Origin of the sequence: Caballeronia glebae (genome assembly GCF_001545035.1) — a bacterium.
Lineage (GTDB): Bacteria > Pseudomonadota > Gammaproteobacteria > Burkholderiales > Burkholderiaceae > Caballeronia > Caballeronia glebae.
Map to the genome: position 1 here is coordinate 1 of NZ_FCOJ02000059.1, position 45,302 is coordinate 45,302.

The window sequence follows — 45,302 nt, forward strand, 5'->3', positions numbered from 1 at the left end:
TTCACGATCAGCGCGAACGCGAGCCGGCGGCCGCTCTTCGCGTCGATATAACCCGCGAGCGCCTGTCCCTTCAGCGTGCTCGTCTCGGTGCCGTCGGGGTTCTCCGTGCCGGTCACATAAGTCCCCGTCTTCGCGTAGACCTTGCCTTTCGCGCCCGCGAGCGTCGCATCGCTTTCGAAATCGGTCGTGCTCGCGAGCGAGCCGTCGACGCCGAGGAACGGCAGCGAATCCAGATACGCCGGGAACGCCGGACGGCCGTTCATCGCGCGCAACATCGCGATGACCGCGACCGGCGTCGCCGTCGTTTCGCCGCCGCCGCTGCCGTCGATGAAATGCGTCTGGTTCATCGGCACGTTGAACGGCGCGCTTGAGAGCTTCGCGTTCTCCGCCGCGAGCGCCGCCTGGAGCGTGGTCGAACCGTTGTTCGCGACGCCGAAGAGCATGAGGCTCGTGTCCGCGCCGATGTTGTAGCTGACCTTCAGAATCCACTTCGAATACTCGCTGTACGGCTGCGACGTGAGTTGCGCGACGCGGGTATCGGCGGAATAGGAATTCTTCGCGGGCAGCAATTGCACCGGATTGTTCTCGACCGCGGATGCCGTGACCGTCACGCCGGCGCGCGCGAGCGCCTCGATGAGCACCGTGCGCGCATAGTTCTGCGGCGCGGTGATGCGGAACGTGCGGATGACCGGGAAGCTGGGCACGATCGGCGGCACGTAATCGGCCGGAATCGAGCCGCCGAGCGTGCCCGTGCAGGCGAGCGCGCCGAAGCACGTCGGGTCCGTGGGCGTGACCGTGATCTTCGCCGCTGTGCCCGCCGCCGCCGTCATCAAGGTCGATTGCACGGTGAATGCCGATGACTTCGGCCGGTAATCCACCGGCGTCGCCGAGCCCGCGCTGCCCTGGGAGATGATCGTGTCGACCACATCGTCATTCACGAAGATCGACCGCAATTGGAACTCGCCGCGAAAATCGAAGGGATCGAAAAGACGGTCGTCGATCACGACTTCGCCGCTAATCTTCCTGATGCCCGACGCCGCCACCTGCGCCGCGAGCGAGGCGTAGCCCGCGAGCGGATCGGGCGCGGTGATCTGCGCATTGCCGAGATTGTTCGCCTCGTTGTGATCGAAGTTGGTCCAGGCGAGCGTGCCGTCGGAATTCGTGCGGCCGCCCATCGAGAGGTCGCCGCTCGCGACGAGCACGAGATTGCCGTTCAGCGTGCCGGCCGCATCGACGGCGCCCATGCGATACACCGGCGTCTGGAACTGATGCTGCGCGCCATATTGATCGAGCGCCGCGCCGAGCGAAAATACCTTGCGCACCGACGCCACATACACTTGCGCGTTCGAATTCATGTCGTAGATGAGATCGCCCGAATTCAGATCGACGACGCGCAACGCCCACGTCGAGCCCTGATACATGGGCTTTTTCATGATCTGGGTGATCGCGTCGGGGACGGAAGTATCGTTGGAATCCGAGCCGCCGCATCCGGCGAGGGACACGACGAGCGCGGCGAGCGCGGCAAACGCGCAAGGGATGGCAAGCGCGGCAACGCGTGCCGGACTTCCTGAAAGCGGGTTCATGACGCGGCTCCGATAAAGGCACATCGCGCTCCACATGGAGCGAACATCCAATACGTCGGGACTGCTTCACAGCGCAGACAGGAAACGTCGGCGGCCACCCATCATTTTCGCAAAGGGGCGGGTGAGTGAATTAAATACCTTGCGTGCGCCTTGTCAAGCGAGGGCTATCGCGGATTTAGTGCTTTAGGCAAGCGCTTTTTGTACGATTTCACGCATGCTTTTCGTCTGCATGTTGTGGTGCGACAACGGAAAAGCGTTTGGCGCGGGCTAACATCTTCAGCACCTCATCGCGCAGAAGAGGACATTTGTGAGCATGGCCCACGACGATCTCGACGCATGGAAACGCCAGCGCACACTCGAACTGGCGTACGAGCTGGCCGATACCGGCCGCTACGAAGATTTCACCGATATCGCCTATGCGCTGCAGTTCGAGCGCGGCATGGCGACCGCGCAAGCGCTGATCGACGACCCCGCCATGCGCCGCGTGCTCAACCAACGTTGCGGCGACGCGCGCGAAAAACTCGCGCCGGTTTCCGCGCCCGAAGTGATCGAAGCGATTGAAGCGCCACCTTCGCCGATCAGCGAAGCGGCGGCGCAGACATCGAACGATCATGCGCAAATGCCGCGCGCCGCCGACTTCGAACGCGCGCCGTCTTTTCTGCGTCGCGCGCTCGCCATCGTCTGGCGATCCGGCAACGCGGGCGATCTCAATTCCGCCGCTTCCTGAATTTTTCCTCTCACGGGCCGTGCGACAACGCACGAGATAACCCCATTTGCGCGCAAATGGCGGATTTGCACGACTTGAGCGCCCGTCAAAACCTTTACACTTGCAAAAGCTGAACCATAAGCCCGGACTGTGCACGCACAAGTCCGGTGTTTGAACTTCGAGGAGGAAATGTTCGTGGCTAATGAAAAGATGCTCGCGCAAATGGCTGAGAAAGATGGCTTCATCGCGGCTCTGGATCAGAGCGGCGGCTCGACGCCCGGCGCGCTGCGGCAATACGGAATTGCGGACGACGCCTACAACGGCGACGCCGAAATGTTCAAGCTGATGCATGAAATGCGCGTGCGCATCATCACCGCGCCTTCGTTCACGGGCGAGAAGGTGATCGGCGCGATTCTGTTCGAGCGCACGATGGACGGCGAAGCGGAAGGCAAGCCCGTGCCCACGTTCCTGTGGGAAGACCGTGGTGTCGTGCCGTTTCTGAAGGTCGACAAGGGTCTCGAAGCCGAAGCCGACGGCGTGCAGATCATGAAGCCGAACCCCGGCCTCGACGATCTGCTCGCGCGCGCCGTGAAGCTCGGCATCTTCGGCACGAAGATGCGCTCGGTGATCCATCGCGCGGACGAGAAGGGCATCGCGGCCGTGGCGAAGCAACAGTTCGAAGTGGGCGCGCAAATCATCGGGCATGGTCTCGTGCCGATTCTCGAACCCGAAGTCTCGATCAAGAGTCCGGACAAGAAAGGCGCGGAAAAGATTCTGCGCGACGAATTGCTGAAGGGCCTCGACGCGCTGCCGGAATCGAGCAAGGTGATGATCAAGCTGACGATCCCCGACGAGGCGGATTTCTATCGTCCGCTGATCGAGCATCCGCGTGTCGTGCGTGTCGTCGCGCTGTCGGGCGGCTATACGCGCAGTGACGCGTGCGCAAAGCTCGCGCATAACCACGGCATGATCGCAAGCTTCTCGCGCGCGCTCATCAACGAGTTGAAGAAGGACATGAGCGACAGCGAGTTCGACAAGACGCTCGAACAGTCGATCGACGAGATCTACGAAGCTTCGGTGAAGAAGGCCTGATTCTTCAGCGCTTCTCCGCGCGTTCGGTAGGCGGCGGCGTTTGCACGACGGGCGCCGCCGCCCGGAAGATATCCGCGCGCACGCCGCTTTTCGGCGGATAGATGCGCTCGCCATTGATCGTGCGCTTCGTCGCCTTCGCCGTCTCGCCCTCGGAGACGAGCTTCCTGTCCCATCCTTCCGTGTACACCGCGCCCCACGGCCCGAGATCGCAGATGGTCGTGTACCAGTCGATCGATAGCGGCAGCATCTCCAGTCCGAAGAGATCGCAGACGGCGTTATTGCCCGCGTAACGTCCCATCGGCCGGCCATGCTGGCACGACATCACCGATGGCCGCGTGCCGTCGATCAGAATGCGCGCGCAATCGCCCGCCGCGAACACGCCCGGCACGCCTTCCGCGCAGAGGAACGTATCGACGGGCACGCGTCCGAGCGGATCGAGCGTGACCGGCAATTGCGCCGCGAGCGCGTTCGCGTGCATGCCGCCGCACCAGACGACCGTCGCCGCCTCGATGCGTTCGCTCGTGGCGCCGTCGTGAAGCATGAGGCCCTGGCCATCGAGCGCTTCGAGCGACACGCCCGGCCGCATCTCGACTTCGAGCGTTTTCAATGCGCCTTCGATGACAGGCTGCGCGCCGCCCATCGATTGCGCGATCCTCGCCGAACGGTCCGCGAGCACGACACGCACCTTGCCGCGATCGTTTTCCGCGACGATCTCGCGCAGGCGCGCGGGCAATTCCGCCGCGAGCTCGATGCCCGTCAGCCCCGCGCCGACCACGACCGCCGTATAGCGGCCGGGCGTGTCGGGCAGCGCGGGCAAGGTCAGCAGATGCGCCTGCAATTTGCACGCGCCCGCGTAGGTATCGACATCGAACGAAAAGCGATCGAGGCCCGGAATCGGCGGGCGCACGAGCACGCTGCCCGCCGCGAGAATCATCCGGTCGTAGTCGAGCGTTTCGGATGCGCCGTCGTGCTCGATCGTCACGCGGCGATTCGTGCTGTCGATACTCGTGGCCTTTGCCTGAATGAGGCGCACGCCTGCCGGCCCGAGCACGGTGTCGAGTTGCACGAGCGTCGGGTCGAGCGGCTGTTCGTAGTTGCGCACCCGCACGCTATGAAAGGGCGCCGGATTGACGATGGCGACTTCGGCTTCATCGACGCGATCGAGTTCTTCCAGCTTGCGCGCGGCCGACAACGCGCTCCACAAACCGGCGAAGCCCGCGCCAATCACCAGGATTCGTCTCAAGGTTATTCCCCTGATTAAACGATCGTTCGTGCTATGCGTCCTGCGCAGCGACGCTCCGTTCTTGGTTATAGGCGATTCAAGGCGATGGGTTTCATCGCATGTGCCCGAATTAGTCGCGTTTTCGCCAAAAGTGATTTCGTCGTTTAAGTATTTACCCTAGGACGTGCGATACCTAAACTCTGTTCAACGGTCGCGAACGGGCAAACACAGCAGCGTCAGCGATAACTCAAAAACTTCTGTATGGAGGAAGCATCATGAACAAGTTCTTCGGTATCGCAGCGGTCGCTCTTGCTCTTGCCGCGCCGGTCGCATCGTTCGCGCAATCGAATCAGCCTTTGACGCGCGCCGAAGTACGCGAGCAAATCGTGCAACTGGAAAGGGCAGGTTACAACCCCGGCGTGATCAGCGACTCGAAGTATCCCGCTGACGTTCAGGCCGCCGAAGCGCGAGTCGCCGCGCAAAACGGCGCGGCGCAAAGCGCGTTCGGTGGCGCGGCGGAAGGTTCGGCGCAATCGGGTTCGCGCGTCAATGCCATTCAAGCCGACGTGTTCCCTACGTTCGCGCATCACTAAGCAGCGAGAGTTCGAACGAAGCGCGCCCGCATGGAAGCGGGCGCGCTTTTTATTCATGTCGATCTAAAGCGGAAAGCCGCCTGCGAACGCCTCGCGCAAATATCCGATGAAAAGTGCGACCGCGCGCGGCACATGCGGCGCATAAGGCCGCACCGCGAAAAGCTGATCCGCGAACGCGCCAACCGGACGCCACTCCGGCAACAGCACGACGAGCTTGCCCGCCTGCACCGCCGCTTGCGCGGTGAAATCCGGCAACAGCGCGATACCGAGATCGTCGAGCGCCGCATCGCGTAACACTTCGCTGTTGTTCGCCGCGAAAGGTCCGCTCACTGCGAGCGTATGAGGCCCGGTCGAACTCTTGCGCCCGCCTTTTCTTTCGAACGACCAGATGCTGGATGCCTGCGGGCGCGGGTAGACGAGGCAATCGTGCGTGACGAGATCGTTGGGCGTCGCGGGCGTGCCGCGCCGCTTCAGGTAAGCGCGCGTCGCGACGATAACCGAATGCGTTTCGCACAGCCTCCACGCGACGTGCGTATCCGGCACTTGCGCGCTGTGCCGCACCGCGAGATCGAAGCCTTCGGTCGCGATCGAGCTCAATTTGTCCGATGCTTCCAGTTGCACGCGCACGTCAGGATGCGCATGCAGAAAGCCCGCCATGCGCGGCACGAGTTGCTGCCGCGAAAAAGCCATCGGCGCGGTCACGCGGATCAACCCGCGCGCGACGCCCGCCATCTCCTTCACGCTCATGAAACTCGATGCGATTCGCTCGTACTGTTCGCGCGTATCGTCGACGAGCCTGCGACCCGCTTCGGTGAAACGCACGCTGCGCGTCGTGCGCGTGACGAGCGGCACACCCGCCGCGCGCTCCAGTTCCGCGATGCGCTGGCTCATCGCCGCTTTCGACACGTTCAGGCGCGCGGCGGCGGCCGTGTAGCTGCCTTGTTCCGCGAGCACGGTCAGCCAGTGTAAATGGGTCCAGAGACCTTCGATCTTTTGCTCGTCCATCAGCTGATTGTTTGCCGATATAAACAATGATTTCAATCATAGCGTCTTTGCACGGGGCGCTTCGCTTCCTACACTGTGTGCATCGTCAAATCAATCAGTGAGAGGAGTCGAGATGCAGGCGTTCAACGATACGGCCGATGTGGTCCATTACATTCACGGCGAGCGCACGCACGGCTCGGCCACGCGCACGCAGCCGGTGTTCAATCCCGCGACGGGCGAGCGTCCGCGCAAGCTCGTGCTGGGCGAAGCCGCCGATGTCGACGCAGCCGTCGCGAGCGCGAAGGCCGCGTTCCCGGCGTGGCGCGACACGCCGCCGATCCGCCGCGCGCGCGTCATGCTGAAGTTTCTCGAACTGATGAACAAGCATCGCGACGAACTCGCCGCGATCATCACCGCCGAGCACGGCAAAGTGTTCTCGGATGCGCAGGGCGAAGTATCGCGCGGCATCGACGTGATCGAATTCGCGTGCGGCATTCCGCAACTGCTCAAGGGCGACTACACGGAACAGGTCTCGACCGGCATGGACAACTGGACGATGCGCCAGCCGCTCGGCGTCGTCGCGGGCATCACGCCGTTCAACTTCCCGTGCATGGTGCCGTGCTGGATGTTCCCGGTCGCGATCGCCGCGGGCAACGCGTTCATCCTGAAGCCGAGCGAGCGCGATCCTTCGGCGTCGCTGTTCATGGCCGAACTGCTCAAGCAGGCCGGCCTGCCCGATGGCATCTTCAACGTCGTGCAGGGCGACAAGGTCGTCGTGGACGCGCTGCTCACGCATCCGCAAGTAAAGGCGATCAGCTTCGTCGGCTCGACGCCCATCGCGAACTACATCTACGAAACGGGCGCGAAGCACGGCAAGCGCGTGCAGGCGCTGGGCGGCGCGAAGAATCACATGGTCGTGATGCCCGATGCGGATATCGACCAAGCTGTCGATGCATTGATCGGCGCGGGCTACGGTTCGGCGGGCGAGCGCTGCATGGCGATCTCGGTCGCGGTGCTCGTGGGCGACGTGGCGGACAAGATCGTGCCGCGTCTCGCGCAACGCGCGCAGGAACTCAAGATCAAGAACGGCATGGAAGACGATGCGGAAATGGGCCCGATCGTCACGCGTCAGGCTTTAGAGCGTATCGAAGGTTATATCGCGCTGGGCGTCGATGAAGGCGCGAAGCTCGTCGTCGATGGCCGCGGCCTCAAGGTGCCGGGTCATGAAGACGGCTTCTTCACGGGCGGCACGCTGTTCGATCACGTCACGCCGGACATGCGCATCTACAAGGAAGAGATCTTCGGCCCGGTGCTCGCGTGCGTGCGCGTGAAGGACTTCAGCGAAGCGGTCGAGCTCGTCAACGAACACGAGTTCGGCAACGGCGTCGCGTGCTATACGAGCGATGGTCATATCGCGCGTGAATTCGGCCGGCGCATCGAAGTGGGCATGGTCGGCATCAACGTGCCGATTCCGGTGCCGATGGCATGGCACGGCTTCGGCGGCTGGAAGCGCAGTCTCTTCGGCGACATGCATGCGTATGGCGAAGAAGGCGTGCGCTTTTACACGAAGCAGAAGTCGATCATGCAGCGCTGGCCCGAAAGCACGGAGAAGGGCGCCGAGTTCGCGATGCCGACCGCGAAGTAAGGCATCGCTCGGCGCTTGTGCGCCGAGCGTGTGAATCTCGCCCGCTTTTTCCTGAACGGAAGAGGCGGGCTTTTGCTTTGGGGCCTTGCGAGTCCGTTCTGTTCCCGCGCGTTACAAGTCAAGTGAAACGCTGTCGGTTGACCCTGCGACCGCAAGCAGCGAAGATGCACCGACAACGACGCGAAGCCAATCGCCATGCAGCGGCAATTCGACGACCTTCTTCTCGGCAGCATCGAACTTTTCTGCCTCGCGGCAGAACTCGGCAGCTTCACGCTCGCGGCCACCGCTGCGAGCGTCACGCCGGCGGCCGTGAGCCGCTCCGTCGCGCGACTGGAAAAGCGCCTGGACGTGCGGCTTTTCGTGCGCACCACGCGCCAGATTCGACTGACCGATGCAGGCCGCCGCTACTTCGAGCAATGCCGCGATGCGCTCAATCTTCTTGCGGAAGCGGAACGCGAAGCCACCGGCCAGCAGACGACGCCGAAGGGCGTGCTGCGCATCAGCATGCCGACGCCTTACGGCCACTATCGTATGCTGCCGCTCTTCGCCGAGTTCAGAAAGCGTTATCCCGATGTCACCGTCGAAGCGCATCTGAGCAACCGCAACATCGACTTCGCAGATGAAGGCTTCGATCTCGCGATACGCGGCCGCGCACCGCGCGATTCCGGGTTGATCGCGCGCAAGCTCGAAGATGCGGAACTCGTCGTGGTGGCTTCGCCGGGTTATCTGAAACGCGCGGGCACGCCGAAAACGATAGAGAATCTGCTCGCGCACGAATGCATCCAGTTCGAGATGCCGAGCACCGGGCGGCCCGTGCCGTGGCTCTTCATGCAGAACGGCGAACCCGTGGAGATCGTGACGCAAGGCGGCTATGGCACTTCCGGCGATGCGCTTGCCGGCATTCCGCTCGCGTGTCACGGTGCGGGCCTTTTCCAGACCTATCGCTTCACCGTCGAGGATGAATTGCGCGCGGGCACGCTCACCGAACTGCTGCGCGAGTTCGGTGGATGCAGCAGGCCTTTCATCCTGCTGTATCCGCATGGCAGGCATCTGTCGTCGCGTGTGCGGGCTTTCGTGGACTTCGTCGTCGAGAAGCTCGGCACGCGCTGAATCATGCAACGTTCAAAGGAAGCACATTCATGAGCAAGAACGCATTGACATCGCTACTCGGCATCGACACGCCGATCATTCAGGCGCCGATGGCGGGCGTGAGCACGCCCGCGCTCGCGGCGGCCGTATCGAATGCGGGCGGCCTCGGCTCGCTCGGCGTCGGCGCGATGAACGCGGAGGGCGCGCGCAAGGTGATTCGAGAGACGCGCGAACTCACTGGCCGGCCGTTCAACATCAACGTGTTCTGTCATGCGCCGGCCAGCGCCGATGCCGCCGTCGAGCAGGCATGGACCGACTGGCTCGCGCCCGTGTTCGCGCAATACGGCGCGACGCCGCCTCGGAAGCTGAGCGAGATCTACACGAGCTTCATCGTCGACGAGGCGATGCTGCGTGTGTTCGTCGAAGAGAAGCCGGCGATCGTGAGTTTTCACTTCGGCTTGCCGTCGAAGGAATATATCGATGCGTTGCGCAACGCCGGCATCAAACTGATTGCATCTGCAACTAATGTGCGCGAGGCGGAACAGGTCGTGGCCGCGGGCATGGATGCGATCGTCGCGCAAGGTTTGGAAGCGGGCGGACATCGCGGCATCTTCGACCCGCAAGCCGATGACGACAAGCTCGGCACTTTCGCGCTCACGCGTCTGCTCGCCAGCAGGTTCGACGTGCCCGTGATCGCGGCGGGCGGCATCATGGACGGCGCGGGCATCGCGGCGGCGCTCGCGCTCGGCGCGCAGGCGGCGCAACTCGGCACGGCGTTCGTGCCTTGCACGGAGACGTCGATCGATGAAGGGTTTCGTCGCGCGATCCTGAGCGATGCAGCCGGGCGCACGACGTTCACATCGGCGATCTCTGGCCGCAAGGCGCGCAGCCTCGTGAACAAGTTCACCGAACTGGGGCGCGACGCGCAAGCGCCCGCGATTCCCGCTTATCCCATCACCTACGATGCAGGCAAGGCATTGCACGCGGCGGCGAAAGCAAAGAACGAATTCGGCTACGGCGCGCAATGGGCGGGACAAGCCGCCGCGCTCGCGCGTGAGTTGCCGGCCGCCGAATTGATGGCGCGGCTGCAAGCGGAGCTGCAGGAAAGTATCGCGGGATTGCAGCAATATGCATCGCGCCGATCGGTGTAAAGCTTAGTCGAAACGCTTCGTTGGTTGAGTGTCCTGCCGATGCTTCAATGTTTCCGTCGCATTCAATGCGGCCTGCATCCGACAAACACATACCAACGGAGATTTTCGATGTCCGAACTCCCCACGCTCGCCGCCGAATCCACGCTTGCGCCCGTCACGTCGAATGAGCCGTTCCAAGTGCGCCCGATCGGCGGGCGCATCGGCGCGGAAGTGCGCGGCGTGACGCTTTCCGCCGATCTCGACGATCACGCCATCGCCGAGATCAACAAGGCATTGCTCGAACACAAGGTGCTGTTCTTTCGCGGCCAGTCCCATCTCGACGACGCCACGCAGGAGGCCTTCGCCGCGCGGTTCGGGGAGACCGTCGCGCATCCGACCGTGCCATCGCTTGCGAGCGGCAGCCGTCTGCTCGAACTCGATTCGAAGCACGGCACGCGCGCGAACTCCTGGCATACGGACGTGACCTTCGTAGATGCTTACCCGAAGATATCGATTCTGCGCGGCGTGGTGATTCCGCCCGCCGGCGGCGACACGGTATGGGCCAACACGGCCGCCGCGTATGCGAATCTGCCCGAACCCCTGCGCGATCTCGCCGACAAGCTCTGGGCGCTGCATTCGAACGCTTACGACTATGCCGCCACGCGCCAAGTGGCCGACACCGAATCCGAGCGCGAGTATCGCAAGCAGTTCACGTCGACGCTCTACGAGACGGAGCATCCGGTCGTGCGCGTGCATCCTGAAACGGGTGAACGCACGCTCGTGCTGGGCCACTTCGTGCAGCGCTTCCTTGGTTTGTCGCAACGCGATTCGGATCGCCTCAAGGAACTCTTCCACGATCACGTCACGCGCCTCGAAAACACCGTGCGCTGGCGCTGGACGCAAGGCGATGTCGCGATCTGGGACAACCGCGCGACCCAGCATTACGCGGTCGCCGATTACGCCGACGCGCATCGCGTGGTGCGCCGCGCGACCGTGCATGGCGATGTGCCCGCAGGCATCGACGGGCGTCGCAGCCGCATCGTCAAACAGGAAACGCGCACCGCCTGACGCGCTTGCTCCCGCCGCATGCACTGGCGATGCGCGTCATCGCCAGCGATCCACTCTTTCTCATTGCACGATGACACTACGATTCAAGCTCTTCGTCGGTACGGCGACGCTGTTCGCCGCGCTCATCGGTCCCGCGCATGCCGCCGATCCCGCCGTGGTGCGCATCGGCGTGGCGCAGCAGGGCAGCGGCGATCCGCCCGTGTTCGGTGGCTCGCCCGCCGCGACCGCGCTCTTGCAGCATCGTGTCGAAGATGCGTTGCAGGCCGAGCACGTCAAGGTCGAATGGATCTTCTTCAAGGGCGCGGGGCCCGCCGTGAACGAGGCGCTCGCGAACAAGCAACTCGACTTCGCGTATCAGGGCGATCTGCCTTCCGTGCTCGGCCGCGCGAACGGATTGAAGACGCATTTGCTGCTGGCGTCGAACGTGCGCACGGGCGTGTATCTCGCGGTGCCGCCGGATTCCGACATCAAGAGCGTCAAGGATCTGAAGGGCCGGCGCGTGGGCATCTTTCGCGGGACAAATCTGCAACTCGTCGCGGATAACGTGCTGAAGCAAAACGGCCTCACCGAACGCGATCTGCGCGTGATCAATCTCGATAGCGCCGCCGCGCAGGCCGCGCTCGCATCGAAGGGCGTCGATGCGGTGTTCCTCGATTACTCGCTCTTCAAGCTGCAACGTCAGGGGCTGGCGAAGATCGTCTACGCATCGCGCGACGACGGCGTGCAACTCACGCGCCAGGCGCATTTGCTCGTGCTCGAAGACTTCGAGAAAGCGCATCCCGACACGGTGCAGAAGGTCGTGACCGCGGTGGTTCAGGCGGCGCAATGGTCTTCCGACGAAGCCAATCGCAATGCGCTTTTCGCGTTGTGGGCGAAGAGCGGCGTGCCTGTCGAATCGTGGGCGTCCGAGTATGACAAACAGCCGATGAAGGACCGCATGTCGCCGCTCATCGACCCGTTCCTCGTCGCGCGCTATCAGTCCGTCGCCGACGATGCCTTGCGGCTGAATCTGATTCGCCAGCCCGTCAGCGTGAACGGATGGTTCGAGCCGAAGTATCTCGATCAGGCGTTGAAGTCGCTGAAGCTCGAAGCGTACTGGCCGCGCTTCGATGCATCGGGCAAACCGGCCGGCGAGCATCTTGCGGAGAATCGATAAATGGCCAATGCACTGACGCGTGTGCTTCTGCCTGCGGATCGTGCGCGCGGAACTTCGGCGACGGATACGTTGCGCGCGATCGGCTGGACCGCATTGCCGTGGATCGTGCCCATCATCTGCGCGTTGCTATGGGTACTTGGTTCGCACTACGGATGGATTTCCGCGCAAGTGTTGCCGCCACCCGCGCTCGTGTTCGAAACGCTCGGCGGGCTCGCGAAGAGCGGCGAGTTGTGGATGCATCTGTGGGCGAGCATGACGCGTGCCGCTGTCGGGTTCGGCGGCGGCGTGGTGCTCGGTATCCTGCTGGGCGGATTGCTCGGCCTGTCGCGCACGCTGGAAGCCTACGTGCTGCCGAGCTTCAACGCGATCGTGCAGGTGCCCGTGCTCGGCTGGTTGCCGTTTCTGATGATCGTCGTCGGCATCGGTGAGCCGTTGAAGTATCTGTTGATCGGACATGCGGCGCTCGTGCCGGTCACGCTCAGCACGTTGCAAGGCTTTCGCGGCACGCCGCGCGCGTTGCGGGAAGTCGCGTCGGTGTATCGCTATACGCGCTGGCAGGTCATTACGCGCGTGACCTTGCCCGCCGCGATTCCCGTCATCGGGACAGGCGTGCGGCTCGCGTTCACGAAGGCGTGGTTGACGCTCGTCGTCGTTGAACTGGTCGCGTCGTCGGAAGGGCTGGGTTATCTGATCGTGTATGGACGGCAGCTCTTTCAGCTCGATCTCGTGCTGGCTGCCGTGCTGATCGTCGGTGCGATCGGATATGCAGCGGATCGCTTGCTCGATGCCCTCGAACGCAAACTGCAACGCGGCCGGCCCAATTGAGGATCAACCTATGTCGACGCTGGATTCGGAAGCGGGAACAGTCAAAGGATCATGGCGCGGCGTCGTGTTGCCGATAGGCGCGCTCGCGATATGGTGGTTCGCGTCGCGCGGCGCGCAAGTGGGACACGGCGTGATGGTTTCGCCCGCGCAGGTCTGGGATACAGCCGTCGAGCAGGTTCGCAGCGGCGCGCTCGTGCGTGCGTTGTCGGCATCGCTTGCGCGCGAATTGACGGGCTTTGCGATCGGCACGAGTCTCGGCCTTGCGCTCGGCGCATTGCTCGGCATATCGAAGCTGGCCAATCGCGCGATTGCACCGAGCTTCAACACGTTCAAGCAAGTGTCGTTGTTCGCGTGGATTCCGCTGATATCCGTGTGGTTCGGTCTCGGCGATGTCGCGAAGGTCGTGTTCCTGTCGCTCGCCGCGCTCGTGCCCGTGGTCATGCATACGAGCGACGGCATTCGCGCCGTGCCCGCGAACTGGCTCGACGTGGCGCGCGCGTATCGCTATGGCAGGTTGCAAACGCTGGCGTATGTCGTGCTGCCCGCCGCACTGCCCTCGATCTTCACGGGCGTGTATCTCGCGCTCATCTATTCGTGGCTCGCGACGCTGGGGGCGGAATATTTGCTCGTCGCGGGCAGCGGGATCGGCAATACGCTCGTCGATGGCAGCGAGCAGTTTCGAATGGATCTCGTCGTGTTCGGCGTGATCGTGGTCGGTTTGACGGGGTGGGCGTTGAACGCCTTCGCGCGCGGTGTGCAGCGGCGCTGGTTCGGTGCGCCGCGCGCGGCTTGAGGAGAAACCAGAAAATGACAACGCAAGTAGAGCAGGACCGCGGACTGACGTTGCGGCACGTGAACAAGCGATTCAACGGCGATGCCGCGCCGCCTGTGCTCGATCGCATCGATCTGTCGATTGCGAGCGGCGAGTTCGTGAGCATCGTCGGGGCGAGCGGTTGCGGCAAGTCGACGTTACTGCGGCTCATCGCCGGGCTCGACGGCGACTACGACGGAGAGATCGACTTCGGCGGCGAGCGCGTCGTGACGACCGATCTGTCGCGCGGTATCGTGTTCCAGGATCATCGGCTGTTTCCGTGGCTCGATGTCGAGCAGAACGTCGCCGTGGCGTTGCGCAATGCGCGGCTATCGAAGGCGGAGAAGGCGCGCGCGGTGGCGGAGCATGTCGAACTCGTGGGATTGAAGGGCTGCGAGCGGCATTATCCGCATCAGTTGTCGGGCGGCATGGCGCAGCGGGTGGCGATCGCGCGGGGGCTCGTGAACCGGCCGCGTCTGCTGCTGCTCGATGAGCCCTTCGGTGCGCTCGACGCGCTCACGCGCGGCCGCCTGCAGCTCGAATTGCAGCGGATATGGGAGCACGAGCGGATCACGATGGTGCTCGTCACGCATGATGTCGAGGAGGCCGTACTGCTGTCGGACCGGATCGTGGTGATGCAGGCGCGGCCGGGGCGCATCGGGGAAGTGGTGGAGGTCGCGCTGCCCAGGCCACGGAAGGTGGGGGATCGCAAGGTCGCGCGGCTGCGGGACGACATCGTGGAGGGGTTTTTTACGGAGGCCGCCTAAAGCTGCGCTTCGATGGCCGCTTTATCGATCACCGACCAGACGCGTTCGATCTTCGCATCGCGGAACTCATAGAAAACGTTCTCGCGGAACACGACGCGTTTTCCATTGACATGCAGGCCGAGGAAGTCCGCCTTCGGCGTACATTCGAACCGCAACCGGCAAGCGACGCGCGGCGGCTCCGCAATCAGCAACTCGATTTCGAAGCGGAGATCGGGAATCTCGCGAACGTCTTTTCTCAGCAGATCGCGATAATCGTCGAGCGACAGCGCGCGACCGTTGTACTGCAGCGCGTCATGAACGAACGTGCCGAGATTCGCCCAATCCCGCGCGTTCAGACAAGCGATGTACGTCCGATAGATATCTGAAAGCATCGGCTAAGCTCCGAATCGAATGGCGATTCGCGCATCCTCTCACAACGCTGTTTGCGCCCATCCTCAACCTCCTCGCTCGATCGTTGACGTTAGTCACAAAGATCGTGACTCAAAGTTGGTGCGGCATTAAAGATTCATCCAGAATACATCAAATAGATGAATCACTTGCCGACAAACCGCTTCGGTTCAACCCGTGACCGCGCGCGTCATCGATCAAAAGGAGAAGGATCCGTGTTTTGCTACCAATGCGAACAAACCGACCGCACCAATGGACAACCCGGCTGTGCCTCGGCGAAAGGCAACTGCGGCAAGGACGCGACTACTGCGGATTTGCAAGACTTGCTGGTGCATGCTCTAAAAGGTATTGGACAGTACGCTGCGCTTGCTCGCGGACTGGGCGAGTCAGATCGAGAGGCGGATCGCTTTATTCTCTTTGGGCTTTTCACCACGCTGACCAACGTGAACTTCGACGCTGCCCGTTTCACGGCGTTTCTGCGAGAAGCCGCAACTACGCGCAACCGTGTCAAGGCCCGGTGCGACGAACTCGCGCAAGCGCGCGGCACGACGATCCAGCCGTTGTCCGACGCCGCAGCCTGGCAGCCGGGCGCGTCGTTGCCCGAGTTGCTTGCTCAAGCAAGCACGGTCGGCATCCAGGAAGGCCTCAAAAAACTCGGAGAGGATGTCATCGGGTTGCGAGCACTCGTGCTTTATGGGCTCAAAGGCGTAGCTGCTTACGCACACCACGCGCGAGTGCTCGGCTATGAAAGCGAGGAGGTCTACGCCGGTGTGGAAACCACTCTCGATTTTCTTGCTCGTCATCCGACCGATGTGAATGCGTTGCTTTCGCATGCTCTTGAGCTGGGACAATTGAATCTCAAGGTTATGGAGTTGCTCGACGCTGCAAACACGGGTCGTTTCGGCATTCCGCAGCCGACCTCTGTACGCATGACGCCGGTGGCTGGCAAGGCCATTCTCGTATCCGGTCACGACCTCGGCGATCTGCATGCGCTTCTGGAAGCGACCAAGGGAACCGGCGTGCAGGTCTATACGCACGGCGAGATGCTGCCTGCGCATGGCTATCCGACGCTCAAAGCTTACGAGCATCTGGCCGGCAACTACGGCGGGGCCTGGCAAGAGCAGCACAGTGATTTCGCGAAGTTCCCGGGGCCGATCTTGATGACGTCGAATTGCATCATCGAGCCCTTGCCGTTGTATCGCCAGCGCATCTTCACCACGGGTCCGGTGGGCTGGCCCGGCGTGCGCCATCTTGCAGATCATGACTTCACGACGCTGATTCAGGCGGCAAAGGCGCTGCCGGGATTCCGGGAGACGGCATCCGACGAAAGCATCACGGTAGGCTTCGGGCATGACGCTGTCCTCGGGGTAGCAGGGAAGGTCGTTGACGCGGTCAAGGCTGGAAAGATTCGTCACTTCTTTTTGATCGGCGGGTGCGATGGCGCCGCACCTGGGCGCAACTACTACACCGAGTTCGCTCAGCAGGCCCCGGACGACACGGTGGTGATGACCCTCGGCTGCAACAAGTATCGCTTCAATCGCCATCAGTTCGGCGACATCGAGGGCATTCCCCGTCTGCTCGATCTTGGCCAGTGCAACGACAGCTATTCGGCGATTCGAATCGCGACTGCCTTGGCTACTGCGTTCGGCTGCGGCGTGAATGATCTTCCGTTATCCTTGGTAATTTCATGGTTCGAGCAAAAGGCAGCCGCCGTATTGCTTACACTTCTTGCCCTGGGAATTCGCAATATCAGACTTGGGCCGACGCTCCCTGCGTTTCTCACCCCGAACGCGCTCGACATCCTCGTGAAGCAGTTCGGCATCCAGCCACTCGGCGACGCACGAACCGATCTCGCCATGGCACTCGCTCCGCGAGCAGCCTGAGAGGAGAGGCGCGTACACATGACCTGTCAAATCGCGATCACGACCCGTGACGGAGTGCAGTTCCGCTTTGGCTGTGAGGCAGAAACAGATCTGTTGGCGGCGGCTGAGAAGGCGGACTATACATTGCCGTCTCAATGCCGAAATGGCAGTTGCGGTTCGTGTCATGCAACGGTGTCCGAAGGCGACTATGTTCTTCGCGAGCACAGTCCGAATGCGTTACCGCGTGATGAGCCGAATGCAATCTTGCTTTGCTGCACCGTACCTCGCAGCGATCTGCGCATCGTCGTGCCCTACGACAACAGTAAGGTACTTCGTGAACCGGTGCCAGTCCGTTCCGCGCGGATCGTATCTCTCAAGCCGATAGCCGCAGACACGTTGCATCTTGAGTTGCTCGTTGTGGCCGACGACAACTACGGCAGCGCAGTGCAATTCGAGGCCGGTCAGTTTGCCGAACTGGAAGTTCCTGGTAGCGACGTGCGTCGCCCGTACTCGCTTGCGAATACAAGCAATTGGGAAGGGCGGCTGGAATTCATAATCAGGCTACGTCCACAGGGCAAGTTTTCAACGTGGCTGCGCGAAGGCGCGAAGATTGGCGATGTGCTAACCGTCCGTGGTCCGCAAGGTGGGTTCGGGCTGATTACGGGCAGTCTTCGGTCACGATGGTTTGTGGCGGGAGGCACCGGACTTGCGCCAATGCTTTCGATCTTGCGGTGCATGGTTGAGTTTCAGGAGCTGCAAGAGGCCAGACTGTTCTTCGGCGTGACGTGCGAGAGCGAGCTCTTCATGCTTGATGAGCTGACGCAGTTGCAAGCTTCGATTCCGCAGCTACAGGTCACACTTTGCGTGTGGCGGCCCGAAGAAAATTGGCGCGGTTTCTCCGGTACGTCAGCCGATGCGTTGAAGCTTGCGCTGGAAAAAGCCGATACGTATCCGGACATCTATGTTTGCGGGCCACCGGCGCTTGAGAGCGCCGCGCGGGATGCAGCCGTCGCTGCCCGCGTGCCCGCCGGCCAGTTCGTGAGCGAACGTTTCGTATCGTGATGTAGAGGCCTCGAAGGAGTTCGCTTCTCCGGGTAGATTGGCGCACAACCAAAGGTAAGGCGTTTCAGGAAACGCATCCCGCCCCTGACCAGCCAAACTTGCGTCCTGCTTCACGAGCCATCAGTTTTGTTTATCGGTATATCGGCGAAGCGACTCCTGCGCGCTTCGCCGAACGCCGTGTCCCAGCGGCCTCCCACGCCTCCTAAGCCCCGCCTGCAAAGGCAAAGTACTGGTTAACACGCAGTACCCTCCGCGCGCCCTTCCTCGCTACGCTGCGGCTTCAGTTTCCCTAAAGCAAGCCCGCTCGGCCACGCATTCTGAAGGAGTAGCGCACATGGCACGGATCATCGGAGGCATCGCCGCCTCGCACACACCGACCATCGGTTTCGCGTTCGACAAGAACAAACGCGACGATCCCGTCTGGGCGCCGATCTTCGAGAACTTCGCGCCGCTCGCGAACTGGCTCGCGGAAAAGCAGCCCGACGTCATCGTGACGATCTACAACGACCACGTCACGTCGTTCTTTTTCGACCACTATTCGGCCTTCGCGCTGGGCGTCGGCCCCGAATGGCGCGTCGCGGACGAAGGCGGCGGAGCACGCGATCTGCCGCCGATCAAAGGTCATCCGGCGCTCGCCGCGCATATCGGCACGTCGCTGATGACCGATGAATTCGACATGTCGTTCTTCCAGAACAAGGCGCTCGATCACGGCTGCTTCTCGCCGCTTTCGATGCTGTGCCCGCACAAACCCGAATGGCCGGTCAAGCTCGTGCCGCTGCAAATGGGCGTGCTGCAACTGCCCGTGCCGAGCGCGCGCCGCTTCTACAAGCTCGGACAGGCGCTGCGCCGCGCGATCGAAAGTTATCCGGAAGACATCAAGGTCGCGATTCTGGCAACGGGCGGGCTTTCGCATCAGGTGCACGGTGAGCGCGCGGGCTTCAACAACACGGAATGGGATGCGCGCTTCCTCGATCTCTTCGAGCGCGATCCCGGGCAACTCGCGGATATGACCATCGCCGAATATGCGGCGCTCGGCGGCTATGAAGGCGCCGAAGTGATCATGTGGCTGACCATGCGCGGCGCGTTGTCGTCGAATGTCGTGTGCAAGCATCGCAGCTATTACCTGCCGTCGATGGCCGGTATCGCGACCGCGATCTACGAAGGCGAGGACAGCGAGACCAAGCCCGCGATCATCGAGCGTCATCGTCAGAAGATGGCCGTTCAACTCACCGACGTCGACAAGCTCGAAGGCACGTATCCGTTCTCGATCGAAACGGCGGTGCGCGCCTATCGCATCAACGATTATCTGCATCGCATGGTCGAGCCCGCGCATCGCGAGGCATTCAAGCAGGACGAGGAAGCGAGCTTTGAAGCGGCGGGGCTTTCCGAGCAAGAGCGCGATCTCGTTCGCCGGCGCGACTGGCGCGGCCTGCTTCATTACGGCGTGATTTTCTTCATGCTCGAAAAGCTCGGCGCGATAACGGGCGTGTCGAATCTGCATATCTATGCGGCCATGCGCGGCGAAACGCTCGAAGCGTTTCAAAAGACGCGCAATGCGCCCGGTGCGCTGTATTCGGTCGCGGGCAAGGGCGCGGGCAAGCTCGATTGGGACAAGGCGGAAAAGGCCAAAAACTAAGCACGCCAAGAGACAGGAGACAGGAGACAAATATGAATAGCGGTAAAACCATCGACATCAAGGGCTTCATCGACGAACGCCCGATTTCCGCCTACCAGTGGTTGCTGGTGGCGCTGTGCTTTCTGATCGTGGCCGCCGACGGCATGGACGTCGCGATCATGGGCTTCGTCGCGCCTTCGATCATCGCGGACTGGCATATCTCGCGGCCCGCGTTCGGCCTCGTGATGAGCGCGGCGCCCATCGGTCTCGTGATCGGCGCATTGGCGGCGGGACCGGCATCGGATCGCATCGGGCGCAAGTGGGTTCTGATTACGTCGGTGTTTCTCTTCGGCGTGTTCACGATCGCGACCGCGTTCACGAATTCGCCTTCCAGCATGGCGTTTTTGCGCGTGTTGACCGGGATCGGCCTGGGCGCCGCGATGCCGAACACGACGACGCTGCTCTCCGAGTACGCGCCGCAACGCAAGCGCGCGCTGCTCATCACGATCATGTTCACGGGCTTCAATCTCGGCTCCGCGCTGATCGGTTTTATCGCGGGATGGCTGATTCCGGTGCACGGCTGGCGCTCGGTGCTGATCTTCGGCGGCGGCTTGCCGCTCGTGCTGATCCCGCTGCAAATCTGGCTGCTGCCCGAGTCCGCGCGTCTGCTCGCGGTGCGTGGCGCCACGGCGCAACGCATCGGCAAGGTGCTCGGCCGCGTGTGCGGCGCGCGTTTCGACGGTACTGAAACCTTCATATCGAACGAGCCGCCGCTGCCCACGAAGAAGCCCATCGGCGTATTGTTCTCGCATAACTACGGTCTGATGACAGCCGCGCTGTGGGTCACGTATTTCATGGGCTTGCTCGTGATCTATCTGCTGACCGGCTGGCTGCCTACGCTCATGAAGGACGAGGGCCTCACGGTCTCCGCAGCGGCGAATGTCACGGCGATGTTCCAGATCGGCGGCACGATCGGCGCGATCGTCGTCGGATGGATCATGGACCGGGTGCGTCCGGCGCCCGTCATCAGCGCGGCGTATCTCGGCGGCGCGTTGTGCGTGCTCGGGCTGGCGTGGATCGGCGCGTTGTCGTCGTCGCTTGCGGTGCTCGTGTTTGCCGCGGGCTTCTGCATGAGCGGCGCGCAAACGGGTCTCAACGCGTTCGCGCCGGGACGTTATCCGACCGTTGCGCGCGCAACCGGCGTGAGCTGGATGCTCGGCATGGGCCGCTTCGGCAGCATCTTCGGTTCTGCATTCGGCGGCGCGCTGCTCGGCCTCGGCTGGGAGTTCGGCGCGATCCTTGCAATGCTCGCCGTGCCCGCGACGTTCGCGGCGATTTCGATTCTCCTCGCTCAACGCACGCGCGCCGACGAAGCACACGCACAAACGACTGCAGCACACTAGTACCTGGAGTAATGCATGATCATCGACATTCACGGCCACTACACGACCGCGCCGAAAGCGCTCGAAGCGTGGCGCAACCGGCAGATCGCCGGCATCGACAATCCTTCGGAGATGCCGGCTGTATCGGAGTTGCATATCAGCGACGATGAACTGCGCGAATCGATCGAAAGCAATCAATTGCGTCTGATGCGCGAGCGTGGCCTCGATCTCACCGTGTTCAGCCCGCGCGCGAGTTTCATGGCGCATCATATCGGCGACTTCGAAGTGTCGAGCACATGGGCCGCGATCTGCAACGAGCTGTGTTATCGCGTGAGCGAGCTCTTTCCGGATAGCTTCATTCCGGCGGCGATGCTGCCGCAAAGCCCGGGCGTCGATGTATCGACGTGCATTCCCGAGCTCGTGAAGTGCGTCGAGCAATACGGCAACGTTGCGATCAACCTGAATCCGGACCCGTCGGGCGGACACTGGACGAGCCCGCCGCTTTCGGATCGCTCGTGGTATCCGATCTACGAGAAGATGGTCGAGTACGACATCCCCGCGATGATCCACGTAAGCACGAGTTGCAATGCGTGCTTTCATACGACCGGCGCGCATTACCTGAACGCCGACACGACCGCGTTCATGCAGTGCCTCACGTCCGATCTGTTCCGCGATTTTCCGACGCTCAAGTTCGTGATTCCACACGGCGGCGGCGCGGTGCCATACCACTGGGGACGTTTCCGCGGGCTTGCGCAGGAGCTTAAAAAGCCTTTGCTGAAGGATCATTTGCTCAATAACGTGTTCTTCGATACATGCGTTTATCATCAGCCGGGAATCGATCTTTTGACGCGCGTGATCCCTGTCGATAACATTTTGTTTGCAAGCGAAATGATCGGCGCGGTGCGTGGCATAGATCCTGAATCGGGACACTATTTCGACGATACGAAGCGTTATGTCGAGGCTGCGCAGATCGAACCGGAAGCGCGCTACAAGATTTACGAAGGCAACGCGCGCCGCGTGTATCCGCGCCTCGATGCAGCGCTCAAAGCGAAGGGACGTTGATATGTACGAACTGGGTGTGGTGTATCGCAACATCGATCGCGCGAACGCGGACGCGGCCGGCAAGCTCGGCGCGCTCGGCTCGGCTACGGTGCACGAAGCGATGGGCCGTGTCGGCCTGATGAAGACCTACATGCGGCCGATCTACGCCGGCGCACAGGTGAGCGGCACGGCCGTGACCGTGTTGCTGCAACCGGGCGACAACTGGATGATGCACGTCGCGGCCGAACAGATCAGGCCGGGCGACATCGTCGTGGCCGCATGCACGACGGACAATACCGACGGCTTCTTCGGCGACCTTCTCGCGACGAGCTTCAAGGCGCGCGGCGCGCGTGCGCTCGTCATCGACGGCGGCGTGCGCGATGTGCGCGTGCTGACGGAGATGAACTTTCCCGTCTGGAGCCGCGCGATCTCGTCGAAAGGCACGGTGAAGGCGACGCTCGGCTCGGTGAACATTCCTGTCGTATGCGCGGGTGCATGGGTGAGCCCGGGCGATGTGATCGTCGCGGATGACGACGGCGTCGTGGTCGTGCCGTGCGCATCGGCGCAACAGGTGCTGGACAAGGCCGTCGCGCGCGAGGCGCTCGAAGAAGAAAAGCGCGCCAAGCTCGCGAGCGGCGTGCTCGGTCTCGACATGTACAAGATGCGCGAACCGCTGGAAAAAGCGGGCCTGCGCTATATCGACTGACGCTCATGAGCATGACCGGTATCTCTTCGATGGCGACGCGCAACGTGCTCAACGCGCTCGCTTCGACATTCGAAGCGCGGTCCGGACAACGCATGGCGATCGAATCGATGGGCGGCGTCGCGGCGCTCAGGCGTATCGAGGATGGCGAGGCGTTCGATATCGTCGTGCTCGCGTCGGACGCGATCGATCGGCTCGCGGAGTCCGGACGTATCGACGCGACGAGCCGCGTGCGCATCGCGCGCTCGGGCGTTGCGATCGCGGTGGCGTCGGGCGCGCGGCATCCTTCCATCGACGATGAAGCCGCCGTGCGCGAGACCGTGCTCGCGGCGCGCACGATCGGTTATTCGACGGGGCCGAGCGGCGTTTATCTGACGCGTCTGTTCGAACGCTGGGGTATTGCAGAACGCATCGCATCGCGCATCGTGCAGGCGCCGCCGGGCGTCGCGGTGGGCACGCTCATCGCGCGTGGCGAAGTCGAACTGGGCTTTCAGCAGTTGAGCGAGATGATCGGCCTCGAAGGTATCGACGTGCTCGGGATGTTGCCGCCTGAGATTCAAACGCTGACGGTCTTCGAAGGCGCGATCGTTGCGAACGCAAACGCACCGCAAGTTGCTCGCGCGTTCCTTGAGTTTCTCGATTCGCCCGATGCCGACGCCACGAAGATCGAACACGGCATGGAGCCGGTCCGGCAAACATAGTTGCAAACGCAAATAAAAAGCGCGCAACGGCTCGTGCAGCCGTTGCGCGCTTTTTCGTTTCACGAGGTCATTCAGCGACGGCGTAACGTTCGAGCCAATGCGCGTAGGGCGCGGGCAATGCCCACGACGGCTTCTCGACCTTCAACTGCTTCGCCGCCTGATACGGCCAATGCGGATTCGAAAGATGCGCGCGGCCGATCATCACGAGATCGAGTTGACCCGACTCGACAGCCTGTTCCGCGTTCGGCGGCGAATCGAAGCCCCACGCCGATGCAACCGGAATCTCCGCTTCACGACGCACACGTTCGGCGATCGGGCCGAGGAACGCGGGACCCCAGGGAATGCGCGCATCGGGCGTCGAGAAGCCGACGCTCACGCTCATCAGATCGAGTCCCTTGCGACGCAGCGTCTTCGTCAGTTCGATGGATTCCTTAAGCGTGGCGTCATCGCGGCCATCGTATTCGATCACGCCGAAACGGGCCGTCAGCGGCAGGTTTTGGGGCCACACTTCACGCACGGCGTCGAACGTTTCGACAATGAAGCGGCTGCGTCCCGCGAGATCGCCGCCATATTCATCATCGCGCTGGTTCGCATCGACGGAGAAGAAGCTCTGCGCGAGATAGCCGTGCGCGAAGTGCAGCTCCAGCCATTCGAAGCCCGCCTCGCGCGCACGGCGTGCGGCCGCCGCGAAGTCCGCCTTCACGCGCGCGATGTCTTCGAGCGTCATGGCGCTGGGCACCTTCGGCAGCCCGCCGCCGAACGCGATAGCCGATGGCGCGAGCGTGTCCCAGCCGCGCGCATCGTCGGACGCAATGTGATCGTCGCCTTCCCACGGACGATTCGCGCTTGCCTTGCGGCCCGCATGCGCGATCTGGATGCCGGGCACCGCGCCCGCCGCCTTGATCGCCGACGCGATGTTCTTCATGCCTTCGATATGCGCGTCGTCCCAGAGACCCGTGCAGCCCGGCGTGATGCGGCCTTCGGGCGATACGCCCGTCGCCTCGACGATCACGAGGCCCGCGCCGCCGCGTGCGAGGCTTGCGTAATGGCTGAGGTGCCAGTCGTTGACGAAGCCGTCGACGGCGCTGTACTGGCACATCGGTGGAATGGCGATGCGGTTGCGCAGCGTGACGTCCTTCAGTTTGAACGGAGTAAAGAGTGCTGACATCTGAGGTTCTCTGGGTCGGATGACCGAAGTCGAATTGAGTTGAGGGCTCGAATTTAACCGTTTAGTGTCATAATGAAAACTATCTGCACATTATCGATTCGATAAAATTTTGTAATGCTGAATCCACAATGGCTGCGCACCTTTCTCGCGCTCGTCGATCTGGGCAACTTCACGCGCGCCGCCGAGCGGCTCGATCTGACGCAGGCGGCCGTGAGCCAGCATCTTCGTCATCTCGAAGACGAACTGGGTCTGCTCGTGGTTCGTCGTCCGCGCGGCATCGAGCTCACGCCGGCGGGCAGGGCGCTGATCGACTATTGCGAAGAGATGGAACTGGCGAGCAAACGTCTCGCGTCACGCTTGTCCGATAGCGAGGACGAAGCCGGCGAGATCGGCCTCATCACGCCGGGCAGCATCGGGCTCGTGCTGTTTCCGCTGCTGCTAGATTTGCAGGCGCAGCGTCCGGAATGGAAGATGCGTCATCGCTTCGCGCCGGATTCGGAAGTGCTCGAAGCCGTGCTGGAGAGCCGTTACGATCTCGGCATCGTCGCGCTGAAGCCGGACGATCCGCGCCTCGCCGCGAGCAAGTTCATCGAAGAGCCGCTCGAACTGGTCGTGCCCGCGAACGAGCACGTGCATGAATGGCGCGATCTGGAACGGCTCGGTTTCATCGACTATCCGGAAGCGCATATGACCGCGAGCCGCCTGTTGAGCCGCCGCTTTCCGGGCAATCCGGGCGTCGGCAGCTTGCGCCGGCAAGGCTTCAGCAATCAGATCAGCCTCATTCCGGAATTCGTCGCGCGCGGACTCGGCTTCACGGTGATACCGCGTTATGCGCGCATCGCGTTCGGCAAGCCCGAAGCGGTCGGCGTCGTGGAATGCGGCGCGCCCGTGGTCGATACGCTGTGGCTCATCCGGCGCGCGGAATGGCCGCTGCCCGCGCGGTGCGCGCGGGCCGTGGAGTATTTGCGGGAACGGGTTGGCGTTCCCGCGATCAAGGCCGAGCCGAAGAAAAAGCGCCGCCGCTAATCAGTGCCCCCAGCGCAGCACGAGAGGATCGAGCCTGCGCGCGACCTTCAACAGACCTTCGCGCACGGCGGGATGCATCGGCGCGAGCGGATGACGCACCGCATCGGAGCGAATCACGCCGCCTTCCTTCATCAAGGACTTGCAGGCTGCGAGACCGCATTGGCGGTTCTCGTAGTTGATGAGCGGAAGCCATTGCTGATACAGCTCGGCGGCTTTGTCGGTGTCGCCCGCGAAGTAGGCATCGACGATCTTGCGGATGCCGTCCGGATAGCCGCCGCCCGTCATCGCGCCGGTCGCGCCCGCATCGAAGTCGGGCATCAGCGTGATGGCCTCCTCGCCGTCCCACGGACCGACGATCGCGTCGCCGCCGAGTTCGATCAGTTCGCGCAGCTTCGAAGCAGCCTGCGCCGTTTCGATCTTGAAGTACGACACATGCTCGACATCGCGCGCGAGCTTCGCGAGAAACGATGCGGAAAGCGGCGTGCCGGCCACGGGCGCGTCCTGAATCATGATCGGAATGTCGATCGCATTCGAGACTTCGCGAAAGAACTCGTGGATGCCGCGCTCGTTCACGCGAATCGTCGCGCCGTGATACGGCGGCATGATCATGACCATCGCGGCGCCCGCGTCCTGCGCGGCGCGGCTGCGCTCGGCACAAATGCGCGAACTGAAATGCGTGGTCGTGACGATCACCGGGACGCGGCCCGCCACGTGTTCGAGCACGGTGCGCTGAACGGTGTCGCGCTCGGCGTCGGACAGCGCGAACTGCTCGGAGAAGTTCGCGAGTATGCATACGCCGTGCGAACCGGCGTCGATCATGAAATCGATCGCGCGCTTCTGGCCTTCGAGATCGAGGCGCCCCTCGTCGTCGAAGATGGTCGGTGCGACGGGGAATACGCCGCGATAAACAGGTGCAGCCATTGAAGTGTGTCTCCTTTGATGTATGCGTCTAGATCCGGTACAGCGCGCTCGCATTGTCGAAAAAGAGCGCGAGGCGTTCCTGCCGCGTGCGCTTTGCGACGATGGTCTTGAAGCCCGTGAAAAGATCGTCGAGCGTGACGACGAGACTGTCGACCGGAAAGTTACTCGCGAACAGACATCGCGCGACGCCGAAGCTTTCGATCGCCTCGCGCACGATGCGCCCGTTGCGCTCGACGCTCCAGCTTACGCCAGTCTCGCCGATACCCGAGATCTTGAGCCATACGTTCGGCCATTGCGCGAGCGCATCGAGTGCGGCGCGCCATGCGGCGAGCGCTTCGTCGCTGCGATCCGCGGGCAGACCCGTATGGTTCACGATGATTTTCATCTGCGGAAAATCGCGCGCGAGTTCGGCTGCCTCGGTGAAGTGCCACCACGGTGCCTGCAATTCGAACATCAGGCCGCTTTGCGCGAGCAGCGCATAACCGCGCCGCCAGCGCTCGCAACGCATCGAGCCGGGCGCGGCGAACTCCGCGCGATGTTCCGCGCGCGGCACGGTCTTCGGCTTGTGGCGCACGCTGCGCACGAGCGGCATCTCGCGATAGGCGTCGATGACGTCGGCGACATCGTCGCGATCGAGCCAGATTTGCGCGGCCATCGCATTCGGCAAACCGGTGCGTTCGTGCAGCGCCCTGGCCCAGCGCGCTTCGCCGAGCACGTCGCGCGGGTCCCATTCGCCTTCCATCATGACAGTCTTCACGATGCGATGATTGCCCGCCTGCGCGAAGTAATCGTCGGGCAGGAAGTTCGTGCAGATCGACGCGTAGTCTCCGTAACGAAACGCGATGCGCGGCAGATCGCGCAGCCACGGATGATAGTTGCGCGACACGTCCCAGAAGTGATGATGCGCGTCGACGATGGGCAGATCGGCGTCGTCGCCGCTTTCCAGAAAGCGTTCGCGCAGGGCTTCGATGCGTTCTTGCATCATGGCGTCAGTCCACGCGGTCTTGCGCCATGCGCACAGCGATGTCGAAGGCCTTTTGCGTCGCGCCGGCATCGGCGCGGCCCTGGCCGTGGATATCGAACGCCGTGCCATGCGCGGGCGTCGCGATCGGCACGGGCAGGCCGCCGTGCACCGTGACGCCGCGCCAAAAGCCCATGAGCTTCATCGCAATCTGACCCTGGTCGTGATACATCGTGACCACGCCGTCGAACACTTTCTGATCGCGTGCGCGCACAAAGATGGTGTCGGCGGGGAAGGGGCCTTGCGCGTCATAACCTTGCGCGCGCGCCTGTTCGACGGCCGGCGCGATCACGTCGATTTCCTCGCGCCCGAACGCGCCGTTATCGCCGTTATGCGGATTGAAGCCGCATACCGCGATGCGCGGCTGGTCCACGCCCGCGCGCTTCAGGCCATCGTGAATCAGTTGCACCGCGCCGACGATACGCTCGGGCGTGAGTTTCGCGCTCACGTCCTTCAACGCGATATGCGAGGTCACGCGCGAGGTCCACAGTTCGTCGAGCACGTTGAACTCGCAGAACGCGCCGCTGTAGTCGAGCTGACGCGCGAACCATTCCATCTCGTCGTTCGTCTCCATGCCGGCCATGTGCAGCGAGGTCTTGTTGACGGGCGCGAAAAGCATCGCCTGCGTGCGGTTCGCGCGGGTCATCGCGAGGGCCTGTTTGAAGGCTTCGAGACTATAACGGCCGCCGCGTTCGGTCGATACGGCGCGCTCATAGGGCGCGTCGTCGGGCAGGCGGAAATCGATAAGCGATGGCATGTCGGTATCGCGCGCGGCGGCGGCTTCGTTCTCGACGACCCGATACTCGAAACGTTGCTGCGCGATCTCCATGCCTTTATCGACTTCGCGCTTGTCGCCGATGATGAGCAGATCGGCGCGCGCGCGATTCTCGGGCTTCGCGATGAGACGCGCGATCAGTTCGGGACCGATGCCGGCGGGGTCGCCGAGAAGAACTGCGATGCGAGGTTTCATGTTCGTTGTCTCTGTAAGTATGTTGGTCGGTCGTTAGCGGGTGCGGCGCAGATCGATTGCGATCGAACCGAAGATATACACCAGCGCGCACGCGCCGTAAAAGTGCAGCACCGCGTCGAAGGAACCGGTGCGCTGGAGAATGAAGCCGGTGATGAGCGGAATCGAAATGCCGCCGACGCTGCCAGCGCAGTTCATGCACGCACCGAGCAGGCCGACGCGTGCCGGGCTCGCGAGCAGCGAAGGCAGGCTCCAGTAGAGACTGCCCCACATAAGCAGGAACGATGCGCCGCACAGTACCGCGACCGCGACGACGGGCGACGTGATGGTCGGCAACGCGGCGAACACGGTGAGCGTCGCCATGCCGGAGACCGCGATCATCGTCTTGATGACTTTACCGCGCGACAGGTTCATCGCGCACAATGCATCGCACAGGAAGCCGCCCGAGAGCGAGCCGAGCGCGCCCGCAAGGAAGATGAAGAAGGTCGCCGCGCCGATTTGCGAGAGGCTCAAACCGCGCGCCTGCGTCAGATAGCTCGGGCCCCACGTGAGCAAGCCGAAGAAGATCATCGCCCAACTCATGCGACCCACGCACATCGCAATGGTCGAGCGCAGCGGCAGCGGCGTATCGTCTTCGCTCGCACGCGCCGCATTCGACACGGGCGACGCGCCGTCGTGGATATGGGCAAGCTCCGCGCCGTTCACGCCCGGATGGATCGCGGGATCGTCGCGCAGGTAGCGCCATGCGAGCCAGCCACACGCGATGGTCGCAAGCCCCGCGACGACGAACGCCGTGCGCCACGAGCCGAACATGAGGATGAGATTCGAGATCGCGAGGCCGCCGATCGCGGCGCCCAACGGCGAGCCCGCATCCATCAGCACCGCGCCGCGTGCGCGTTCCTTGCGCGACAGCCATAGCGCGTTGAGCTTGCTGCCCGCGGGAAAGAGCGGCGCTTCCGCGCCGCCGAGACCCACGCGCAGAAACAGCATCGACAGCCCGCCGGTGGCCGCGCCCATCAACGTCTGAAAGATGCCCCACAAGACAGTTGCGCCTGCAACTACTTTGCGCGGCCCGAGCTTGTCGATGAGCCATCCGCCCGGAATCTGCAACAGCGCATAGGACCAGAAGAAGCTCGACAGCACGAGCCCCTGCATCGCGGGCGAGAGCGCGAACTCCTTCGCGATGGTGGGCATCGCGATGGAAAGCGAGATGCGGTCAACGAGGTTGATCAGCGTGATGAGAAACACCACGCCGAAGATACGCCAGCGCACGCTCGTCGCGTGAGCGGACGAGGCGGCGTCGTGCGCCGCGCGTGCTTCGATCCTGCTTTCCATGTCTGTCTCCTGTCGCCTCGGGTTGCATGGGCCCGCGGTCGTCTCGTCATTCGACGATGTTGAAGTCGCTCAGATGCTTGTCGGACAGCGTGATGCCGAGACCCGGCGTTTCCTCGGAGAGTTGCAGATAGCCGTTCTCCGGCTGCGGCTCGCCGTCGAAGATGTAATAGAAAAGCTCGTTGCCCACTTCGACGTCGAACACCGGGAAGAACTCGGACATCGGGCTCGCGGTGCTCGACATCGTCAGGTGATAGTTATGCATCTGGCCCGCGTGCGGAATCACGGGAACGGACCACGCTTCGGCCATCGCGTTGATCTTGCGCGCCGCCGTGATGCCGCCCACGCGATTCGTGTCGTATTGAATGACGTCGACGGCGCGGCGCTCCAGCAGATCCTTGAAGCCATAACTCGTGAACTCGTGCTCGCCACCGGAGATCGGCACGATGTTCATCTTCTTCAGCTCCTGATAACCCTCGATGTCGTCGCCGATCACGGGTTCTTCGAGCCAGCGCGGATTGAACTCGGCAAGCCGCGGCAACATGCGGCGCGCATATTCCAGCGTCCAGCCCATGTAGCATTCGAGCATGATGTCGACTTCATCGCCCGCCAGTTCACGCAACAGCCGCACTTGTTCGAGATTCTTCGCCATGCCACTGGGACCGTCTTTCGGGCCATAGCCGAAGCGCATTTTCATCGCGGTGAAGCCCTGGTCGAGATAACCTTGCGCTTCGGCGAGGAACGCGTCGCGGTCGTCGTTGTTATATAGCTTCGACGCATAACACCAGATCTTTTCTTTCGTGCGGCCGCCGAGCAGCTTGAAAACAGGCTTCTTCACGGCCTTGCCCATGATGTCCCACAGCGCGATGTCGATCGCCGAAATAGCCGCCATGCCGATGCCCTTGCGGCCCCATGCGTGCGTGCGCCGGTACATCTTCTGCCAGATGTACTCGTAATCGAACGGATCTTCGCCGATGGCGATTGGCGCGAGATATTCATCGACGATCTGCTTCGCAACGCGCGGCGCGAGCGCGCAATTACCGATCCCGATCGTGCCGTCGTCGCATTCGATCTCGACGACGAGCCAGCCGTGAAAGCGGAACGAGCCCATAGCATCGCCGCGCTCGTAGAGGATATCGACGGCGTTCGTGCAGAAGTGCGATTGCGGCGGAACGACCTTGCCTTTCCATTCGAAAACGCGTGCGCGGACATGCTTGATCTTCATCTTCGGTATCTCCGTGTGATTCGATTCGATTTGAAGTAAAGCCGCGCGCTGTGCCAAGTGCGAGGGTTTGCGCGGCTATTTCGCGTAACGCTAGTGTGCGAAACTCCGCGATAACTGACTATTGAATTATTTGAATCAGGCTATTTCCTGGAGTTATCGCTCGCATGATCGCGCCCGCAACGACCATCCGCAAACGTCTGCGTTTGCGTCATCTGCAATTGATGATGGCGCTTTCGGAAACCGAGTCGCTCAGGAGCGCCGCCGACGAACTCGCGATGACGCAGCCCGCCGCGACGAAAGCTTTGAAGGAGCTGGAGGACACGATCGGCGCGTCGCTCTTCGTGCGCCACGCGCGCGGCATGGAGCCGACGATCTACGGCGAAGCGGTGATGCGCTATGCGCGCGTCGTCTTCGAGGATCTCGATGAGTTGCGCGAAGAACTGGCCGCGATCGAGGCGGGCGATATCGGCAAGGTGCGTATCGGCGCGGTGATGGCGCCGGCGCCGGATCTGCTGACCCGCGTGATCGTGGCATTGAAAGAAGCGCATCCGCGCTTGCAGATCAGCGTGCAGATCGATACCAGCGATGTGCTCGTGCAGGCGTTGCAGCAGGATCAGCTGGATATCGTGGTGGGGCGCATTCCGTACGGCGTTTCCGCGCTGGAACTGACGTTCGAGACCTTGTCGGAAGAGGCGCTGGCGATCGTCACGCGGCCGGATCATCCGGCTGCCGGGATGGGGGCCAAACCGAAACTTGCCGATCTGGCGAAGTATCCGTGGATCGTGCAGCCGCATCCGAGCCCGATGCGGCAGATCATCGACCAGACGTTTCGCGAATCGCGCGTGGCGCCGCCGGTGAGCACGGTCGAGACGTCTTCGATTCTCACGACTTTGTCGTTATTGCGGGATTCGGACATGCTGGCCGTGTTGCCAAGCTCGGTCGCCGATTACTACGCCGCGCTCGATACGATCGCCTCGTTGCCTACGCCGTTGCGCGGACGGCTCGCGCCTTATGGCCTGATCCTCAGGAAGAACCGGCGCATCAGCCCGGCGACGCAGTTGGTGATCGACGCGATCAGAAGCGCCTGAGCGCGCGAACCGCGCGCTCAGGCGCCTATCATCGCCCGACGAACTCCGCGTGCAGTGCATCGTCGGAAGCGGCGGCCTCGTCCAGTGCAATATCCGGCCGCATGAAAAACGTCATCACGATGCCGACCGCGAGCAACGCCAGCGAGCCCGCGAACGGCAACGTCCAGCTTCCGGTCCGATCGACGACGAAGCCGAACACGATCGGCGAGAAAATCCCCGCGATCGCCGATCCCGCGTTGACGAGCCCGCTCGCGATCCCCACGTGCTTCGGCGTGATGTCCATCGGCACGGCCCAGATCGGTCCGATAGTCATCTCCAGAAAGAAGAACGACAGGCTCATCGAAGCGGCCATGATCGGCAGCGACTTCACGAACATCACCGGTGCGAGAAACACGAGCGCCCCGAGAAACGCGACGATGATCATGTTGCGCCGCGCCGCGACCACGCTGCCCGTGCGCTTCAGAATGCGATCGGAGATCACGCCGCCCGCCGTATTGCCGACGACGCCCGACAGAAACACGCCCGCCGAAAAGAGCGCGGAGCTTTTCAGATCGAGACCGCGGCCATGCATGAAGAACGTCGGCAGCCACGTGAAGAAGAGCCAGCCGGTCCAGCCATAGCAGAAGTAGACGATCATCGTCGGCGCGATGCGTTTGAGCAGACGCCCCCACGGCGTCGGCTCGCGCGTCTTGTCGACGGCGACCTTGTTTTCGGGCGGCAACTCGGCTTCTTCGGCGGCCGTCATATGCCGATGCTTGCGCGGATTGTCCGCGAAGTACCACGCATACACGATCACCCACACGGCCGTCAGCGCACCGACCAGCACGAACGACGCACGCCACGAAGCGAACGCGACCAGCAACGCGATCAACGGCGGCGTGAGCGCGTTGCCGAGACGCGAGAACGAATGCGTGAGACCTTGCACGAAACCGCGCTTGCTCGCCGGATACCAGTTGACGAGCGCGCGCGCCTGCGCCGGCAGCGCCGCGCCTTCGCCGACGCCGAGCAACATGCGCGCGCAGAACAGCGACGCGACGCCGCCCGCGAAACCCGTTGCGATCGACGCGACGATCCAGATCGACGCGCACAGCACGAGCGTGGTCTTCGCGCCGAAGCGGTCGCTGAACCATCCGCCGATCACCTGGCAGATCGCATACGTATAAGCGAACGCGCCGAACACGAGGCCGACGTCGGTATTGGAGAGATGAAGGTCGTCGCGTATGAGGCCCGCCGCTGCGGACAGGTTCACGCGATCGAGATACATGATGAACGACATCGCGCACATCAGCGCGAGCACGGAACGGGTGACTCTGGGGCGATGCAGCATCTTCTATGTCTCCTCCGAGGCTTGTTGCGCGCGGGGTCGATCCGTTGCGCGCGCTCTTTTTTCGAGGACGGACCATCTGGCGGTCCGACGCTCCGCAGTCTCGCGAAAACAGCGATAGCCGTCTATTGAATTCGCCTCATGAGGTGATTACCGGCGGTTATGGCTCGGCAAATAACAAACGGCTCGCGTCCCGAAGGATCGCGAGCCGCGCATCATCGAGCCGCGAAACGCGGTCAGGCCGTCGCGCGCATGCCTTCGTCAAGACGGAACGTCTCGACCGCCGAGCGCAACGCGCCCGCCTGATCTTCCAGCGATTGCGCAGCGGCAGCCGCTTCCTCGACGAGCGCCGCGTTCTGTTGCGTCACCTCGTCCATCTGCGTGACGGCGCGCGCCACTTGCTCGATGCCGCTGCTTTGCTCTTCTGACGCCGCCGCGATCTCGCCCATGATGTCGGTCACGCGCTGCACCGCCGTGCTGATTTCCGTCATCGTGCGGCCCGCTTCATCGACGAGCGCGGTGCCCGATTGCACGCGATCCACCGAGTTGTCGATCAGTTCCTTGATCTCCTTGGCCGCCGCCGACGAACGCTGCGCGAGCGAGCGCACTTCGCCTGCCACGACCGCGAAGCCGCGTCCTTCTTCGCCCGCGCGCGCCGCTTCGACAGCCGCGTTCAACGCGAGAATGTTCGTCTGGAACGCGATGCCTTCGATGATCGTGATGATGTCCGCGATCTTTGACGAGCTCTGGTTGATCTCGCCCATCGTCGTCACGACCTGCGACACGACATGGCTGCCCTTGCCCGCGATCTCCGACGCATTCGCCGCCAGCAAGCTAGCCTGGCGCGCATTGTCGGCGTTCTGCTTGACCGTGCCCGTCAGCTCGTCCATGCTCGACGCGGTTTCCTGCAGCGCCGACGCTTGCTGCTCGGTGCGCGAAGAGAGGTCCACGTTGCCCGCCGCGATCTGCTTGGTGGCGGATGCGATCGATTCGCTGCCGCCGCGCACCGTGCGCACCGTATCGACGAGGCTCGATTGCATGGTCGCGAGACCGCGCAACAACTGGCCCATTTCGTCGTTCGACGTCACCGTCACGTGGCGGCGCAGGTCGCCGGTGGCGATTGCATCGAACTGCGCGAGCGCCGCGTCGAGCGGACGCGAAATGCGACGGCGGAGCGACGTCCACGAATAGAACGCGGCGGCGACGCCAACGAGAATCGCGACGATGGAGGCGATGCGGAACATGCCGAAGATCTCCTGTCCTTCGTCATAGGCGCCTTTCGCATGGTCGAATTGCAGCTTGCGCAACTCGACGCCCGTCTTCGCGAAGTCGTTGAACGATGCCTGCATTGCGCTCGCGTCGGCGACGACCTTCTCCTGATCCTTCGCGCGGATATCGGCATAACCCTGGTCGATCAGCTTTTGCAGCGCGAGACGCTGCGCACCGAACTTGTCGGCGAGCGCCTTCTCTTCGGGACCTTGCGGCAGGCCGGAGTACTTTGTCCAGGCGTCGTCGGAGATCTTGCGCATCAGCGCGCCGCGTCCGATCGCATCTTCCGCCGCGGGCGTGCCCACGTTCAGCGCCGCGCGATCGAAGGAAAGGCGCTCGCGCGCCATGAACATTTCCGCATTGCCGACCGACACCGCGCTCGGCATTTCATTCGTGAAGAGGTCGTGAGCTACGGCGTTGGACCGGCTCATGCCGATCAGTCCGACCATGCCGACTGCGATCAGCAGCGCGCTTAGAAGCGTCATGGCCAAGGCCAGTCGGCCTTTGATTGTCGAAAACATAGATCTCTCAAGGTGGCTGCATCGCGGGGGCGCCAAGCGCGAGCGGGGACGGCGATGCTTCGCGTGCCGCGCGGCCGGTGAAATCCATCGGCTGGTCTATATAACGACCGCGAGGCGAAGTCCTTTAGAAATCAATTAAAAACGCGTTTCAAATCGCGCGCGTAGAAAATCCCTATTTACAGGGCTTTTCCGTTACGCGCCGGGGTTGCTTACAAACGGCTTGGACGGACGAAGTAACGCACGGTCGATCGCTTTTTCCGCGTCGAAAGCCGACCTACACTTCATGCGAACTCACGAAGAGATCAACGCGCATGTCCGCCGACGCACCGCATCTTCGCATCGCCAGCGAGATCAAGATCTGGCCGCTCGTGCACGCGGCGATCGCGCTGCTGCCGTTCGTCGCGCTTGCGCTCGCCACCGGCAACGCGCTGTGGATGAAGGCGTCGCTGCTCGCGATCGCCACGACTATCGCGGAAGACCAGCTCGCTTTGAGGCCGCTCGGCGTCGTCGCGCACGGGCTCGCGATCATCGCGGGGACCTATGTGCTGCTGCTTGCCGAACTCGTGCCGGCGTTCTTCGTCGTCGCGTGCATGCTGCTTGCGGCGTGCGTGATCCTGCTCGCGTCGCGCGGGTCGAAATTTCGCGCGCTCGGCAACTGGACTTTCATTCCCGTGCTCGTTCTCGCGAACGAACTGCATGGCGGGCGCACCGTCGACGCCTTGTTGCACGCCGCGCCCGCATCGTTGCCTTATCTGTTCGTCGCGCTCGCGCCTGCGATTGTGTCGGCGCATATTCGCTCGCGCGGCAAGTCCGCGGCGCGCTGGTCGAATCTCGATGATTTCGGCGAACGCGCACCCTTCGGCGAAGATCTCGCGGCGATGCTCGGGAGCGTCGGCATCGCGGCGGCGATGGTCGTGTACGCTCGCATGGACAACGCGCAATGGGTGATCTGGGGCGCGGCGAGCATCGTCACGGGTTCGGTGGATACGGCGCGCACGAAGCTCCGGAACCGCGCGTGGGGCGTCATCGCGGGCGTGCCGATCGGCATCGTGCTCGGGCGATTCGTCGTGCCGCATTCGGGCATGGCCGTCACGCTCGCGACGCTCGCCGCGTTCCTCACGCTCGTTGCGTTCCAGCGTTATGTCGTCGGGTATTTCTTTCGCTGTGTGTTCGTGGCGCTCGCGATCATGCTGGCGAATCAGTCCGCCGCCGATGCCTTCGAGCGGCTCACGCATGTGCTCGCGGGCGGCGTGATCGGCATCGTGTGCGTGTTGGGCGCGCATGCCGCGTCACGAAGACTGTCGCGTTGAAAGTTATCGGACGATCGCCATCGGGACGAGCAGCAGCATTGTTATGCCGATAACCTGCGGGATGCGTTTGAACGATGGCATCGACCGTTCAGCCGTTATCGCCAGCGCGACGAGTGTCATGACGCGCAGGTCCATCGCGCCGAAGACGAAGAGCGTCGCCGTCAGGCTCGCGCAACACGCGACGCAATGCGTTCCGTGATGCACGCCGTCGAGCCATGCGTCGCGCATGTTATCGCGATGCGAAGTCTTGCTGCAGCACGCGAGCCTTCGCGCATGCCACGTCGAGCATTGCAGAGCGCCCGCGAGCAAAACGACTGCGCCGCTCGCGAACGGAATGCAACGCGCAATCGCCGGCGCACGCATCACGATTTCGGTGAAGAGCGCGCCGAACGCGAAGGCCACGACGCCGATCATCGTCCAGACGAAGGCGTAGCCCGCCGCCATGCTGCACGAAGCACGCGTTCCCGCGCGATGACGCCATAGAAGCGGCGCGAACGAAGGCAGCATCATCGCGGTCATCATCGCGATCCACATGCCGATGAACGCGAGCGCCGCGCGCAGCCATGTGCGCCCGCACATCGGCGTGAAGGCGGGCGAGAGCGTCCAGCCGCCGGGCATCGGCAGCTCGCCCATCGATGACATCGACCTGTGCATCGCATAAGTCGCGATCACGCTCGCGATGAACACGAGCGCAGCAGTGGCTAAAAAGCGGCGGCGCGAAACATGCGCGGTCTCGCTTTCGATGATGACGGTGAGCGCGTTCATGATGTCCTTCCCTTGCGTTCGTCGAGTGCGTGTCGGGTACGGTGTTAGATTAGGCGCGGGCATGCACGGCAAAGGAGTGACAAGTGTGTCGGGATTCGCATGGATTCGCTGATCACGGCGGCGGCGCGCGCACTCGCGGCGGGTGATCCGCTCGGCGCGCTGAATCGCATTGCGTTGCGCGAGGATGCGAGCGCGCTCGCGTTGCGCGGCATCGCGATGGCGCAGCTCGGCGACTTCGCGCGGGCGCGCGCGCTCGTGAAGCGTGCGGCGCGGGCGTTCGGCGCGAAAGCGGTGTTGGCGCGCTCGCGCTGCATCGTCGCCGAAGCGGAAATCGCGCTCGCATCGCGCGATCTCGCATGGCCCGCGAAGACGCTCGATCACGCGCGCGCGGTTCTCGAAGCGCACGGCGATCACGTGAACGCCGCGCACGCGCGCTATCTGGAAGTGCGTCGCGCGCTGCTCATCGGACGGATCGACGATGCCGAGCGCATGCTCGCCGCGCTGAATCATGTGACGCTTCCGGCCGCGTTGCGAGCCGCGCATGAACTCATCGACGCGGGCATCGCGATGCGCCGTCTGCACACGAACGCGGCGCGCGCGGCGCTCGAACGCGCGACGCTGGCCGCGCGCCAGGCCGCGATTCCCGCGCTCGCCGCCGAAGTCGAAAGCGCATGGCGTATCTTGAATGCGCCAGCGGCGCGTCTCGTCTCGCAAGGCAATGAGCGGCTGCTTCGGCTCGACGAAGTCGAAGCGCTGTTCGCGTCGAATGCGTTCGTCGTCGACGCGTGCCGTCTTTGCGTGCGCGAAAACGGCACGTCGATGTCGCTCGCGACGCGCCCGGTGCTCTTCACGCTCGCGCGCATGCTCGCGCAAGCGTGGCCCGGCGACGTGCCGCGCGATGCGCTGATCCTGCGCGCGTTTCGCATCAGGGAAGCGGACGAGACGCATCGCGCACGGTTGCGCGTCGAGATGGGCAGGCTGCGCACGATGCTGCGCGCGCACGCGAGCATCGACGCGACGCCGCGCGGCTTCGTGCTGAAGCCGCGTCACGCGCGCGAGGTGGCGGTGCTCGCGCTGCCCGCCGAAGACGAATACGCGCCGCTGCTCGCGTTCCTGGCCGATGGCGAATCGTGGTCCAGCTCCGCGCTCGCGATCGCGCTCGGCGCGAGCCAGCGCACGGTGCAGCGTTCGCTCGACGCGCTCGCGGCGTGCGGCAAGGTGCAATCGTTCGGACGCGGCCGCGCGCGCCGCTGGACCACGCCGCCGATGCCCGGATTCACGACGGCCTTGTTACTCCCCGTCGATCTCGCAAGCGATTAGCATGAAGGCATGACATCAACGGGAGAACGGCGATGAAACGCGCCAAGGCGGAAATCATCCGCGAATATGGGCCTTTTCCGGATATCGACGGCGTGCACGGCGTCACGTATGACGGCGAGCATGTGTGGTTCGCCGCGGGCGATACGCTCAACGCCTTCGATCCCGAGAGCGGCGAGAAGGCGCGTTCACTGAATGTCGCCGCGCACGCGGGCACGGCCTTCGACGGCGAGCATCTGTTTCAGATCGCCGAGGACCGTATTCAGAAAATCGATCCGAAGACGGGCCGCGTGGTATCGACGATTCCCGCGCCGGGCGGCGGCGCGGACTCGGGACTCGCGTGGGCCGAGGGCACGCTCTGGGTCGGGCAATACAACGAACGCAAGATTCATCAGATCGATCCGGACGATGGCGCGATCCTGCGCACCATCGAGTCGAATCGTTTCGTGACGGGCGTGACGTGGATCGACGGTGAACTGTGGCACGCCACGTGGGAAGGCGACGAAAGCGAGTTGCGGCGTATCGATCCGCAATCGGGCGACGTCATCGAGCGGCTCGATATGCCCGAAGGCGTGGGCGTGTCGGGGCTCGAATCGGATGGACGCGACCGCTTTTTCTGCGGCGGCGGGCGCACGGGCAAAGTCCGGGCGGTGCGCAGACCCACGCGCGGTTGAACGACCTGCATGGGCGAGGCTTCCGGCCGAGGCGCTTAGCTTTATGCTGTCGGATTCTCGATAGGAAGGCGAAACTTCAGACAAGGAAAGGCTGGTATCGGCAACGGGCACGCTTTCGCCAGATAGCGAACCTGAATCGCCTGCACCGATCTGGTGTACGACTCGGGATCAGCGCGAAAAGGTGGAGCGTATCGAGGTCGTGAACAGCGTGCTACGCGACGTTGGCGCTCACTCGCGCCGAGCAGCGAAATCGATGCGGCGCTTCTCCGTTGCCGAGAGCTTTTACGGGTGGCCGGGCTTGATGACCTCAGTGCTTTCGCCATTTATCGCTTCGCTGTCATCGTCGCTTTGACGAGCACATCAACTGTAGACAGCAGCACTCGACTCGACGGACAGCGTCAGTTCATTTCGTCATTCCCAGCTCAATAGCTGCCTTTTCCGTACGAGGACGAGGTCAAGCCCGAAACCGCGAAGCGTGCGGCAAAGGCGCATGTTTAAGGTTCGACTCGTCGCGGAGAATCATTCCCATAGTCGGGAGTGGACGGCAGCTCTGCCGACATTGCCTGACCGGTCGAGTACCGGCTAAGACACATCAACGACAACCCGACGAGCGGTTCAAACGCCGATCAGTGCTGCAAACGCTTGAGGTCCTGCACACTGAGCTTTGGCAATAGCTGGATGCCGTTCGGGGCATTTCCAGGAACGGGGGCGCATTCGGTAACAGCAAATGCTGCGTCAATCGCCTATTCGTCGAAAATTGTCGAGTGCGCAATCACTCGATTGGCTCCGCGCGGACAGTCGCACATCACGATATCGCCGTCCACCACGCCTCGCGTGCCGCCGAACCCCCAGTTCGACGCGCTGCCCAGGATCGCCCCGTTCTTGCCGCAGCGAGGACAGGATGCGAGCCCCATGTGACGTGCGATCGGTGTTCCGTCATCGAGCATCGAGTCGTCGCCGTCCAACACGCGCCCGCCCGTAGTGGTCAGATTTCCCTTCAAGGCCATCATCTTCGCCATACCGCTTTCTCTTTTGTGTGAACCCGATTCAATACTGGTCCAGCGCCTGTTGCATCATCCTCAACCGCGTCTGGCCATCCGGCGTGAAGTCCGTGCCGAAGCGCACGAGCCCTTCGCGCCGAAGATGACACGCCATCGTGAAACTGAGCAGCATGCCCGGTTCCGGCTTGTTGATCTCGATGTCGATCGACTTCAGACGCGGCTCGTACTCCAGCAATGTCGCCTCGATCTCGGTTTTCAACTTATGCGCCGACGCCGGCAGATGCCGGTAAATCTCCGATAGGTCGTCGAGCCCATAATCCGGCAGATGCGCGAGCGCCTTGCGGCGGCTGTTGAGAATCCGCTGGATGTTGTCCCGCACCGAATAGAAGGTCTGCTCTTCGGGCGAGTGATCGGTGATGGATGTGCCATCGGCGAAGTGTCCGGTGATTCGTTCGAAGAGGCCCGGTCCTGCGCGCGTCATCGTTTCGCCTCATAGCTGGTTACAGATTTCGTCATACCCGTCTCGCGTCAACGTGCCATATGAGCGACGGATGCATCCAGCCACCCGTTGATCCCGAACCAGGCCACCCCGATCGCCGCGCAGGCGAGCGCGATGGACGCTAGCGGAGAAATCCGCTGCGTCCACGCACGCGTGATTGGCGCTTTGACGACGATGGATGCGTCGTCGTCCTCGTCCGTCCTTTGCACGATGCCAAGCCGCGCATCGATCGCCTGTCTGAGCCGCACCTTCGCCTCGCCGCCTTCGAGCGCGAGCCGTCCCGTGAAGCCCAGATCCAGCGCCGCGCCGAAGATCGCGAGCAGCGGACGCACGGGCGTCGGCTCTCGCAGCCGCTCCTGGATGCGCCGCACGAGTTCCTCGCCGGCATCGTTAGTCTTGAATTCATCCAGTTGCAGCGGCCGGCGTTCCCAGGCGTCGCGTTCTTCGCCTTCGAGGCTGTTCAACGCCGCCTCGTCGAGCAGCGCGCATTGGGCGTACCGGGCGTCCTCGATCACGTCCGGCGGATACCCTTTTGCTTCGAGTTCTGCAGTCAAGGCATCGATCTGGGCTTTGCACTTCGTTTTCAGGTCGTCCGCGGACTTCTCTGTGCTTTTGTCAGCAAAGTCGGCAACGGTGAGTGCTGTGCCGCGCAGTGCTACCGGCAGGAGCATCTCATCGGCATTCGATGTCATGCTTTTCACGTCGGCAGTACCGCATAGAGCTCAAGCGAGACATCCGGAATCGATGCCGGCACGTAGAACTGGCACGCGCGCGCATCGATCATGCGTTTGAACGCCGGGTGCGATGCATCAAGTGCGAAGTACTGATTCTCGATGCGCACCGGAATCGCCGCGGGCAGCCGCGACATCGGCTTGATCGGAATGCCGGAGAGCGCGGAATTGACGATCTGTTCGACTTCATCGGGTGCGCCCGCTTTGCAAAGCCGCGGGAATTGCTCGATAAGTGCATGAGCGGGCAGTGCGGCTTGCACCGAGAGGTAGTAATCGGCATCCTCGATGAGCCGTTCGTCCTGGATCTGGCCAGTCCAGACCGTGCCGCGTACACGTTCGAGCGCGATTGGCACCACGCGCGACGGGATGACCGTATCGAGCAGGTTACGAATGAGCGACTCCAGTTCCGCGAACACGGGCTCCGGCGCACGATGGTCATACGGCGGAAGCGCCTGCAGCGTCTCCGTGGTGGAGAAGGTCAGAAGCGACCCCGCCAGCCGCGAAAGCAGCGCGTAGAGCCGCTCGGGATGCTGATTCGGCGCCTGCACCAGCCGCGCGAGTTCCGGCCACGACGAGTTCACGCTGTGCAGCAGCCAGAATAGCGACACATCGGCCACCGCGTAGTCGGCGATCTGGTCCGAACGTTCACGCCGACGTACGGCGAGGCTCGCGCTCTTCGCGCTCAGAATTTCCGATAGGCGCTTCATGCGCGTCGTCAACATCGCATTGGCCGACAGAAACAGGCACGGCGGCACGAACGCCGCATCCAGTTCGAAACGTCCCTGCGCATTACGGATAAAGCGTGCAACCGGACAGGTCACATAGTCGCCGCTTGCCTCGAAATCGAACAGCAGCGAGACGGCGTGCCGTTCGACGCTGATCTCTTCCTTTCCCTCGCCATACAAATCGGCGACATGCAGATACTCGCGCACGAAGCGGCGCGGCCGGGCGGGCTTGGCGCCTGGCTCGATGCAGTTGCCGCCTTGCGCATCGACGAGCGCCACGCCGGCGAGCACCGTCACCGCATCGTATTGCGAGCCGACATCATCCAGACTGCGCGCGGCGGGCAGCCAGTCGGACGTGTCGCTGTCGATGAGCGTGCCATCGGGCAAGCGCAGCGACAGCTTGGTGAACTGCACGCGATCGATGGAGAGCGCTTGCTTGTCGACTGCCACATCGATCACGCCCCAGGGGTCAGGACTCGCCATCTCCGCTAATCGCGCGTTGGCGAACTGCTCCCACAATGCTTGTTGCTGGAAGTGCTGCGGCGTCATGAAGACGCCCTGCGCCCATAAGGGTCTCGTTATTTTCATTGTCTAGTTAAGCTTAAAAATACAGAAATATGAAAGGATTGTGATCGCCCACGCACCCGTCAGAAGCCGCCGGGAACGAACTGAGTTAATGGTGGAACTCGCTTCCTGGGGGCTGCAGTCGGGCCCGCTGTCCAACAAAGACATGCCAGGTGGAGTACGTCATGTGTGAATGCGTTTGCAGATCGGGACGCCTGGCAAGCATCTGGTTCAGGCTCTCTTCGCGCTTTGGCCGCGGCATCGCGAAGCGCCAATGGCGCAGCACGCGTGTCGGTGCCGCATGATCCGACGCGTTCGAGCCGACAGACGCAATAGTTGGCGCGGATGTGGGCGAAACCGCCGAAACCCTGGGAAGGTCTTGCGCCAACGCCAGGCAAGCAGCAAGAACGCCAGCAACAAGCCATGGCATCTGATGAAGGATTCGTGGTCTCATGTTCAATCGCGTTGCCGACGCTTCGAGCGTGCGCGTCAGCTCTTCGCCCTTGGCATCTGCGAGGTGAGCGCCAGACTGATGTCCATGCCCTCGATCTGGAAATGCGGCACGATAAAGAGCTTCATGCGAAAGAAGCCGGGGTTGTCCTCAATGTCTTCAACCTCCACGCGCGCCTCGCGCAGCGGATGCGAAGCCTGCAAGTCATCGCCGGGCGCGGTCATCTCGGTGACGAGTGTCTTGACCCAGGTGTTGAGTTCGAGCTCCAGCAGCCGCCGGTCCTTGGTCGTGCCGATGTTCTCGCGCTGGATCATCTTGAGATGATGCGCGATACGCGAGAGCAGGAAAATGTAAGGCAGACGGGCATTGACGCGGCTGTTGGCGCTGGCTTCCTTGGTGTCGAAGTCTTCGGGCCTCTGGGCCGAGTGCGCGGAGTAGAAGCACGCCTCATCGTGATTCTGATAATGCGACAGCGCGATCAGGCCGAGATGGGCGAATTCGAACTCGCGCGTCTCGGGCACGAGCGCGTCGGTGCGAATCTTGGCAAGGTTGCCGGCGCCGAGCGCATACAGTTGCGTGGGCAAGTCCTCGACGATGCCGCCCGCACGCGGGCCGCGAATCTGGATGCACCAGCCGTTGCGCACGAAGCTGCGCACGAGGTTGGTGGCGAAGGCGAACGAGGCGTTGGCCCAAAGGTACTGGCTGTGGTCCGAAGCATTCACCGCCTCGGTGTAGTTGAAGGATCGCACTGGCGTCGTCTCGGCGCCATACGGAAGCCGCGCCAGAAAGCGCGGCAGCGTGAGTCCCAGGTAACGGGCATCGTCGGTCTTGCGCAGACTGTTCCATCGTAGATACTCGGCGCGCTCGAAATAAGCGCGCAAGTCGCGAATGGCGACGACCTCTTCCATCGACGCCTTGCCGAAGAACTCCGACGACACCGCGCCGATGGACGGCATGTGCGCGGCCGCGGCCACCTTCGAGACGTCGCGTAAGAGCGCCATGTCCTGTGGGCTGCGATCGAATGCGTAATCGGAGATGAGCGCCGCGATTGGCTGGCCACCCGGCGTGTCGTATTCCTCGGTGTACGTGTGCCTGAAGAGACCACTCTGGGTGATATCGGGCGCGTCTTCGAAATCGCGCCGCAGGGTTTCCTTGTCGACATCGAGCACTTCGATGCGCACGTTCTTGCGGAAGTCCGTGTGGTCGACGAGGAACTTCAACCCGCGCCATGCCGCTTCGAGCCGCTGGAAGTCGGGGTGATGCAGGATCGCATCGAGCTGATGACCGATCCGCTCGTCGACGCCCGCAATCTCGATGTCGACGCGCATTCGGTCAAGCCCACCGGAGGGCCGGTGCGGCTCCGAGGCAGGACGTTCGGACGCGTCGAAGGTCCTTGCCGTCTTGGCATATCGGGAATCGGACGAGGGATGAACCACCATGTTTGCCTATTTTTGAGGCGCGTGCCAAGCGAGCAACGGCTTAAGGGTCAAGGCCGCGTGCCGCGACCGCGTACTTGAGTTTGGAAGTCCGATAAGAACGCAACGTATAGCATGTTCGGGCTCGCGGCGCCATTTGACCATTGAGAAAGATCAGGAATACGCAGAAATAATCTTTTCTTAGGATTTTTCGTCTAACAAATGGTCTGCCGTTGCGATATGGTCGGCCCCAAATAGCGAGCCCATGCGAAGACTGATCACCGCTAGCCTGTCGGCAAGCTTCGATAGCAGTGCAGATGAAGGAGTGTATGACTATGTCCAGTGTATTGGACGCCGCAGGGCGGATGGCGAGCCTGGTGACGGGGCGTCAATCCCAGCACCTAGAGGTGCCAGCTGCCGAGAGTGCGGCGCTCTTGGCGGTGTCAGCGCATGAGATTACGGAGAAGATGGGGGAGCCGATCGTCTTAACGATCCTCGTCTCGCATCCCCAAGCGATCTCCCGTCGCGACTATCTGAATCAGGAGGCGAGCTTTTCGCTGGTTT

42 protein-coding genes are annotated in these 45,302 nt (G+C 62.8%); 24 read left to right on the plus strand and 18 right to left on the minus strand.

What is annotated here, in order from left to right:
- A partial coding sequence (dacB, locus tag AWB82_RS29320) for a D-alanyl-D-alanine carboxypeptidase/D-alanyl-D-alanine endopeptidase (RefSeq protein ID WP_086972870.1) occupies positions 1 to 1,583 on the minus strand: 1,583 nt, incomplete at its 3' end.
- A 313-nt stretch (positions 1,584 to 1,896) separates the two neighbouring features.
- On the opposite strand from dacB, the gene AWB82_RS29325 reads away from it, so the two are divergent.
- Together AWB82_RS29325 and AWB82_RS29330 are read left to right on the plus strand one after the other, a co-directional pair.
- Positions 1,897 to 2,310: a hypothetical protein gene (locus AWB82_RS29325; RefSeq protein WP_235023487.1), complete on the plus strand. Its 414-nt coding sequence runs from the start codon at positions 1,897 to 1,899 to the stop codon at positions 2,308 to 2,310.
- Positions 2,311 to 2,484: 174 nt separating this feature from the next.
- Complete coding sequence (locus AWB82_RS29330) at positions 2,485 to 3,381, plus strand: fructose bisphosphate aldolase (RefSeq protein WP_086972871.1); 897 nt, start codon at positions 2,485 to 2,487, stop codon at positions 3,379 to 3,381.
- A gap of 4 nt (positions 3,382 to 3,385) precedes the next feature.
- Here the strand turns inward: AWB82_RS29330 and AWB82_RS29335 are convergent, their stop codons facing one another.
- Positions 3,386 to 4,624: an NAD(P)/FAD-dependent oxidoreductase gene (locus AWB82_RS29335; RefSeq protein WP_086972833.1), complete on the minus strand. Its 1,239-nt coding sequence runs from the start codon at positions 4,622 to 4,624 to the stop codon at positions 3,386 to 3,388.
- Between the two features lie 254 nt (positions 4,625 to 4,878).
- Between AWB82_RS29335 and AWB82_RS29340 the strand changes: the two genes are divergently transcribed.
- Positions 4,879 to 5,196, plus strand: a complete 318-nt coding sequence (locus AWB82_RS29340) for a DUF4148 domain-containing protein (protein WP_086972834.1) — start codon at positions 4,879 to 4,881, stop codon at positions 5,194 to 5,196.
- Positions 5,197 to 5,259: 63 nt separating this feature from the next.
- Here AWB82_RS29340 and AWB82_RS29345 read toward each other — a convergent pair whose 3' ends face one another.
- Positions 5,260 to 6,201 (minus strand): LysR family transcriptional regulator, encoded by a 942-nt coding sequence (locus tag AWB82_RS29345; RefSeq protein WP_086972835.1) that lies wholly within the window; start codon positions 6,199 to 6,201, stop codon positions 5,260 to 5,262.
- A 112-nt stretch (positions 6,202 to 6,313) separates the two neighbouring features.
- On the opposite strand from AWB82_RS29345, the gene AWB82_RS29350 reads away from it, so the two are divergent.
- The 8 genes from AWB82_RS29350 (at position 6,314) to AWB82_RS29385 (ending at position 14,671) form a co-directional block, all read left to right on the plus strand.
- A complete protein-coding gene (locus AWB82_RS29350; protein WP_086972836.1) occupies positions 6,314 to 7,825 on the plus strand; it encodes a CoA-acylating methylmalonate-semialdehyde dehydrogenase in 1,512 nt (503 codons plus the stop codon).
- Between the two features lie 195 nt (positions 7,826 to 8,020).
- Positions 8,021 to 8,935: a LysR family transcriptional regulator gene (locus AWB82_RS29355; protein ID WP_086972837.1), complete on the plus strand. Its 915-nt coding sequence runs from the start codon at positions 8,021 to 8,023 to the stop codon at positions 8,933 to 8,935.
- A gap of 29 nt (positions 8,936 to 8,964) precedes the next feature.
- Positions 8,965 to 10,065, plus strand: coding sequence for an NAD(P)H-dependent flavin oxidoreductase (locus AWB82_RS29360; RefSeq protein ID WP_086972838.1), 1,101 nt, complete (start codon positions 8,965 to 8,967; stop codon positions 10,063 to 10,065).
- Between the two features lie 108 nt (positions 10,066 to 10,173).
- Positions 10,174 to 11,112 (plus strand): TauD/TfdA dioxygenase family protein, encoded by a 939-nt coding sequence (locus AWB82_RS29365; RefSeq protein ID WP_086972839.1) that lies wholly within the window; start codon positions 10,174 to 10,176, stop codon positions 11,110 to 11,112.
- A 70-nt stretch (positions 11,113 to 11,182) separates the two neighbouring features.
- Entirely contained in the window at positions 11,183 to 12,268 is a 1,086-nt protein-coding gene (locus AWB82_RS29370; RefSeq protein WP_086972840.1) for an ABC transporter substrate-binding protein, read from the plus strand.
- On the plus strand, positions 12,269 to 13,093 hold the full coding sequence (locus tag AWB82_RS29375; RefSeq protein WP_086972841.1) for an ABC transporter permease: 825 nt from the start codon (positions 12,269 to 12,271) through the stop codon (positions 13,091 to 13,093). It abuts the gene before it with no gap.
- 10 nt (positions 13,094 to 13,103) lie between these two features.
- Positions 13,104 to 13,886: an ABC transporter permease gene (locus AWB82_RS29380; RefSeq protein WP_086972842.1), complete on the plus strand. Its 783-nt coding sequence runs from the start codon at positions 13,104 to 13,106 to the stop codon at positions 13,884 to 13,886.
- A gap of 14 nt (positions 13,887 to 13,900) precedes the next feature.
- On the plus strand, positions 13,901 to 14,671 hold the full coding sequence (locus AWB82_RS29385; protein WP_086972843.1) for an ABC transporter ATP-binding protein: 771 nt from the start codon (positions 13,901 to 13,903) through the stop codon (positions 14,669 to 14,671).
- Here the strand turns inward: AWB82_RS29385 and AWB82_RS29390 are convergent.
- Positions 14,668 to 15,042, minus strand: coding sequence for an ester cyclase (locus tag AWB82_RS29390; RefSeq protein WP_086972844.1), 375 nt, complete (start codon positions 15,040 to 15,042; stop codon positions 14,668 to 14,670). The genes AWB82_RS29385 and AWB82_RS29390 overlap by 4 nt on opposite strands.
- Positions 15,043 to 15,273: 231 nt before the next feature.
- On the opposite strand from AWB82_RS29390, the gene hcp reads away from it, so the two are divergent.
- The 7 genes from hcp (at position 15,274) to AWB82_RS29425 (ending at position 23,424) form a co-directional block, all read left to right on the plus strand.
- Positions 15,274 to 16,941, plus strand: a complete 1,668-nt coding sequence (gene hcp / locus AWB82_RS29395) for a hydroxylamine reductase (protein WP_086972845.1) — start codon at positions 15,274 to 15,276, stop codon at positions 16,939 to 16,941.
- 18 nt (positions 16,942 to 16,959) lie between these two features.
- Complete coding sequence (locus AWB82_RS29400) at positions 16,960 to 17,982, plus strand: FAD-binding oxidoreductase (protein WP_086972846.1); 1,023 nt, start codon at positions 16,960 to 16,962, stop codon at positions 17,980 to 17,982.
- A 334-nt stretch (positions 17,983 to 18,316) separates the two neighbouring features.
- Positions 18,317 to 19,618 carry a gallate dioxygenase gene (locus tag AWB82_RS29405; protein ID WP_086972847.1) on the plus strand — a complete coding sequence of 434 codons (1,302 nt, stop codon included), beginning with the start codon at positions 18,317 to 18,319 and terminating at the stop codon, positions 19,616 to 19,618.
- 32 nt (positions 19,619 to 19,650) lie between these two features.
- Complete coding sequence (locus AWB82_RS29410) at positions 19,651 to 21,000, plus strand: MFS transporter (RefSeq protein ID WP_086972848.1); 1,350 nt, start codon at positions 19,651 to 19,653, stop codon at positions 20,998 to 21,000.
- 15 nt (positions 21,001 to 21,015) lie between these two features.
- The gene (locus tag AWB82_RS29415; protein WP_086972849.1) at positions 21,016 to 22,041 is read left to right on the plus strand and encodes an amidohydrolase family protein; all 1,026 of its coding nucleotides are present in this window, start codon (positions 21,016 to 21,018) and stop codon (positions 22,039 to 22,041) included.
- A 1-nt stretch (position 22,042) separates the two neighbouring features.
- Positions 22,043 to 22,726, plus strand: a complete 684-nt coding sequence (ligK, locus tag AWB82_RS29420; RefSeq protein WP_086972850.1) for a 4-carboxy-4-hydroxy-2-oxoadipate aldolase/oxaloacetate decarboxylase — start codon at positions 22,043 to 22,045, stop codon at positions 22,724 to 22,726.
- A 5-nt stretch (positions 22,727 to 22,731) separates the two neighbouring features.
- Entirely contained in the window at positions 22,732 to 23,424 is a 693-nt protein-coding gene (locus tag AWB82_RS29425) for a substrate-binding domain-containing protein (RefSeq protein ID WP_086972851.1), read from the plus strand.
- A 67-nt stretch (positions 23,425 to 23,491) separates the two neighbouring features.
- Here the strand turns inward: AWB82_RS29425 and AWB82_RS29430 are convergent, their stop codons facing one another.
- Complete coding sequence (locus tag AWB82_RS29430; RefSeq protein WP_086972852.1) at positions 23,492 to 24,592, minus strand: NADH:flavin oxidoreductase/NADH oxidase; 1,101 nt, start codon at positions 24,590 to 24,592, stop codon at positions 23,492 to 23,494.
- Positions 24,593 to 24,706: 114 nt separating this feature from the next.
- On the opposite strand from AWB82_RS29430, the gene AWB82_RS29435 reads away from it, so the two are divergent.
- Positions 24,707 to 25,618 carry a LysR family transcriptional regulator gene (locus AWB82_RS29435; protein ID WP_086972853.1) on the plus strand — a complete coding sequence of 304 codons (912 nt, stop codon included), beginning with the start codon at positions 24,707 to 24,709 and terminating at the stop codon, positions 25,616 to 25,618.
- Here AWB82_RS29435 and AWB82_RS29440 read toward each other — a convergent pair whose 3' ends face one another.
- The 5 genes from AWB82_RS29440 to AWB82_RS29460 are packed head-to-tail and all read right to left on the minus strand — an operon-like array spanning position 25,619 to position 31,084.
- Positions 25,619 to 26,539 (minus strand): dihydrodipicolinate synthase family protein, encoded by a 921-nt coding sequence (locus tag AWB82_RS29440; protein ID WP_086972854.1) that lies wholly within the window; start codon positions 26,537 to 26,539, stop codon positions 25,619 to 25,621.
- Between the two features lie 28 nt (positions 26,540 to 26,567).
- Positions 26,568 to 27,524, minus strand: coding sequence for an amidohydrolase family protein (locus tag AWB82_RS29445; protein ID WP_086972855.1), 957 nt, complete (start codon positions 27,522 to 27,524; stop codon positions 26,568 to 26,570).
- A gap of 4 nt (positions 27,525 to 27,528) precedes the next feature.
- Positions 27,529 to 28,530, minus strand: coding sequence for a 4-hydroxythreonine-4-phosphate dehydrogenase PdxA (locus tag AWB82_RS29450; protein ID WP_086972856.1), 1,002 nt, complete (start codon positions 28,528 to 28,530; stop codon positions 27,529 to 27,531).
- 33 nt (positions 28,531 to 28,563) lie between these two features.
- A complete protein-coding gene (locus tag AWB82_RS29455) occupies positions 28,564 to 29,862 on the minus strand; it encodes an MFS transporter (RefSeq protein WP_086972857.1) in 1,299 nt (432 codons plus the stop codon).
- A 46-nt stretch (positions 29,863 to 29,908) separates the two neighbouring features.
- Positions 29,909 to 31,084, minus strand: a complete 1,176-nt coding sequence (locus tag AWB82_RS29460) for an L-rhamnonate dehydratase (RefSeq protein ID WP_086972858.1) — start codon at positions 31,082 to 31,084, stop codon at positions 29,909 to 29,911.
- A 164-nt stretch (positions 31,085 to 31,248) separates the two neighbouring features.
- Here AWB82_RS29460 and AWB82_RS29465 point away from each other — a divergent pair, with 164 nt between their 5' ends.
- Positions 31,249 to 32,172, plus strand: coding sequence for a LysR family transcriptional regulator (locus tag AWB82_RS29465; protein ID WP_086972859.1), 924 nt, complete (start codon positions 31,249 to 31,251; stop codon positions 32,170 to 32,172).
- A 28-nt stretch (positions 32,173 to 32,200) separates the two neighbouring features.
- Here AWB82_RS29465 and AWB82_RS29470 read toward each other — a convergent pair whose 3' ends face one another.
- Together AWB82_RS29470 and AWB82_RS29475 are read right to left on the minus strand one after the other, a co-directional pair.
- The gene (locus AWB82_RS29470) at positions 32,201 to 33,499 is read right to left on the minus strand and encodes an MFS transporter (RefSeq protein WP_143756910.1); all 1,299 of its coding nucleotides are present in this window, start codon (positions 33,497 to 33,499) and stop codon (positions 32,201 to 32,203) included.
- A gap of 233 nt (positions 33,500 to 33,732) precedes the next feature.
- Positions 33,733 to 35,286, minus strand: a complete 1,554-nt coding sequence (locus AWB82_RS29475; protein WP_086972860.1) for a methyl-accepting chemotaxis protein — start codon at positions 35,284 to 35,286, stop codon at positions 33,733 to 33,735.
- A gap of 311 nt (positions 35,287 to 35,597) precedes the next feature.
- Between AWB82_RS29475 and AWB82_RS29480 the strand changes: the two genes are divergently transcribed.
- Positions 35,598 to 36,596, plus strand: coding sequence for an FUSC family protein (locus tag AWB82_RS29480; protein ID WP_086972861.1), 999 nt, complete (start codon positions 35,598 to 35,600; stop codon positions 36,594 to 36,596).
- Between the two features lie 3 nt (positions 36,597 to 36,599).
- On the opposite strand, the gene AWB82_RS29485 is transcribed toward AWB82_RS29480, so the two are convergent.
- Complete coding sequence (locus tag AWB82_RS29485) at positions 36,600 to 37,361, minus strand: DUF2182 domain-containing protein (RefSeq protein ID WP_159462636.1); 762 nt, start codon at positions 37,359 to 37,361, stop codon at positions 36,600 to 36,602.
- Between the two features lie 99 nt (positions 37,362 to 37,460).
- Between AWB82_RS29485 and AWB82_RS29490 the strand changes: the two genes are divergently transcribed.
- Positions 37,461 to 38,681 (plus strand): helix-turn-helix domain-containing protein, encoded by a 1,221-nt coding sequence (locus AWB82_RS29490; RefSeq protein ID WP_086972863.1) that lies wholly within the window; start codon positions 37,461 to 37,463, stop codon positions 38,679 to 38,681.
- A gap of 32 nt (positions 38,682 to 38,713) precedes the next feature.
- Positions 38,714 to 39,352 (plus strand): Vgb family protein, encoded by a 639-nt coding sequence (locus AWB82_RS29495; RefSeq protein ID WP_086972864.1) that lies wholly within the window; start codon positions 38,714 to 38,716, stop codon positions 39,350 to 39,352.
- 743 nt (positions 39,353 to 40,095) lie between these two features.
- On the opposite strand, the gene AWB82_RS29500 is transcribed toward AWB82_RS29495, so the two are convergent.
- From AWB82_RS29500 to tssC, 5 genes are all read right to left on the minus strand, one after another.
- Entirely contained in the window at positions 40,096 to 40,371 is a 276-nt protein-coding gene (locus AWB82_RS29500) for a PAAR domain-containing protein (protein ID WP_086972865.1), read from the minus strand.
- A gap of 28 nt (positions 40,372 to 40,399) precedes the next feature.
- Complete coding sequence (gene tssE / locus AWB82_RS29505; RefSeq protein ID WP_086972866.1) at positions 40,400 to 40,834, minus strand: type VI secretion system baseplate subunit TssE; 435 nt, start codon at positions 40,832 to 40,834, stop codon at positions 40,400 to 40,402.
- A gap of 47 nt (positions 40,835 to 40,881) precedes the next feature.
- Positions 40,882 to 41,544: a DotU/TssL family secretion system protein gene (locus AWB82_RS29510; protein ID WP_086972867.1), complete on the minus strand. Its 663-nt coding sequence runs from the start codon at positions 41,542 to 41,544 to the stop codon at positions 40,882 to 40,884.
- Positions 41,545 to 41,549: 5 nt separating this feature from the next.
- Positions 41,550 to 42,896: a type VI secretion system baseplate subunit TssK gene (gene tssK, locus AWB82_RS29515; RefSeq protein ID WP_086972868.1), complete on the minus strand. Its 1,347-nt coding sequence runs from the start codon at positions 42,894 to 42,896 to the stop codon at positions 41,550 to 41,552.
- 465 nt (positions 42,897 to 43,361) lie between these two features.
- Positions 43,362 to 44,651 (minus strand): type VI secretion system contractile sheath large subunit, encoded by a 1,290-nt coding sequence (gene tssC, locus AWB82_RS29520; protein WP_407643058.1) that lies wholly within the window; start codon positions 44,649 to 44,651, stop codon positions 43,362 to 43,364.
- A gap of 422 nt (positions 44,652 to 45,073) precedes the next feature.
- Here tssC and AWB82_RS29525 point away from each other — a divergent pair.
- The coding region (locus AWB82_RS29525) for a hypothetical protein (protein WP_143756912.1) at positions 45,074 to 45,302 on the plus strand (229 nt) is incomplete at its 3' end.

Excerpts from the sequence above, each read along its gene's own strand:
- AWB82_RS29500 (WP_086972865.1), bottom strand. The coding sequence starts at position 40,371 with ATGGCGAAGATGATGGCCTTGAAGGGAAATCTGACCACTACGGGCGGG.
- AWB82_RS29345 (WP_086972835.1), bottom strand. The coding sequence starts at position 6,201 with ATGGACGAGCAAAAGATCGAAGGTCTCTGGACCCATTTACACTGGCTG.
- AWB82_RS29385 (WP_086972843.1), top strand. The coding sequence starts at position 13,901 with ATGACAACGCAAGTAGAGCAGGACCGCGGACTGACGTTGCGGCACGTG.
- AWB82_RS29475 (WP_086972860.1), bottom strand. The coding sequence starts at position 35,286 with ATGTTTTCGACAATCAAAGGCCGACTGGCCTTGGCCATGACGCTTCTA.
- AWB82_RS29480 (WP_086972861.1), top strand. The coding sequence starts at position 35,598 with ATGTCCGCCGACGCACCGCATCTTCGCATCGCCAGCGAGATCAAGATC.
- AWB82_RS29390 (WP_086972844.1), bottom strand. The coding sequence starts at position 15,042 with ATGCTTTCAGATATCTATCGGACGTACATCGCTTGTCTGAACGCGCGG.
- AWB82_RS29490 (WP_086972863.1), top strand. The coding sequence starts at position 37,461 with ATGGATTCGCTGATCACGGCGGCGGCGCGCGCACTCGCGGCGGGTGAT.
- AWB82_RS29485 (WP_159462636.1), bottom strand. The coding sequence starts at position 37,361 with ATGAACGCGCTCACCGTCATCATCGAAAGCGAGACCGCGCATGTTTCG.
- AWB82_RS29470 (WP_143756910.1), bottom strand. The coding sequence starts at position 33,499 with ATGCTGCATCGCCCCAGAGTCACCCGTTCCGTGCTCGCGCTGATGTGC.
- AWB82_RS29435 (WP_086972853.1), top strand. The coding sequence starts at position 24,707 with ATGCTGAATCCACAATGGCTGCGCACCTTTCTCGCGCTCGTCGATCTG.
- AWB82_RS29445 (WP_086972855.1), bottom strand. The coding sequence starts at position 27,524 with ATGATGCAAGAACGCATCGAAGCCCTGCGCGAACGCTTTCTGGAAAGC.
- AWB82_RS29450 (WP_086972856.1), bottom strand. The coding sequence starts at position 28,530 with ATGAAACCTCGCATCGCAGTTCTTCTCGGCGACCCCGCCGGCATCGGT.
- AWB82_RS29495 (WP_086972864.1), top strand. The coding sequence starts at position 38,714 with ATGAAACGCGCCAAGGCGGAAATCATCCGCGAATATGGGCCTTTTCCG.
- AWB82_RS29360 (WP_086972838.1), top strand. The coding sequence starts at position 8,965 with ATGAGCAAGAACGCATTGACATCGCTACTCGGCATCGACACGCCGATC.
- AWB82_RS29380 (WP_086972842.1), top strand. The coding sequence starts at position 13,104 with ATGTCGACGCTGGATTCGGAAGCGGGAACAGTCAAAGGATCATGGCGC.
- ligK (WP_086972850.1), top strand. The coding sequence starts at position 22,043 with ATGTACGAACTGGGTGTGGTGTATCGCAACATCGATCGCGCGAACGCG.
- tssK (WP_086972868.1), bottom strand. The coding sequence starts at position 42,896 with ATGAAAATAACGAGACCCTTATGGGCGCAGGGCGTCTTCATGACGCCG.
- AWB82_RS29460 (WP_086972858.1), bottom strand. The coding sequence starts at position 31,084 with ATGAAGATCAAGCATGTCCGCGCACGCGTTTTCGAATGGAAAGGCAAG.
- AWB82_RS29430 (WP_086972852.1), bottom strand. The coding sequence starts at position 24,592 with ATGTCAGCACTCTTTACTCCGTTCAAACTGAAGGACGTCACGCTGCGC.
- AWB82_RS29370 (WP_086972840.1), top strand. The coding sequence starts at position 11,183 with ATGACACTACGATTCAAGCTCTTCGTCGGTACGGCGACGCTGTTCGCC.
- AWB82_RS29440 (WP_086972854.1), bottom strand. The coding sequence starts at position 26,539 with ATGGCTGCACCTGTTTATCGCGGCGTATTCCCCGTCGCACCGACCATC.
- AWB82_RS29415 (WP_086972849.1), top strand. The coding sequence starts at position 21,016 with ATGATCATCGACATTCACGGCCACTACACGACCGCGCCGAAAGCGCTC.
- tssE (WP_086972866.1), bottom strand. The coding sequence starts at position 40,834 with ATGACGCGCGCAGGACCGGGCCTCTTCGAACGAATCACCGGACACTTC.
- AWB82_RS29340 (WP_086972834.1), top strand. The coding sequence starts at position 4,879 with ATGAACAAGTTCTTCGGTATCGCAGCGGTCGCTCTTGCTCTTGCCGCG.
- AWB82_RS29350 (WP_086972836.1), top strand. The coding sequence starts at position 6,314 with ATGCAGGCGTTCAACGATACGGCCGATGTGGTCCATTACATTCACGGC.
- AWB82_RS29400 (WP_086972846.1), top strand. The coding sequence starts at position 16,960 with ATGACCTGTCAAATCGCGATCACGACCCGTGACGGAGTGCAGTTCCGC.
- AWB82_RS29365 (WP_086972839.1), top strand. The coding sequence starts at position 10,174 with ATGTCCGAACTCCCCACGCTCGCCGCCGAATCCACGCTTGCGCCCGTC.
- AWB82_RS29325 (WP_235023487.1), top strand. The coding sequence starts at position 1,897 with ATGGCCCACGACGATCTCGACGCATGGAAACGCCAGCGCACACTCGAA.
- tssC (WP_407643058.1), bottom strand. The coding sequence starts at position 44,651 with ATGCGCGTCGACATCGAGATTGCGGGCGTCGACGAGCGGATCGGTCAT.
- AWB82_RS29375 (WP_086972841.1), top strand. The coding sequence starts at position 12,269 with ATGGCCAATGCACTGACGCGTGTGCTTCTGCCTGCGGATCGTGCGCGC.
- AWB82_RS29410 (WP_086972848.1), top strand. The coding sequence starts at position 19,651 with ATGAATAGCGGTAAAACCATCGACATCAAGGGCTTCATCGACGAACGC.
- AWB82_RS29455 (WP_086972857.1), bottom strand. The coding sequence starts at position 29,862 with ATGGAAAGCAGGATCGAAGCACGCGCGGCGCACGACGCCGCCTCGTCC.
- AWB82_RS29405 (WP_086972847.1), top strand. The coding sequence starts at position 18,317 with ATGGCACGGATCATCGGAGGCATCGCCGCCTCGCACACACCGACCATC.
- AWB82_RS29510 (WP_086972867.1), bottom strand. The coding sequence starts at position 41,544 with ATGACATCGAATGCCGATGAGATGCTCCTGCCGGTAGCACTGCGCGGC.
- AWB82_RS29425 (WP_086972851.1), top strand. The coding sequence starts at position 22,732 with ATGAGCATGACCGGTATCTCTTCGATGGCGACGCGCAACGTGCTCAAC.
- AWB82_RS29355 (WP_086972837.1), top strand. The coding sequence starts at position 8,021 with ATGCAGCGGCAATTCGACGACCTTCTTCTCGGCAGCATCGAACTTTTC.
- AWB82_RS29465 (WP_086972859.1), top strand. The coding sequence starts at position 31,249 with ATGATCGCGCCCGCAACGACCATCCGCAAACGTCTGCGTTTGCGTCAT.